The organism is Streptomyces sp. NPDC022552, from assembly GCF_055561875.1.
Genome location: NZ_JBVHGJ010000007.1, coordinates 286,544 through 340,175, shown reverse-complemented (window position 1 = coordinate 340,175; position 53,632 = coordinate 286,544). Strand labels below are relative to the sequence as shown.

Sequence of the window (53,632 nt, the reverse complement as noted above, 5' to 3'; positions counted from 1 at the left end):
TGGTGCAGCACTCGCGGGACACCCTGCGGAAGGCCGCCGTGGAGGCGCTGGAGGCCGGGGTCTCCGGGATCATGCTCTTCGGTGTGCCGGAGGACGAGAAGAAGGACGCCGCCGGTACCGCGGGCACGGACCCGGACGGGATTCTTCAGGTCGCGATCAGGGACGTGAAGGCGGAGGTCGGCGACGACCTCGTCATCATGTCGGACCTGTGCCTGGACGAGTACACCGACCACGGGCACTGCGGCGTCCTGGACGGGACCGGCCGCGTCGACAACGACGCCACGCTGGAGCGGTATGCCGAGATGGCCCAGGTCCAGGCCGACGCGGGCGTCCATGTCGTCGGGCCGTCCGGGATGATGGACGGTCAGGTCGGGGTGATCCGCGACGCGCTGGACACCATCGGCAAGGAGGACGTGTCGATCCTCGCGTACACCGCGAAGTACTCCTCCGCCTTCTACGGCCCCTTCCGCGAGGCCGTCGGCTCCTCGCTGCAGGGCGACCGCAAGACGTACCAGCAGGATCCGGCCAACCTTCGCGAGTCTCTGCGGGAGTTGGCGCTCGACCTGGAGGAGGGCGCCGACATGGTGATGGTGAAGCCCGCGGGTCCCTATCTGGACGTGCTGGCGAAGGTCGCCGACGCCGTGGACGTGCCCGTCGCCGCGTACCAGATCAGCGGTGAGTACGCGATGGTCGAAGCCGCGGCCGAGAAGGGCTGGATCGACCGCGACAGGGCCATCTTCGAGACGCTGACCGGGATCAGGCGCGCGGGTGCGCAGATGATCCTGACGTACTGGGCCACCGAGGTCGCCCAGAAGCTCAGCCGCGGGGTCTGACGTCGTCCCGGCCGGTTACGCGGCCGGCTTCCCGCACCACTTCTCGTACGACTCCTCGATAGGGACGGAACCGCAGGGCGGTTCCGTCCCCTTCGTCTTCGTGCGCCGTGAGGACGTGGACGAGCCTGCCGTCCTCGCCGCCGCGGTGGAAGTACTGGGCGACGCCGTCCTCGGAGCCGGTCGTGCTGAGGCTGCGCACCGGCGCGTCCCGGAGGACGACCGCGCGGTCGTGGCGGTACCGGCCGGGCGGGCCGACCGTGATCAGGGACTGGATGGAGTCCGCGATGTCCCGGCGGTTCGCGGGGTCGGCGGCGAAGGCGAGATGGGCCTCCGAGCTGGTCCACTGGGCGAAGTTGAGGATGGTGCGGCCGTCGGAGCCCGCCAGGCAGTAGCGGGAGAGGAAGGTCTCCGGCAGCCGCGCCTGCGCCCAGGTGTCGACGACACCGTCCATCACGATCCGCTGCCGCTCCGCGTCCTCCGTCCGCCACTCGGAGATCAGGATGAGGCCGGCGTCCGGCCGTCCGAACAGGGGCAGTGCGTCGGTCTCCACGAGCTCTGTACGAGCTAATTCGTTAGTCATGACTAACAGTTTGCCGGGCCGCCACCGACCGCGCAAATGAATTGACGGACAGTGATCATTTCCCTCGGCGGCGGCCGGCTCGACGGCCGGCGACGCATCGATTGGTACGGAACGGCCGGGCGGCGCACCCTGGAAGTACCTCAGGAGGTGGTCCTCATGATGCACACGCTGGTCGGGTGGCACATCGAGATGGAGTTCCAGGAGGACGGCGACCGGACGAGGGCGGCCGCCATGGTGCGCCTCGGTGACGGCACCGAGTTCCGCGGTAAGGGCAACGCCATGAGGCACCCGTCCGACCCGGAGCAGCTACGGGTCGGCGAGGAGATCGCGGGGGCCCGCGCACTGATGGATCTCGCCTCGCAGCTGCTCCAGAAGGCACACACCGAGATCGACGAGGTGTCGGGCAGGACGTCCCGCCCGATCCACTGAGGCTCGATCGCGATTGATCGCCTGCCGGTACGTCAGTACGTCAGGGCGTCTTCCAGGGTGTGCTGCCAGTACGAGACGCGGGCGTCGTCGTCGGCGTACGTGCCGCTCGGCGCCGCCACGGTCCTGCCGCTGCCCACGGAGCCGCCCGAGCCGTCGCCCGGGGCGAAATGGACGGACACCGTGCGCACGGTGCGGCCGTGCGCGTCGGGGTCGCCGCTCCGCTCGCCCGAGAGGATGACCGAGGCGTAGGCCGAGGCCCCCGGGGCGAGGGTGGCGACGGCCTGCGGGCGGGACTCCTCGATGCGGGCGATGGGGGCCTGGGCGTCGTCGAAGCCGACGAACGGAGCGCCGTAGGCGTTGCAGGCGCGGCTGCCGGTGTTGGTGACGGTCAGGAGGAGGTGGTTGATGGGGCGGGACACCTGGCTCACGACGACCTTGGTCGTCGCGCCGGTGCACGCGGTGGTGACCGGGCCGTCGTCCTTCGCTCCGGTCCCGGGCTTCGCGCCCGGCTTCGAGGGCTGCTTCGGTGACTGCTGGGACGACGGCTTCTGCGACTGCCGCGAGGACGGGTCGGCCGACGGCGACGCGGTGGCTGTTGGCGTGGACGGCTTCGATGGCGGCGCCTGCGCGGTCGAGGACGTCTCCGTCGACGGCTTCGAGGAGGCGGCCGACTCGCCGTCCCCCTGGCAGGCGGTGAGCGACAGCGCGGCGATCAGGGCGGTCGCGGCGGTCGTGATGACGCGGGTGTCGATACGCATGGGTGTCCCCCGTGAAGTGCGGTGTGGTCGCGGGTCAGTGACGATTGATCAGCGCGATGGCGATTGCGGCGCAGGTGATCAGCACCGCCAGGGCCACAGCGTCCGTGGCTCGGCTGCTCGGCATGGCTCATACCCTGCGGCCCGGGGCGTTCCGCCTGCAATCGGCACGGGACAATGGGGGAAGCTGGAACGCACGCACCTACCGTGACCTGGGGAAACGAACCTCCCCTGGAACGCGTTCCCGGGACGGCGAGACGAGGGGGGACGGGGCGGGTGGCAACGGAGACGGGCGGTTTCGCGGAGCTCGTACGCGGATTGAAGGAGCGATCCGGGCTCAGCTACGGGGCGTTGGCCAAGAAGCTGCACCTGAGCACGTCGACACTGCACCGGTACTGCAACGGGGACGCCGTCCCCACGGAGTTCGCACCCGTGGAGCGGCTCGGGCGGCTGTGCGGTGCCACGCGCGAGGAGCTGATCGCCCTCCACCGCAGCTGGATCGTGGCCGACGACGCGAGAAGACGGCGGGCCCCGGCGGCGGCCGAGGCCCCGGCGGCTCCCGTGGCCCCGGTGGCGGCCGAGGCGGCCGGTGAGGGGAACGGCGAGGCGGCCGGTGAGGGGAGCGCCGAGGCGGCCGGTAGGACGAGCGAGGCGGCGGAAGGCGAGGCGGGTGTCGCGGCTGTCGCGGACGAGCCCGACGGCGGTGCGCCGGAGGCCGTCGAGCCCGAGGAGGACCCGGCCGAGACCCTCGTCACCGTCAGAGCGCCCGCCACGCCCGCCCCCCGATCCCGCAGGCGGCTGCGCATGGTGCTCGCCGCGGCCGCCGTCGTCGCGCTCGCCGTGCCCGTCGCTTACGGCATCGGGCGGGCGGTGTCCGCGGACAGCGCCGGCGACGAGGCCAAGGGCGGGCGCGCCACGGCCGCTTCGTCCGAGGTGCCGGGAGTGAGCGTCTCCCCGAGCGGCTCGCCGTCCTCCACGTCCCCGTCCGCCCCCACGACGCCCTCAGCCTCCGCCACGACGTCGGGCCCCTCGGCGACCCCCAGGCGCACGAAGGGCACCGGAGCGCCCGCCGCGGGCGCGACCGGAACGCCCGTGAGCGCCGGCATCAGCTCGTACAACTGGTCAGGGCCCTGCGGGTACTACTACCTGCTCGACCGGCGGCCCGACCAGGTCCCACCGCCGCCCTCGCCGCAGGAGTCCCGCCGCTGGGCGGCGCCGTTCGACGGAGTGGCCGCCGGCCGCATGTACCTGGAGCTCACGACCACCGGCCGCACCGACGCCGCCGTGGTCATCACCGGCCTCCACGTACGAGTGGTGGAGCGGTCCGAGCCCCTGGACCGGACGGTCTACTCCATGGGCGAGGGCTGCGGCGGCGGTGTCACACCGCAGACCTTCGACATCGACCTCGACGCGCCGACGCCGTTCGCGAAGCCCATCGCGGGCATGGACGGCGACCTCACCGTGCCCGCCAAGGACTTCCCGTTCAAGGTCTCCACGAGCGACCCGCAGGTCTTCAACCTCGACGTGCACACCGAGGGACATGACGTCTCCTGGTACCTGGAGCTCGAATGGAGCGACGGCGCGCGGCGCGAGAAGATCGTCATCGACGACGGCGGCAAGCCCTTCCGGACCAGCGCCATGGAGGGCAAGAAAATCTACGGCTACAGGTACGACAAGAGCGAGTGGGCCGAACTGGAGTGAGCGAAGGCCCCGGCACCGTACGGATACGGTGCCGGGGCCTTCGTCGTACCGCGGCGTGTCGTCAGAGGCGCTCGGGCGTCCGGATGCCCAGCAGGGCCATGCCTCGGTGGAGCGTCCGGGCCGTCAGGTCGCACAGGAAGAGGCGGTTCTCCGCGACCTCCTTCGGCGGCTCCGGCTTGATCACCGGGCACTGGTCGTAGAACGTCGTGTACAGCGACGCCAGCTGGTAGAGGTACGCCGCCAGCTTGTGCGGCGCGTACTCGGCCGCGGCCTCGGCCACCGTCTCGCCGAACTGGTCCAGGTGCAGGCCGAGGGCGCGCTCCGCCGGGGACAGCTCCAGCTCGGGGTGGGCGAGCGGAGTGCGGTCGCCCGCCTTGCCGAAGATCGACTTGATACGCGCGTACGCGTACTGGAGGTACACCGACGTGTCGCCGTTCAGCGACACCATCTGGTCCAGGTCGAACTTGTAGTCCCGCGCCGCCGACGTCGACAGGTCCGCGTACTTCACCGCGCCGATACCCACCTGGGCACCCCGCTCGGCGATCTCGTCCTCGCTCAGGTCGCGCGCCTTCTCGCGGACCACGGACGCGGCCCGGTCGATCGCCTCGTCCAGCAGGTCCACCAGCCGGACCGTCTCGCCCTCACGGGTCTTGAACGGCTTGCCGTCCTTGCCGAGCACCGTGCCGAACGCCAGCTGGACCGCGGTGACCTCGTCGTTCAGCCAGCCCGCGCGGCGAGCCGTCTCGAAGACCATCTTGAAGTGCAGGGACTGCCGGGCGTCGACCACGTACAGCAGGGACGTCGCCTTCAGGTTCTGCACACGGTCACGGATCGCGGACAGGTCCGTCGCCGCGTAGCCGAAGCCGCCGTCGGACTTCTGGACGATCAGCGGCGTCGGGTTGCCGTCCGGGCCCTTGACGTCGTCGAAGAACACGCACAGCGCCCCGTTGGAGCGGACCGCGACACCCGACTCCTCGAGGATGCGGCAGGTCTCCACCAGCATGTCGTTGTAGCCCGACTCGCCGACCACGTCCGGGTCGTCGATGTCCATGTCGAGCTTGTCGAAGACCGAGTAGAAGTAGATCTTCGACTCGTCGACGAACCGCTGCCACAGGGCACGCGTCTCCTCGTCACCGGCCTGCAGGTCCACGACCCGCGCCCGCGCCCGGGTCTTGAACTCCTCGTCCGAGTCGAACAGCGCGCGCGAGGCCTTGTACAGCCGGTTGAGGTTGGACATGGCCTCCTCGCCGGAGACCTCGTCCTCCGACTTGTGGTCCAGCTCGTGCGGGTGCTCGATCAGATACTGGATGAGCATGCCGAACTGGGTGCCCCAGTCGCCGATGTGGTGGCGGCGGATCACCTTCTCGCCCGTGAACTCCAGGATCTCGACCATGGCCGCGCCGATCACGGCGGAGCGGAGGTGGCCGACGTGCATCTCCTTCGCCACGTTCGGCTGGGCGTAGTCGATCACCGTCGTGCCCGCGTTCTCCGCGAACGGCACGCCGAGACGGTCGTCGGCGGCGCGCGCGGCCAGGGTCTTGACGATCGCCTCGTCCGTGACCGTGATGTTCAGGAAGCCGGGGCCCGAGACCTCGATCTCCTTCAGCACGTCGTTCGCCGGGATGCCGTCGACGACCTTCGTCGCCAGCTCACGCGGATTGCCCTTGAGCTGCTTGGCGAGGGCCAGGATGCCGTTGGCCTGGAAGTCGGCCCGGTCGCTACGTCGCAGCAGCGGGTCGGCGGAACCGGCCTCCGGCAGGGCTGCCGAGAGGCCTTCCGCGAGACGCTGCTGCACGGTCGAAGCGAGGGAAGGGACCGAGGCCATGAGCTTCCGTTCCTGTCGGTGGTTCGGTGGTGGGCTTTATCGCTTGTCAAGTGTCCCATGGGCGGGCAACGTGTTTTCTCCCCTGTGGACAACCTCAGGGCTGTGGACAACCTCGGAGTGGGCCCTTCCGTCTGGGAGAATGGCTGACGTAAGGCTGCAAGGCTTTCGAGGGACCAAGGAAGAAGGACGAACCGACCGTGGCTCAGAGCAGCACCGAGACCGACTGGGTCTCCCGTTTCGCGGACGAGGTCATCGCCGAGTCGGAGCGACGTGCGCCTGGCAAACCGGTCGTCGTCGCCTCCGGACTCTCCCCCTCCGGCCCGATCCACCTGGGCAACCTCCGCGAGGTCATGACCCCGCACCTGGTCGCCGACGAGATCCGCCGCCGCGGGCACGAGGTCCGGCACCTCATCTCCTGGGACGACTACGACCGGTACCGCAAGGTGCCCAACGGCGTCGCGGGCGTCGACGAGTCCTGGGCCGAGCACATCGGCAAGCCCCTGACCTCCGTCCCCGCCCCGGCCGGCTCGCCGTACGCCAACTGGGCGGAGCACTTCAAGGCCGCCATGGTCGAGTCGCTCGCCGAGCTGGGCGTCGAGTACGACCCGATCAGCCAGACCGAGCAGTACACGACGGGCACCTACCGCGAGCAGATCCTGCACGCGATGAAGCACCGCGGTGACATCGACGCCATCCTCGACCAGTACCGGACGAAGAAGGCGCCGAAGAAGCAGTCGCAGAAGCCCCTCGACGAGGCCGAGCTGGAGGCCGAGGAGGGCTCGGGCGCGGCCGCGGAGGACGACGGCTCCGGCGGCGCCGGGGGCTACTTCCCGTACAAGCCGTACTGCGGCCGGTGCGACAAGGACCTGACGACCGTCACCTCGTACGACGACGAGACCACCGAGCTCGCCTACACCTGCACGGCCTGCGGCTTCACCGAGACCGTCAAGCTGAGCGAGTTCAACCGCGGCAAGCTGGTCTGGAAGGTCGACTGGCCCATGCGCTGGGCCTACGAAGGCGTCATCTTCGAGCCCTCGGGCGTGGACCACTCGTCCCCCGGCTCGTCGTTCGTCGTCGGCGGCCAGATCGTGCGCCAGATCTTCGACGGCGTCCAGCCGATCGGCCCCATGTACGCCTTCGTCGGCATCAGCGGCATGGCCAAGATGTCCTCGTCGCGCGGTGGCGTGCCCACCCCGGCCGACGCGCTGAAGATCATGGAGGCGCCGCTGCTGCGCTGGCTGTACGCGCGCCGCAAGCCCAACCAGTCCTTCAAGATCGCCTTCGACCAGGAGATCCAGCGGCTCTACGACGAGTGGGACAAGCTCGAGGCCAAGGTCGCCGACGGCTCCGTGCTGCCGGCGGACGCCGCCGCACACGCGCGTGCCGCCCGCACCGCCGCCGGTGAGCTGCCGCGCACGCCGCGCCCGCTGCCGTACCGCACGCTCGCCTCGGTCATGGACATCACGGCCGGCCACGACGAGCAGACCCTGCGGATCCTGACCGAGCTGGACCCGGAGTCGCCGGTCACCAGCCTGGACGAGGTCCGCCCGCGCCTGGACCGCGCCGAGAACTGGATCACCACCCAGGTCCCGGCCGACCAGCGCACCATCGTCCGCGACGAGCCGGACGCCGAGCTCCTCGGCTCCCTCGACGACCAGGGCCGCGAATCCCTGCGCCTCCTCCTGGAGGGCCTGGACACCCACTGGTCCCTGGACGGACTGACCACGCTCGTCTACGGCGTCCCGAAGGTCATGGCCGGCCTCGACCCCGAGGCCAAGCCGACCCCCGAGCTTAAGGTCGCCCAGCGCGCCTTCTTCGCCCTGCTCTACCAGCTGCTCGTCAGCCGCGAGACCGGTCCGCGCCTGCCCACGCTGCTCCTCGCGGTCGGAGCCGACCGCGTGCGCAAGCTGCTCGGCGCGTAACCGCACGGAACACGGCAAGGGCCGCCACCGGAACCGGTGGCGGCCCTTCGCCGTACGTTCGACGGCGGCCCTCCGCCGTCCTCAGGCCCGCCGGTCGACCTCTCCACACTTCGGACTAGGCAGGATTCCGACGTGGGCACGACGAAAACGGGCGACGTGCGGGAGACCGTGGAGACATGAAGAACGAAGTCATCGCAGTCATCGGATGGATCACCCTCGTGCAGGGCGCACTCGGCGCCGGCGGGCAGACCTTCGGCGACGGGCCCTGGGGGCTGCTCCAGAAATGGTGGGACATCCCCACGGCCGGATACCTCGCGCTCGCCGTCGTCGGCATCGCGCTCGCCCTGTGGGGCGAGACCGCGAAGAAGCGGGCCAAGGCCTGAGACCCCGACCCGTCACCCGTCACGGAATGTGGTTCTCCGCCATCTCCTGCTCGATACGGTGACGCAGCTGCGGCGTCAGCTCACGCAGGATCGACGCACTGCGCGGGTGCTGCACGCCGTACATGTCACTCAGCCATATGTCGAGCTGCTCGGCGTTCGGAAAGTCCTGCCGCTCCTCGACGTAGTCCCACATCGCCTTGTACGCCGCCTCGGAGAACTCGTCCACGGGCGGCTCGGGGTCCACGTACTCCGGGTACTCCTGGAACTGCTCAGGCCCCTGCTCCTGGCGCGGACCCGGGACCATCACGTCCTCCGGGCCCTGCGGCACCGCCACCGGGGTCGGCTCCAAGCCCTCCACGTACTGAGGATCGAAAGCCTTCTCGTACGCCTCCGGCGGCAGGGTCTGGGCATGGAACCACGGGCTGTCATGGTTCGCCGGCACATCCGGCCCGACCGCGGCCTGGTCCGGCCCCTGCCCCTGCCCCTGGGGGAGCTGAGGTTGCGGCTGAGGGGCCAGCTGGACCGGCGGCTGAACGGCCTGAACCGCCTGCACCGGCTGCGGCTGCACCACCGTCGGCTGCGGCGGCAGCAGCACCGGCTCCACACCCGCCGCCGCGAGCCCCGCCGGCGCCGTCTCGGCCAGCGGCACACCGTACTTCGCAAGCCGCAGCGGCATCAGCGCCTCCACCGGTGCCTTGCGCCGCCACGCGCGCCCGAAGCGCGCCTGCAGCCGCGCCTGGTAGATCAGCCGGTCCTGCTCCAGCTTGATCACCTGCTCGTACGAGCGCAGCTCCCACAGCTTCATCCGCCGCCACAACCGGAACGTCGGTATCGGCGACAGCAGCCAACGCGTGAGCCGCACGCCCTCCATGTGCTTGTCGGCGGTGATGTCGGCGATACGGCCCACCGCATGCCGCGCCGCCTCCACCGCGACCACGAACAGCACCGGGATCACCGCGTGCATACCGACACCCAGCGGATCCGGCCACGCGGCCGCGCCGTTGAACGCGATCGTCGCCGCCGTCAGCACCCACGCCGTCTGGCGCAGCAGCGGGAACGGTATGCGGATCCAGGTCAGCAGCAGGTCCAGCGCCAGGAGCACACAGATGCCGGCGTCGATGCCTATGGGGAAGAAGTAGGAGAAGTCGCCGAAGCCCTTCTCGACGGCGAGCTCACGCACAGCGGCGTACGAACCCGCGAAACCGATACCGGCGATGACCACCGCACCGGCGATCACCACACCGATCAGTATCTTGTGCGTGCGTGTCAGCTGCACCGCGGCCACCCGCGATCCCCTCCCGTCAATCCACATCTCGCGGGCACAGCGTGGCACACGCGCGAGGAGCCCGGCCCCCTGGGGAGGGACAGGCTCCTCGAAAACATGCGCAAATACGGGTGTACGCGACGCCCGCGGCCCGCGCGGCCTACTTGTTCGCCGCCGCGACCGCCGCGACGGCCTCCTTCGACGCCTTCACCGCACCGGCCAGGACCGTCTTCTCCGAGGGGGCGTCAGCCCCGGCGTACCCCGCACCGTTGTACGTGAGCAGCACCAGCACATTGCCCGTACGGGCCACGACCGAGGCGTACCTGAAGTCCTCGCCCGTCTTGCGCAGCTCGTACGTCACGGCCTTCGCCTCGTCCCCGACACCCGCCGAGTCCGCCGTCTTCAGCTTCTTCGCGCCCTCCGTCGCCTGGACCTTGGCGAGCTCCTTGGCGAAGTTCTCCTGGGCGCGCTTCTCACCACTGCCCAGGGACGCGTCCGACTCGTAACGGTAGAACGAGACGTCGAGCCAGCGGTACTGCGAGCCCTTCACACCCTTGTCGTCGAGACCGTTCCACGAGCAGCCACCACGGCTCGCCGTGTCGCTCGACGCGGCCGCCGTACCGTTCTTCGCCTTCGCCTTCGGCACCAGGCTCGCGGTCGTCTTCGCGGAGATCGACTTGCAGATCTCGGGCAGCTTCGCGAACTTCGCGGGCTCGGGCGCCTTCGTCGACTGCTGGGCGCTCGGGGTCGAGGACGACGAACCCTTGCCCTTGTCGGGCGTAGCCGAACCGCTGTCGGAGTCCGAGGAGCAGCCGGCGACGACGAGCATCACCGGAACGGCTGCGCAGGCGAGTATGCGGGTGAGTCGCGGGGCTGATCGGTGCATGGTTCCTTCAGTCGCTTGTCGTACGGTCCGGTGACGGTCCGGCCGGCGGCCACGGTACGCCGACACGTTACGTGGTCCCGGCGCCCCCGCGGAGGGGTCGCCGAGCGGGCGCCCTGCGGTGGCCGAGCCGGTCGGGACGGCTACTCCTCCAGGCGCTCGGCGAGCAGACGGGCCAGGTTCAGGGCCTTTTCCTGCAGTTCCCTGCTGTCGGGGGCCTCCGCGGAGCCGGTCGTCTGCTCCACGTACTCGACCGTCACGACCACGTTGGATGTGCGGAACACCACGCTCACGGTGCGGTGCCGGCCGTTCGCCCCGCCGGCGCTGAGCGCGTCGTCGAGGAAGGCGATCTGACCGAGGCCCTGCAGGACGCGCGGCTCCAGACCGGTGGTCGGCGCGCCCGTGGGGGTCTGCGCCGGGGACTGGGTGGCGGAGGAGCCGGGCTGCGCGCTGCCGCTGCCGCTCGCGGTCGGGCTGCCGCTGGTGCTGCCGGTGTCGCCCGCGCTGCCGGAGGGGCTTGCGGGACTCTGGGGCGGGGGAGTCGGCTGAGGCGGCTGGGGAAGGTCCGCCGCGAGCTGCTTGCGGGAGAACACCTCCTGCGCGCGGTCGTCGTCGCTCACGGCGGGGTCGTACGACACGACCCGTTCGATGTCGAGCCGCAGCCGGTACATGGCATCCGGTGTGTCGGCCTTCCAGCTGCAGCCGACGCGGCGGTCGGTGTCGTACGTGACGGCGGCGGAACCGCGGTACACCGCGAGCCGCTCCTCGTCGGGGAGCTGGGCGGCGCCGGGCAGCAGATCCCTGAGCGTGTTCTGCGGGACGGCGCCGCAGGGTTCGAAGAGGGTGCGGTAGCGGCCCGGGGGAGCGGCGGGGGCGGCGGGGCCGGCCTTGGAGTCGACGGCGCCGGTTCCGGATCCGCCTCCGGAGGAGCATCCGGTGAGCCCCAGGACGAGCGCTGCGGAGAGCGCTGCCAGACCGGGTACGTACGCCTGTCGCTGCACGCTCCCAGGCTCCCTTCTCCCGAAAACTGTTTGCCGCCGGAGTCCGGCCGGTGGACACAATGTCTATCGCACACGCAGCCGTTGATGCCGGTCCGTTGTCACCTGTACGGGCCTTGGCTCCGGTTTTTGCGTTATCAGGCTTTTTGGGGGAATCGAGGAAGTATGTCGTATGTAGAGGTACCGGGTGCGAAGGTGCCCATCCGGATGTGGACCGATCCTTCCACGGTCGAGGGCGGCGCGATGCAGCAGCTCCAGAACGTGGCCACGCTGCCGTGGATCAAGGGCCTGGCCGTGATGCCGGACGTGCACTACGGCAAGGGCGCGACGGTCGGCTCGGTGATCGCGATGCACGGGGCGGTCTGTCCGGCGGCGGTGGGTGTGGACATCGGATGCGGGATGTCGGCGGTCAAGACGTCGCTGACGGCGAACGACCTGCCGGGGGACCTTTCGCGACTGCGGTCGAAGATCGAGCAGGCGATTCCGGTGGGGCGGGGGATGCACCGGGACATGGTGGATCCGTCGCGGCTGTACCAGTTCCCGACGGCGGGGTGGGACGACCTGTGGTCGCGGTTCGACGGGATCGCCGAATCGGTCAAATTCCGTCACGAACGGGCCGAAAAGCAGATGGGAACGCTAGGAAGCGGCAATCACTTCGTCGAGTTCTGTCTTGATGAGTCCGGTTCGGTATGGCTCATGCTGCACTCCGGCTCCAGGAACATCGGCAAGGAGCTTGCCGAGTACCACATCGGCGAGGCGCAGAAGCTGCCGCACAACCAGGGGCTCGTCGACCGTGACCTGGCGGTCTTCGTGTCGGACACACCGCAGATGGGGGCGTACCGGAACGATCTGTTCTGGGCGCAGGAGTACGCGAAGTACAACCGCGCGGTGATGATGGCGCTCTTCCAAGAGGTCGTCCGCCGGGAGTTCCGCAAGGCGAAGGTGTCGTTCGACCCCGTCATCTCCTGCCACCACAACTATGTGGCGGAGGAGCGGTACGACGGGATGGACCTGCTCGTGACCCGTAAGGGAGCGATCCGGGCCGGCTCCGGCGACTTCGGGATCATCCCGGGCTCGATGGGCACCGGTTCGTACATCGTGAAGGGGCTCGGCAACGAGGCGTCCTTCAACTCGGCGTCGCACGGCGCGGGTCGGAAGATGAGCCGGACCGCTGCGAAGCGGCGCTTCTCGACGCGGGACCTGGAGGAGCAGACGCGGGGCGTCGAGTGCCGTAAGGACTCCGGCGTCGTGGACGAGATCCCGGGCGCGTACAAGCCGATCGAGAAGGTCATCGATCAGCAGCGGGACCTGGTCGAGGTGGTCGCGAAGCTGAAGCAGGTCATCTGTGTGAAGGGCTGATGACCGCGGGGACCGAGGGCGGAGGGAAGGGGCCGGTGCCGAGCACCGGCCCTTTCTCCGTTCTCCGCCCGCGGCCCGTGGCTCAGAGCTCGCGGTGGATCTTGGTGTTGGAGGCCTGGGCTCGGGGGCGGACGACCAGGAGGTCGATGTTGACGTGCGGGGGGCGGGTGCATGCCCAGGTGATGGTGTCGGCCACGTCGTCGGCGGTGAGGGGTTCGGACACGCCCGCGTAGACCTTGGAGGCCTTTTCGGTGTCGCCGCGGAAGCGGGTGGTGGCGAACTCGTCGGTCTTGACCATGCCGGGGGCGATCTCGATGACGCGGACCGGGGTGCCGACGATCTCCAGGCGGAGGGTTTCGGCGAGGACGCGGGCGCCGTTCTTGGCGGCGACGTAGCCGGCGCCGCCTTCGTAGGTGGCGTGTCCGGCGGTGGAGGAGAGGACGACGACCGTGCCGTCGCCGCTCGCGGTGAGGGCGGGGAGCAGGGCCTGGGTGACGTTGAGGGTGCCGATGACGTTGACCTCGTACATCTGGCGCCATTCGTCGGGGTTGCCGGTGGCGACGGGGTCGGCGCCGAGGGCGCCTCCGGCGTTGTTGACGAGCACGGCGATGGTGCGGAAGGCGGTCGCGAAGGTCTGGACGGCGTCGCGGTCGGTGACGTCGAGGGCGTAGGCGGTGGCCTGGTGGCCGGCCTCGACGATTTCTGCGGACAGTGCTTCGATGCGGTCCTTGCGGCGGCCGGTGAGGACCACGCGGTATCCGGCGGCGGCGAGCTGCTTGGCGGTGGCCGCGCCGATTCCGCTGCTCGCTCCGGTGACGACGGCGATGGGGGTACCGGCGGCAGTCATGACGTGCTCCTCGCGCGTGTGGTCGATTGTGTCGATCGCGTGGTCAGGATAGGTCCGGGGTGTCAGCGGCCACGGGGCGCATACATGATCACGGCCATGCCGGCCAGGCAGATCAGGGCGCCGGTGATGTCCCAGCGGTCGGGGCGGTAGCCGTCGGCGACCATGCCCCAGGCGAGGGATCCGGCGACGAACACGCCGCCGTAGGCGGCGAGGATGCGGCCGAACTCGGCGTCGGGCTGGAGGGTGGCGACGAAGCCGTAGATGCCGAGGGCGGCGATGCCGGCGCCGATCCAGATCCAGCCGCGGTGTTCGCGGACGCCTTGCCAGACGAGCCAGGCGCCGCCGATCTCGAAGAGCGCGGCGACGGCGAAGAGGGCTGCGGACCGGGCGATGAGCATGGGGTCAGGGTGCCATGGGACACGCTGACTGATGGGTAGTCAGAATATATACGGTGTTATCGGTATCTTCTGGGGCATGAGTGCGATGCGCAAGGCCCTCCTCGGTGCGGCGCTGGCCGCCGCGGTGGTGGTCGGTACGGGCGAGGGCGCCCGTGCCGTCGGGTTCGAGGCCGAGGCCGATCTGGCCCATCACGGCCATCTGTCCCTGTGGGAAGGGCGGATGACCGTCCGGCTGGTGAGCGAGAACCACGGTCCGGCGGACGTGTCCCAGGCGACGGTGCGGCTGGGATTCTCCGAGCCGATGGCGGGTGGGCAGCTGCTTCCTCCGTCCTGTCTGTGGGGGAGCGACCGTGTCGTGGTCTGTCGTACGGGTGAGCTGCGCGCCGCCGGGGCGGTCGAGGAGCTGGTGCTCGATCTGCGGACGGCGGGCTCTCCGGACGAGGTGATGGCCGACATCGCGACGGTCTGGACCGACGGGGTCACCGACGGGAACGCCCTGAACGACCGGCATCACGTCCTGGTCCTGGCCACCGGCGACCCGTACGTCTTCTGATCGCACCGGCGTCAGAAGGTGTAGCCGTCGGGGCGGACGAGGAGCGTCGAGCGGCGGGTGGGGTCGGCCCAGGTCGCCCGTATGAGCCGGGCCGGGGTGGTGGGGGAGGCCGGCAGGGCGGGTGTGGTGCCCTCGGGGGCGATCAGGACGAACTCGCCCTCGCGCAGCAGTTCGTACAGCCTGCCTTCGCGCAGCTTCAGGTCGGGGACGCGCCGGGTGTCCCGGCCGTAGGCGATGCCGAGCCCGCTGATCATGCCGAGCGCCTTGGCGGAGGCGGCGGGTACGTGGCCGAGGAGCTGTGCGACGAGGCTGCGCAGGGCGCGCCGGATCGGGCCGCGGGCCATGGCCAGCCGGATGATGGCGCCGCTGCTGCGGAGTACCGAGGCGCCGACGGGGTGGCGCTCGGCGTGGTAGCTGTCGAGGAGGGCCTCGGGGTCGGGGGCGTCGCCGCGCAGGACCGCGGCGAGCTTCCAGGAGAGGTTGGCGGCGTCCTGGAGGCCGGTGTTCATGCCCTGGCCGCCGGCGGGGGAGTGGACGTGGGCGGCGTCTCCGGCGAGGAGGACGCGGCCCACGCGGTAGGCCGGGGCCTGGCGTTCGTCGCTGTGGAAGCGGGAGAGCCAGCGGGCGTCGTGCATGCCGTAGTCGGTGCCGAGTGCGCGGCGGGTGATGGCGCGGACCTCGTCGAGGTCGACGGGCTCGCTGTCGGGGACCTCGCGGTCGCGGTTCCAGCCCATGACGCGGTACCAGCCGTCCCCGAAGGGGGCGATGAAGGCGAAGGCGTCTCCCACTCCGTTGACGGTGAGGAGTCCTTCGGGCTTCTGGGCGAGCCTGACGTCGGCGAGGACGAGGGAGCGGATCACCGAGCCGCCGGGGAAGGGCAGGCCGAGTGCTGTCCGCACGGCGCTGCGCACGCCGTCGGTGCCGACGAGGTAGCGGGCGCGGACCGTGGTGGGGGTGCCGTCGGGGCCGGTGAGTTCGGCGGTGACGTGGTCGGTGTCCTGGCTCAGTCCGCGTAGTTCCGTGCCGTATCGGAAGTCCACACCTGTGGACAGTGCGCGCCGTTCGAGGATCCGCTCGACCTCGTACTGGGGCGTGATGAGGAGGTACGGGAAGCGGGTGCGGAGGCGGGTCAGGTCGAGGGAGAGGCGGCCGAAGAGCCGCATCCGGGTGATGGGGGTGCCGGTGGCGACCAGTTCGTCGGCGAGGCCGCGGGCGTCGAGCTGTTCCAGGGTGCGGGCGTGGACGGCGAAGGCCCGGGTCATGTTGCTGATGCCGTGCGGGCGGCGCTCGACGAGGGTGACCCGCAGGCCCGCGGCGGCGAGATCGCCGGCGAGCAGCATTCCGGTGGGGCCCGCGCCTGCGACGAGGACGTCCGCTTCCAGCTGGTTCATGGCTCACTCCTGACCGAGAGGTGGTGCCCACGACCGTTGGCCAACGGCTGTTGGTCAACGCTTGTTGGCAACGGTAGATCCGCTCCTGGTGGACTGTCAACACCTGTTGGCCTACAGTCGTTGGCATGACGACCGCCCGCCGCTCCGACGCCACCCGCGCCGCGATCCTCGAAGCCGCCCGCGAACGCTTCGCCTCCGACGGCTACGAGCGCGCGACCATCCGCGCCATCGCCCGCGACGCCGGAATCGATCCGTCGATGGTGATGCGCTACTACGGCAGCAAGGAGGGGCTGTTCACCGCGGCGTCCGACTTCGAGCTGGAGCTTCCCGAGCTGGCCGCCCTGCCGTCCCGGCACATCGGTGCGGTCCTGGTCACGCACTTCCTCGACCGCTGGGAGCGCGACGACGTGCTGACCGGGCTGCTGAGGGTCGGCGTCACGAACACCGCCGGCGCCGAACGCATGCAGGCGATCTTCGCCGAGCAGCTCGGTCCTATCACCCGCGGTGTCTGTCCCGACCCCGCCGAGGCGCCGCGCCGCGCCGCCCTCGTCGCCTCGCAGATCCTCGGCATGGCACTCGCCCGCTACGTGCTGCGGCTGCCGCCCGCCGTCGAGATGTCCCCGGACGAGATCGTCGCCTGGCTCGGACCGACCGTGCAGCGGTACCTCACGGCCCCGGAGCCCCAGGCCCCGGAGTCGTAGCTCCTGGGCCGGGGACCCAGGAGTCGTAGGCCTGAGGGCCGTAGACCCCGGAGTCGCACCCGACGGACGTGCAGTGCCTGAATCTGCTCTCCCTGGAGTCCGGCCCGGTGACCACCGGACGGGTCGCCGAGCTGACCGGGCTGACCACCCGCTCCGCGACACGTCTTGTCGACCGCCTGGAGCGCGCCGGCTATGTCACGCGCGAGCGGGACGCCGAGGACCGGCGGCGCGTCCTCGTCACCGTCGTGCCCGGCCCTTGGCGGTCAGCGCGCGGCCGCGCCGAACTCCCTTAGGGCGTCGGTCACGATCGCTTCCAGGCGGGCGTGGTGGGCGCCCCGCCAGTACACCCGCTCGCACTCCGTGCACCGCGCGAACACGTCGTACGTCTTCTCCGTGCCCTGCTCCAGCCGCTCGCGCACCGAGTCCTTGTCGGCGTCGGTCAGCTGCCCGTTGCAGGCGGTGCAGCGGGTCCATGGCATCAGGGGCGGCGCGAACCGCTCCAGTACGTCACGGAGCTGGTCGTCGGGCTGGTCGCTGTACACATAGGCCCCGGCCCACAGCTCCCGGCGGCGCAGCAGCCCACGGTCCCGGGAGAGCATCACGCGCCGCTCCTTCGCGGAGAGCGCCGCGAGCGCGGGGTCGCCGATGTCCTCGCTCTCGTAGGCCGCGTCGACCCCGAGGAGGCGCAACCGCCGCGCGAGCGTGCCCAGATGCACGTCGAGGAGGAACCGGAGCGGGGCACCGGGCACCGGCTGGGGCCGCTCGACCCCCTGGACCTCGACCGTCTCGCCCGCGGCGGGGATGTGGGACACCTCCACCGGGCGCCCGTCCACCAGCAGCCGGCCGGCCTCGGTCAGCGGCACGCCGAGCGACTCCACGACATGGCCGAGCGTCGAGGCGCCGTCGGTGGCCACGGCCGTGCGCCCCGAGCGCCGTTCCGCCGCGACGAAGAGGCGCAGGCCGGGGGCGAAGCTGATCTGGATCTCCGGTCCGTTCACGGGGACAGGATGTCACCGCGGCCCGCCGAGCGGCCAGGGAATTCGGCCCGGTGGCGCTTCTGCCGGACCGTCGCGCCCCGCGCCCTACGGGCGGAAGGCGTCCGCGTGCCCGGCGGCCCACTCGGCGAACGTCCGCGCCGGGTGCCCGGTTCTGGGCCCGCCAACCCTGACAAAACCCGGACGCCCGCCCCCCCAGGGGCCGAGGGCGGGACCGACGGGCTCGTCCGGCCCTGGCGATCACGTCGACCCCTACGGCCCGGACAGGGCGCTCCGGCTCCTGGGGTACGGTCCCGCCATGAAGATCGTCGACCTCGAGCCCGGTGACCAGCGCCTGGAAGCCGACCTGCTCCCCGTTCTGCGCGAACTCCGCCCGCACCTCACGCCGGAGCTCTTCCGCGACGTCCACCGCAACGGCCACCCCCAGGGGCTGCGCTTCAGCGCCGCGTACACCGAGGACGGTGTCTGTGTGGGCGCCGCCGGCTGGCGGATCGTCGACAACACCAGCTCGATCCGCAAGCTCTACGTCGACGACCTGGTCACCGCCGCCACCGCGCGCTCCACCGGTGTCGGTCACGCACTCCTGACGTACCTGGAGCAGCGCGCACGGGACACCGGCTGCCACGAGCTCAACCTCGACTCCGGCACCCACCGCACCGGAGCGCACCGCTTCTACCTGCGCGAGCGCCTCGACATCGTCGCCTTCCACTTCACCAAGGAACTCACCGCCGACAGCCCGGAGGGCTAGAGCGCCGCCAGGTCCAGGCGCCAGTGGTTGCAGCGCAACGGATGGCCGGGCGGGTACTCGAAGTCACGCGCGCCGAGCAGCTCGAAGCCCGCCTTGCGGCACACCGCGTTCGACGGTCCGTTGTCCGTCGAGGGGAAGGCGTGCAGGAAGTGGTGCGCGCGCTCGGCGCGCACCAGTTCGGCGACCGCGCGTGTGGCCGCGGTCGCGACGCCCCGCCCCTGGAAGCCGGGGAGGACCGTCCAGCCCGTCTCGTAGACCTGCTCCCCGTCCAAGGTCTGCTGCCAGAAGCCGATGCCGCCGACCGCGACCTCCTCGGGGAGCAGCACGATCCGGAACATCCGGCCCGCGCCCGTACGCCCGGTGCTCAGATCCACATAGCGCCGGTGGCGCTTGACCAGCGCCTCCTCGGTCTCGGGGCCGCCGAGATGCTCCATCAGCTCGGGTGCGTTCATGGCGCGCAGCAGCCCGAAGTCGCCCTCGGACCAGGGTTCCAGGCGCACGGGTGAGGCGGACGGGGAGGACGGATCGGGCGAGGGGGGTGGGGCGTCGGCGTCCATGCCCGCACTGTAGGTCAGGGGTCCGACACCTGGCGGGCGTACGCGGTGGGTGGCACCCCGACCGTCGCCGTGAAGTCCCGTACGAGATGGGCCTGATCGCTGTAGCCGAGCTCGGCCGCCAGTCCGGCCCAGTCCGGAGAGCTCCCGGCCTCCGTCGCCTCGGCGCGCTCCAGGGCCTCGTGGATGCGGTACCGCAGGATGACCCACTTCGGGCCGACGCCCACGTAGTTCGCGAAAAGCCGCTGGAGCGACCGGCTCGACAGCCCCGCGAGACCGGCCAGTTCGGAGACGCGTCGGATCGCCCGGTCCGTACGGACCTGATCCACCAGCGCCATGGCCTGCGCGGCCTGCGGATCGGGCGCTGGACCGTGGTCCAGCAGGAAGGCGTCGAGCGCCGCCACGCGCGCGTGCTCGGGCTCCGGGGTGAGTACGGCCTCCACGGAGGCGGCCCCGGCGTCCGCGAAGACCTCGTCGAGCGGGACGCGGCGGCCCGTCCACGCCGACACCGGCCACGTGGGGGCGAACGGCCGGAAGCCGCCCGGACGGAACTGCACGCCGCAGACCCGGCCGACGCCCGTGAGCTTCTTGGTGAAGAGTTCCAGCCCGATCCCGGCGACCTCGGCGAACGACGCGCCGCCCTGCCCCGTGTCGCTGGCGCCGGAGCCGTACCGCTGGAAGACGACGTTCACGGACGGATGCGGGACGACATGGCTCGCGTACGGATCGGGCAGGTCCCAGTCGATGAACCAGTAGTGCTCCAGGTACGGGCGCAGCTCCGGGGCCGGCTGGTGGCGGCGGAACCGGACGCGGGTGAGGAGTTCGGCCGCGTCGACGATCCCGCGGGTGTCGCGACGCGGACCGGAGGACGTCATGTCGTTCAGCCTAGGCGCCGACCTGGCGGTGTCGTGTTTCTTCAAGACTCCCGCGGGAAGGATCACTTAGCGTCACCACATGACGAACCGTACGGAACCCCTCAGCGGGCTGCTCGGCACCGCCGCCGCCCACGCCGCCCCCGTGGTGCGCGGTATCGCCGACGACAGTCTCGCCGCGCCCACGCCGTGCTCCGAGTACGACGTACGGGCACTGCTCAACCACCTCTTCCACGTCGTCGTGAACTTCCAGGCGCTGGCCGCCAAGGAGCCCGCCGACTTCTCCACGAACCCCGACTACCTGAACGACCCCGACTGGCGCGCCCGCTTCGAGGCCGAGACGGCGAAGCTCGTCGAGGCCTGGGCGGCGCCCGGTGCGGAGGAGGGGACCTCAGGGGGGATGGGGCTGCCGGCCCGCACCGTCGGGGCGATGGTCCTGCTCGACCTGACCGTGCACATCTGGGACCTCGCCCAGGCCACCGGCCGGTCCTTCGAGCCGGATCCAGCCGTCCTGGAGGCCCTGGCGGAACTGGTGGAGCAGATGGCTCCGACCGCCCGGAGGATGAACGTTTTCGGTGACGCGGTCGAGGCCCCGGAGGACGCCTCCGCCTTCGAGGCGCTCCTCGCGGCGACGGGACGGAACCCGCGCGACCGGGCGGCGGCCTGAGGCCGCGACGGCCTGAAGCCGCCGTGCCTACCGCAGGCGGCCCGGGGACCCGACCGAGAGACGCGAGACGACCTGGCCGAAGGCCTGCTCCTCGGCGGGGGTGAGCGTCACGCTCTCCTGGGGGTGCCAGACCCGGTCCAGCGGCGCGTCGGCCCGCGCGCGGCGTGCACGGGCGCGCAGGCCCAGCGCCGCCCACACCGCGGTGGAGACGGCGAGGAGTCCGACGAAAGTGATCACACGGGGGTCCGAGAACTGGCCGGGCAAGGACGACATGGCTGACTCCGGGGAGCGAAGGCCGCTACGGGGGCGCCCTGGCAGCGGGCGCGTGCGCACGGCGCTGACAATTCCTACTGCTTCCTCCCGACCTGTTCAGTTAACACCACCATGGGGGCCTTTCGGCAGGGGGCCCGGGACCGAAGTCCCGCCGTCCGCGGCCGGGGGTCCACCTCGTCGGACGTGGCCGTACGCACTCGTCGCGGGCGGGGGCAGGCCCTCTTGTGCGGGTCCGGGATGCGCTTCAAGGTGGCGGGGGAGGCAGGTTTCGGCCGGGGAGGGAGCAGCCGCATGTCGGACATGAAGGTGTGGGGGTTCACCGACGACAGGGGTACGGCGCTGGGGGCCGTGCGCGTGCCGGGGAGGGTCGTGGCCTACGTGCGGGCCGGGGCGGCCCTGCTCGATCTGGGGGTGACCCCCGTCGCGGTGTACGGCTCGGGGCATGACGGCGAGGGCCTCGATCCGGTCAAGGCGGGCGAGCTGGCGGCGGCCGGGGTGCCGTACCTGGGGCCGGGGCGGGTGCTGGACGAGGCGCGGCTGCGGAGCCTCGGCCCCGAGCTGGTCCTCGACGTCACGTACGACGGGAAGAGCGCCTACGCGCTGGACGAGGGCGTCGCCGAACGGCTCGGGGTGCCGCTGGCCGCGCTCTCCGTGGGCAACGAGCTGCCCCTGGCGGCGATCATGGGGCGCTTCCGTGAGCTGGCGGCAGCCGTCGGCGCGCCCGGCAGCGGGGTCGCCGATCCTGTCGCCCCCGCCGAGGCGGTCCTGCGCGAGGCCGCCGCCCGGGTGGAGGTGACCGTGCTCGCCCTCTCCGGCGCCGGTGCCGACCAGGTCCATCTGGCCCGGCCGCACGCCTGGCCCGAGCTGGCCCGGCTCCAGGAGCTGGGCGTGCGGGTGGTCGATCCCGGCCCCGGCCCCGGTGCGAACTGGCTCACGGCCGACTGGGAGCACGCGGCGGCGCTCCGCCCGGACCTCGTGCTCTACGACAGCCGTGCCAACGCCGTGGGGCCCGGGGCGTTCCCGCCCGTGGGCCACGCGCGGGTGGCGCCGTGGAACCCGGAGACGCCACCGAGCCCGGCGGCGTTCGCCCGCTTCTTCGAGGGCATCGTGGGGGCCCTCACGGCGTAGGCCGGGTCGTACTCAGCTCCCCTCGCCCAGCTTCGCCCTCAGGGAGTTCGCGAACTCCTCCACGCGCGTCAGCTGGGAGCGCAGTTCGTCGACGCGTGCGGTGGCCGCCTGCTCGTAGCGGCGTACCCGGGCGACCAGGGCCGACCGTTCGGCGGGGGAGAGTTTCGGGTCCGCGAGCCGGTCCGTCGCGGTGAGGAGGTCGCGGGTCTCGTCGAGCGTGAACCCCAGCGGCTTCATCCGGCGGATCACCATCAGCCGGTCGACGTCGGCGTCCGTGTAGAGCGGGAAGCCGCCCTGGGACGACGCGGAGGGGACGACGAGACCGCTGTCCTCGTACTGGCGGATGGTCCGCAGGGACATCTCCGTCCGGGCGGCGACCTCGCCGATCTGCATGGGTTCGCCGGCGATGCGCACTCTGGTCACGGTGCCCCGTCCTTCCCGCGCGGCTTCCGCGCACTACATAGGCAATTGTCCTAACTTCAGCACTTATGAGAGCTGGAAGTGCGGCGAAACGCCTGCTGGTGGGGCGCCCTTTGGACAGCGGCCGGCTCGGCGAGACCCTGCTGCCCAAGCGGCTCGCCCTGCCGATCTTCTGCAGCGACCCGCTCTCCTCAGTCGCGTACGCCACCGAGGAGATCCTGCTCATCCTCGCGCTCGGCGGCCTCGCCGTGCTCCATCTGGCCTGGTACGCCGCGATCGCGATCGTCATCCTGCTGGTGGTCGTCGTCGCCTCCTACCGGCAGACCTGCCACGCCTATCCGGGTGGAGGCGGGGCGTACGTCGTCTCCGCCGAGAACCTGGGCCAGACCGCCGCGCTCATCGCCGCCAGCGCGCTGCTCATCGACTACGTGATGACCGTCGCCGTCTCGATCGTCTCGGGCGTCGCGGCCCTCACCTCGGCCGCGCCCGCGCTCGACGGGTACGCGGTGGGTCTCTCGGTCACGTGCGTGGTGGTCCTGGCCTGGCTCAATCTGCGCGGTGTCCGTGAGTCGGGGCGCTACTTCGCCATCCCGACGTACGCCTTCATCGCCACCATCTATCTGATGTTCGCCGTCGCGGCCGTGCGGATGGCGACCGGGACCACGATCCGCGCCGAGTCGGCCGACCTGCCGATCCACGCCGTCTCCAGCTACACCGGCCTCGCGCTCGTGCTGCTCGCCATGCGGGCCTTCGCCTCCGGCTGTACGGCGCTGACCGGCGTCGAGGCCATCAGCAACGGCGTCCCCGCCTTCGAGAAGCCCAAGAGCCGCAACGCCGCCACGACCCTCGCGATCATGGGCGCTCTCGCCGTCACCATGTTCTTCGGGATCACCACCCTGGCCATGGTCTACGAGGTGCACGTCGCCGAGGACCCGACCGAACTCGGGCTCGCCCCCGGCACCCCCATGCCGACCGCGCTCGCCCAGATCGGCCGCGCCACCTTCGGCAGCTGGCACTTCCTCTTCTATCTGCTCCAGGCCGTCACCGCGGCCGTCCTGATCATGGCCGCCAACACCGCCTTCAACGGCTTCCCCATGCTCGCCTCCGTCCTCGGCCGCGACCGCTACGCGCCGCGCCAGCTCTTCCACCGCGGCGACCGGCTCGTCTACTCCAACGGCATCGTCCTGCTCTCCCTGGCCGCCATCGCCCTGATCGTCGCCTTCGACGCCAACCTCACCCGGCTCATCCAGCTCTACATCCTGGGCGTCTTCGTCTCCTTCACCCTGTCCCAGGCCGGCATGGTCAAGCACTGGCGGCGAGAACTCGCCACCCCGGCGGGCTCCGGGGAGCGTGGCGCCATCCTGCGCCGTATGGCCATCAACGCCTTCGGCGCCTGTCTGACGGCGGTCGTCCTCGTCATCGTGCTGATCACCAAGTTCACGCACGGCGCCTGGATCGTCGTCATCGCCATGCCCGTGCTCTTCGCCGGGATGAAGGGCGTGCGCCGGCACTACGAGACCGTGGCCGCCGAGGTCGCGGTCGAGCCCGGCGCCCGCCCCCGCACGCTCGCCGAGAACCACGTCATGGTCCTCGTGTCCTCGGTGAACGCGCCGAGCCTGCGGGCCCTGTCGTACGCGCAGACGCTGCGCCCCGCCTCACTGACCGCGGTCACCGTCGCGGAGGACCCGGCGGAGGCGGAGGTGATGCGGGCCACCTGGGACGCCCACGGCATCGACGTACCCCTGCGGGTGCTGAGCTCTCCGTACCGCTCCGTCGTCCAGCCGATCCTGCGGCACGTCCGGGAGGCGCCCGAGCGGACCGAGGACTCGGTGGTGTCGGTGGTCATCCCCGAGTACGTGGTGGGGCACTGGTGGGAGCAGCCCCTGCACAACCAGAGTGCGCTGCGGCTCAAGGCGCGGCTGCTGTTCATGAAGAACGTCGTCGTCATCGACGTTCCGTACCGGCTCGCCTCCGCCCGCGAGCTGGCCGCCGAGCGCGCGAGGGCGGCTGCCGCTGCCGGCGAGCCGCAGACCCGCGGGCCGGAGGAGTGACCCCCGCGGAAGCGGCCCCTACGGCCAGACCAGGCAGTACGGCTGGTGTCCCGCCTCGTGCAGACGGTGGGAGAAGTCCTGCCACTCGTGGAGCAGCTGGTAGACGTTGAACGCGTCGCGCGGGCCACCGCGGTCCGGAACCGTGGACCAGATGAAGGCCGCCGCGCCGACCGACTCCTCGCCGATGCCGCGCAGCGGGTCGACCACGGTCATGGGCAGCTTCACCACGGCGTAGTCGGGGTGGAGGACCACCAGTTCCAGCGGGGGCACCTTGTGCAGGGGCATGCCCTGGATGCCCGTGAGGACCATCGCGGCTATCGTCTCGGGCTTGATCTTGCTGAACATGCCACCCATGCCGAGCTCGTCGCCGCCCAGCTCCTCAGGGCGCATCGAGATCGGGACGCGTGCCGCCGTCGCGCCGTCGGGCGCGCCGAAGTACTTGTAGGTCACCCCCAACCGGCCGCCGCCCCCCGTCGTGGGTTCCGAGGACCCCGTGGGTCCTGTTGATTGCGTGGGTTCTTCCGTACGCCGTCGCCGGTGCTTCCCCCGCCGGGCAGGCTCGGGACCCAGGTCGTCGGTCCCCTCGCCCAGTCCGCCACCGCGATGCATATCTCCACCCGACTGCTTTTTAGGCAACACGACCCCCGCCGCGCAACCCGATCATCGTGACAGTGACCTCCCCCACGCTCTCGCGGTGAAACACCTGTCCGCAAGAACGTCCGGCCCTCTGACACCATGGATTCCGTGAGCCATCCCTATGACGCCCCAGTTTCGCAGACGCGGAGGATCGACGCCCCGGCGTAATTTGCGGGGTGCTCACGCCCTCCTTCCGTACTCGCAGCCGTACTCGCAGGTCAGGACCACAGTGCCGTATTCATACGAAGCCCCAGTCTCACAGACGCTTTTCGACCGCGCGTCCCTCGTGACGCCCGGCGGCGTGAACTCACCGGTACGCGCCTTCCGGGCCGTGGGCGGAACGCCCCGGTTCATGGTGTCCGGTACCGGCCCGTACCTCACCGATGCGGACGGACGGGAGTATGTCGACCTCGTCTGCTCGTGGGGGCCGATGATTCTCGGCCATGCCCACCCCGAGGTTGTCGCCGCCGTCCAGGCCGCCGTCGCCCGTGGCACCTCGTTCGGTACGCCCGGGGAGGGTGAGGTCGCCCTCGCCGAGGAGATCGTCGCCCGGATCGAGCCCGTCGAGCAGGTTCGGCTGGTTTCCTCCGGTACGGAAGCCACGATGTCCGCGATCCGGCTCGCCCGGGGCTTCACCGGCCGGGCGAAGGTCGTGAAGTTCGCCGGCTGCTACCACGGGCACGTGGACGCGCTGCTGGCCGCCGCCGGCTCCGGCGTGGCCACCCTCGGCCTGCCCGACACGCCCGGCGTGACCGGCGCTCAGGCGGGGGACACCATCGTCCTGCCGTACAACGACCTGGAGGCCGTCCGGGCCGCGTTCGCCGCGCACCCGGGCGAGATCGCCTGTGTGATCACCGAGGCCTCGCCGGGCAACATGGGCGTCGTCCCGCCGCTGGACGGCTTCAACGCGGGCCTGAAGCAGCTCTGCTCCGACAACGGTGCGCTGTACATCTCCGACGAGGTCATGACCGGCTTCCGGACCTCCCGCGCCGGCTGGTACGGCGTCGACGGGGTGAAGCCGGACCTGATGACCTTCGGCAAGGTCATGGGCGGCGGCTTCCCGGCAGCGGCCTTCGGCGGCCGCGCCGACGTCATGGGGCACCTCGCCCCGGCCGGCCCGGTCTACCAGGCGGGCACCCTCTCCGGTAACCCGATCGCCACCGCCGCCGGCCTCGCGCAGCTGCGCCTGCTCGACGACGCCGCGTACGCCACGGTCGACGCCGTGTCGAAGCAGATCCAGGAGCTCGTCACCGGCGCGCTCACCAAGGAGGGTGTCGCGCACCGGCTGCAGACCGCCTCCAACATGTTCTCCGTCTTCTTCACGGCCGACGAGGTCCGGAACTACGACGAAGCGAAGACGCAGGAGGCGTTCCGCTTCAACGCCTTCTTCCACTCGATGCTCGCCGACGGGGTCTACCTGCCGCCGTCCGCCTTCGAGTCCTGGTTCGTCTCCACGGCCCACGACGAGCGCGCCGTCGAGCGGATCGCCGCCGCGCTGCCCGCCGCCGCCCGCGCCGCCGCGGAGGCCACCGCATGAGCGCCCCCGGGAACGAGAGGGGCAACGGCGACATCACCGTCGTCCACCTGGTGCGCCACGGCGAGGTGGAGAACCCCGACGGGATCCTCTACGGCCGCCGCGCCGGCTACCACCTCTCCGAGCTGGGCCGGCAGATGGCCGACCGCGTCGCCGAGCACCTGGCCGACCGGGACATCACGTACGCCGTGTCGTCCCCGCTGGAGCGTGCGCAGGAGACGGCGCAGCCGGTCGCCAAGAGCCACGGCCTGGACCTGGCCACGGACGAGCGGCTGATCGAGGCGGGGAACGTCTTCGAGGGCAAGACCTTCGGTGTCGGCGACGGCGCGCTGCGCAAGCCGGGCAACTGGAAGCACCTCACCAACCCGTTCAGGCCGTCCTGGGGCGAGCCGTACGTCGAGCAGGTCGTACGGATGATGGGCGCGCTCGACGCGGCGAAGGACGCGGCACGGGGTCACGAGGCGGTCTGCGTCAGCCACCAGCTGCCGATCTGGATCGTGCGGAGCTTCGTGGAGAAGCGCCGGCTGTGGCACGACCCGCGGCGGCGTCAGTGCACGCTGGCCTCGCTGACCTCGTTCACGTACCAGGGCGACCGGATCGTCTCGGTCGGTTACAGCGAGCCGGCGCGTGACCTCGTTCCCGCGCATCTGCTCGCGGGCGCGAAGCCGGTCAAGGGGAAGTCGAAGGCCTTCGGGGCGTAGCGCTCCGAAGGGCCCGGCCTCGCGGCCCCGCCTGCGGCGCCCGGCGCAGCGAAGCCTGTTCGAGATTCGTACGTCTGGGTACACCCTCAGGGCGATCGGATGACGTGAAGTCATCTGGTCGCCCTGAAATTATTGTGCTAATTCCCGGAACCTACCCGTTCCTCCCGGCATCTCACTCATTGTCGGTTTGGATGACCGTCCGGTCATACGTAAGTGCGAATGGGGACGTCATGCGCGGGATCACTCGAAGGGGACTTCTCGGGGCGGGTGTTGGCGCCGCCGCCGCGATCGGGATCGCAGGATGCAGCGACAATGGGTCCGGCAAATCGGGCAATTCGGGAGCGGGTAAGGGTGGTGACGCCTCGGGATCCCCGAGTGCGCCCGCGCCCACCAAGGAAGAAGGCCGCCTCATCGGTGACGGTTCCACGTCCGACACCGGAAAGCAGCCCCACCAGCCCGACGCCCCCGTCCCGCTCGAACCGGGGCAGACCCCGCCCCAGTTCGTGATCTTCTCCTGGGACGGCGCCGGCGAGGTCGGCAACGGGCTCTTCCCGCGCTTCCTCGAACTCGCGAAGAACCACGACGCGGCGATGACCTTCTTCCTCTCCGGGATCTACCTCCTGCCCGAGTCGAAGAAGGACCTCTACCGCCCGCCGAACAACCGCGTCGGCGCCTCCGACATCGGCTACCTCACCGACGACCACATCAAGGACACGCTCAAGAACGTCCGTCAGGCCTGGCTCGACGGGCATGAGATCGGCACGCACTTCAACGGTCACTTCTGCGCCGGCTCCGGCTCGGTCGGCAACTGGACCCCGGCCCAGTGGCAGAGCGAGGTCGACCAGGCCGTGAAGTTCGTCACCGAGTGGAAGACCAACAGCGGCTGGACCGACCTCGACCCGCTGCCCTTCGACTACCGCAAGGAGCTGATAGGCGGCCGGACCCCCTGCCTCCTCGGCCAGGACAACCTGCTGCCCACCGCGAAGCGCCTCGGCTGGCGCTACGACGCCAGCTCGCCCGGCGGCCGCCAGATGTGGCCCGTCGAGCGCCAGGGGATCTGGGACCTCCCGCTGCAGGCCGTGCCGTTCCCCGGCCACTCCTTCGAGGTCCTCTCCATGGACTACAACATCCTCGCCAACCAGTCGAAGAACACCACCAAGGGCATGCCCTCGCGCTACCCGGGCTGGCGCAAGCAGGCCACCGAGGCGTACCTCAACGGGTTCGAGCGCGCGTACGAGTCCAACCGGGCGCCGTTCTTCATCGGCAACCACTTCGAGCAGTGGAACGGCGGCATCTACATGGACGCCGTCGAGGAGTCCCTCAAGGCCATGGCGGGCAAGAAGGACGTCCGGCTGGTCTCGTTCCGGCAGTTCGTGGACTGGCTGGACGTGCAGGACCCCGAGATCCTCGCCAAGCTCCGTACGCTCGAGGTCGGACAGTCCCCGGCGGGCGGCTGGAACACCTTCCTCAAGGCCGGCGCGTAGCGATCGGGGTCGCTTAGCCCTCGTACGTCCCTTAAGCCCCCTTGACAAGGGGCTTTACGGGCAGTCAGGGGGGCGCCCAAGATCCCCCAAACGCCCATGCGAAACTTTTCACATGAGCCTTAGCCGTGCCCCTCGACGCACCCTGCTCGCCGTCGGAACCCTGTCGGCCGCCCTCGCTCTGTCGGCCTGCAGCTCGGACTCCAACGGCAAGTCGGGCGGCGGCGGTGGAACCAACTTCGTGACCAACACGGGGGGTGTCTCCACGGTCGCCAAGGGCGAGCGCGAGGCGACGAACGCGATCGCGGGCGAGACGCTGGAGGGCGGGAAGCTCGACCTCGCCGACCTCAAGGGCAAGGTCGTCGTGTTGAACGTCTGGGGCTCCTGGTGCCCGCCCTGCCGCGCCGAGGCCCCGAACTTCACCAAGGTCGCGAACGACCTCAAGGGCAAGGGCGCGGAGTTCGTCGGGATCAACACCCGCGACTTCAACAAGCAGCCCGCGCTCGCCTTCGAAGAGGAGTACGAGGTCCCGTACCCGAGCCTCTACGACCCGCACGGCAAGCTGATCCTCAACGGCTTCCCCAAGGGCACGCTCAACCCGCAGGCCATTCCCTCCACCGTCGTCCTCGACAAGGACGGGAAGATCGCCGCCCGCTCCCTCATGGCCCTCGACGAGAAGAAGCTCCGCTCGATGATCGAGCCGCTTCTCGCGGAGAAGTGATCCGGTGAACGAGACGGTCTTCAGCGGGGCACTCCTCCTCGCCCTGCCCATCGCCGTCCTCGGCGGCCTGGTCTCCTTCTTCTCCCCGTGCGTCCTGCCGCTCGTGCCCGGCTACCTGAGCTACGTGACCGGCGTCACCGGCACCGACCTCGCCCAGGCCAAGCGCGGTCGGATGGCGGGCGGGGCCGCGCTGTTCGTGCTGGGCTTCACGGTGGTGTTCGTCTCGGGAGGCGCCCTCTTCGGCGGCTTCGGCAGCGCCCTGCAGACCCACCGCGAGATCATCTCCAAGGTGCTCGGAGCCCTGACGATCGTGCTCGGCGCCTTCTTCATGGGTGCGATGCCCTGGCTCACCCGACGCGAGTTCCGCTTCCACAAGCGCCCCGTGACGGGACTGCTCGGCGCCCCCATGCTGGGCGTGCTGTTCGGCCTCGGCTGGGTCCCCTGCATCGGCCCGACCCTCGCCGCCGTCCTCGCGCTCGCCTCCAACGAGGCCAGCGCCGGCCGCGGCGCCGTACTCACCGTCGCCTACTGTCTGGGCCTCGGCCTGCCCTTCGTCCTCACCGCGATCGCCTTCCGACGGGCGCTCGGCGCCTTCGGCTGGGTGAAGCGGCATTATGTCTGGGTCATGCGCATCGGCGGCATCATGCTGATCGCAACCGGCCTGCTGCTCGTCACCGGAGCCTGGGATCGCATCGTGTCCGAGATGCAGGTCTGGACTGCCGGCTTCACCCCGGGGATCTGACCCATGACCCACACCAGCCCGAGCGGAACCAGCGCGACCGACAGCCGTACCGATCCGAGCGACAGCCGTACGGACGCGAGCGAGGCCGAGGAGCGCGCGGACCTCAGCGCCGCCGGCTCGCAGCTCTCCACCGCACCCCGCGAGGAGAGCGCCATCGGCGGCCCCACGCTCGGGGTCGTCGGCTGGATCCGCTGGTTCTGGCGCCAGCTCACCTCCATGCGGGTGGCGCTGATCCTGCTCTTCCTGCTCTCCCTCGGCGCGATCCCCGGCTCGCTCATCCCGCAGAGCAGCGCGGACGAGCTGAAGGTGCAGACCTTCCAGAAGGCCCACCCGACGCTCACGCCGATCTACGAGAAGCTCCAGCTCTTCGACGTCTACAGCTCGGTGTGGTTCTCCGCGATCTACATACTGCTGTTCGTCTCCCTCATCGGCTGCATCGTGCCCCGCAGCTGGCAGTTCGTCGGCCAGCTCCGCGGCCTGCCGCCCGCCGCGCCCGGCCGCCTCACCCGTCTGCCCGCGTACACGACGTGGCGTACGGAGGCCGAGCCCGAGCAGGTCCGCGAGGCCGCGCTCGCCCTGCTCAAGGGCCGCCGGTTCCGCGCGCACACCGTCAAGGACGCCGTCTCCGCCGAGAAGGGCTACCTCCGCGAGGCGGGGAACCTGGCCTTCCACATCGCCCTGATCGTGATGCTGGTCGCCTTCGCCTGGGGGCAGCTCTTCAAGTCCGAGGGCGGCAAGCTGATCATCGAGGGTGACGGCTTCTCCAACACCCTCACGCAGTACGACGACTTCAAGTCCGGCTCGCTCTACAGCACGGACGACCTCGCCCCGTTCGGCTTCCAGCTGGACAGCTTCACCGGTACGTACGAGAAGAGCGGCCCGCAGCGCGGCACCCCGCGCACCTTCGAGGCCGCCGTCACGTACTCCGAGGCGGGCGGCAAGGACAAGAAGGCGGTCATCCGGGTCAACGAGCCGCTGAAGGTCGGCGGCTCCAAGGTCTATCTGATCGCCCACGGGTACGCACCCGTCGTCACCGTCAAGGACGGCCGCGGCAAGGTCGTCTTCCACGGCTCCGTCCCCCTGCTGCCGTTCGACAACAACATCACGTCCACCGGCGCGATCAAGGTGATGGACGGCTACCGCGACAAGAACGGCAAGAAGGAGCAGCTGGGCTTCCAGGCCTTCTTCGTGCCGACCTTCGCGGGCGCCGGCAAGGGGAACATGTTCTCGCAGTTCCCCGCGCTCGACTTCCCCGTCATGGCGCTCACCGGCTACCACGGCGACCTGCGCGTCGACTCCGGGCTGCCGCAGAACGTGTACCAGCTCGACACGTCCAAGATGAAGCAGTTCAAGGTCCACGCCGGTACGGGTGTCGCCCAGCGGATGCTGCCCGGCGAGACCATGACCCTGCCCGACGGTGCCGGCTCGATCACCTTCGAGAAGGACATCAAGGAGTGGGCGAGCTTCCAGATCTCCCAGCAGCCGGGCAACGGCCTCGCCCTCGCGGGCGCGATCGCGGCGATCGCGGGCCTCACCGGCTCGCTCTTCATCCAGCGGCGCCGGGTCTGGGTGCGGGCCGTACGGGGGAAGGACGGCGTCACCGTCGTCGAGATGGCGGGTCTCGGCCGGAGCGAGTCCGCCAAGCTCCCCGAGGAACTGGCCGAACTCGCGGCCACGCTCCACGCCCAGGCGCCGACCGCGCGGGAAGCGGAAGCGGAAGCGGAGTCCGCGACCCCGGAGTCCGCAGAACCGGCGGACGCCGCGGACGCGCCGTCCACAGACGCGCCGTCCGGAGCCGCGCGATCCGCGACCGCGGACCCCGCAGACGCAGAACCCGCAGCAGCAGAACCTGCCGAAGCTGAAGCCGAAGGGGCTGAGAAGTGAATCTCGCCGCCGTGAGTCTCGCCGCCGAGACCAACGAGAGCCTGGCGCGGATGAGCGACATGCTCATCTACTCGTCGATGGCCGTCTACACCCTGGCCTTTTTCGCGCACATCGCCGAGTGGGTGCTGGGCAGCCGGAGCAAGGTCGGCCGCACCGCCGCCGCGCTGACCACGCGGCAGGCCCCGGCGCCCGCCGTCACCGTCCAGGTCAAGACGGCCGGCGGAGCCACCGCCGTACTCGACAAGCCCACGGTCGTCACCCGGTCCGGCGCGGGCGTCCGCGACGTCCCCGACGGCCCCGGCGCGGCCGGCGGCACGGTCAAGGGCGATCTGTACGGCCGTATCGCCGTCTCGCTGACCGCGCTCGCGTTCCTCATCGAGGCGTCGGGCGTGATCGCCCGGGCGTTCGCCGTGCAGCGGGCCCCGTGGGGCAACATGTACGAGTTCTCCACCACCTTCTCCACCGTGGCGGTCGGCGCGTACCTCGGCTTCCTCGTCGCCCGGAAGAACGTCCGCTGGATCGGTCTGCCGCTGGTCACCACCGTCCTGCTCGACCTGGGCCTGGCCACGACCTGGCTGAAGACCCCCAGCGACCAGCTGGTCCCCGCGCTCGACTCCTACTGGCTGTGGATCCACGTCTCCACCGCGATCTTCTGCGGCGCGGTCTTCTACCTCGGTGCGGTCGCCACCCTGCTGTACCTCTTCCGCGACTCGTACGAGAACAAGCTCGCGACCGGCGGCAACCCGGGTTCCTTCGCCCGCTCCGTCCTCGAGCGGCTGCCGTCGGCGGCCTCCCTGGACAAGTTCTCCTACCGGGTCAACGCGGCGATCTTCCCGCTGTGGACCTTCACGATCATCGCCGGCGCGATCTGGGCGGGCGACGCGTGGGGCCGCTACTGGGGCTGGGACGCCAAGGAGGTCTGGTCCTTCATCACATGGGTCGGTTACGCGGCGTATCTGCACGCGCGGGCGACGGCCGGCTGGAAGGGCCGCAAGGCCGCGTACATCGCGCTCATCGCCTTCGGTTGCTTCCTCTTCAACTACTACGGCGTCAACATCTTCGTGAGCAGCAAGCACTCCTACTCGGGCGTCTGAGCTGGCACGGCGCCCGCCCCGGCGTGACGCTTGAGGTATGAGCGAGATACCCCGGGGCAGGTGCGACACCCACGACGGCAACCTGCACCACCTGCGGTACGTGATCGATCTGCCCCATCCGATGGTGCGGGTCTGGGCGGCGGTCGCGACGCCGGAAGGGCTGCCGCAGTGGCTCTGCGCGGCGGATCCGCTGGAGCCGAGGCTCGGCGGGGCAGTGACGCTGCGCTGGCTGAACGGAGACACCGAGGTCTCGGGGCAGGTGACGGCCTGGGACCCGGAGTACGTGGCCGAGTACACGGTCGGCCCGTCGCACGGCCGGATCCGGTTCCATCTGGAACCGGCCGGGGGCGGCGGGACGACCGTTCTGCGTTTCACCAACGAGTTCCGTGCGACGCACGAGGAGAAGCTGGACGCCATGGCGGGGTGGCACGACCACTTCGAGCGGCTGGCCGCGGCGCTGGAGGGCCGGCCCACGGACTGGAGTGCCTGGTCGCCCGACCGCTGGCAGCACCTGCGCGAGCTGTACGTACGGGACGACGCCCCGTGGCCCAAGTGGGAGCCGTGAGCGCCTCCGCGGGTCACGGCAGGGCGTCGAGGCCGTCCTCGCGGACCCGTACCGCCAGGTCGATCTTGGTGTGGGCGGGGCGGCCCGCGCGCTGGTACTTCTCCTTGACCTGATCGAGGTAGTACTTGGCGGTGTTGGGGCTGATCCGGGCGCGGCGGGCCGTCGCCTTGAGCGTCAGCCCGGAGGCGTAGTCGAGCAGTATCTGGAGCTCCCGCGGGGCCAGCCGGGGCCGCTCGGGGCGCGTGTCGTGGGCCAGCGCGAAGGCCAGCTCGGCGGAGTGGACACGGCCTTCCGAGGCGACCTCGCCGATCGCGGTGACCAGGGAGTCCAGGGCGTGGTCCTTGGTCAGATAACCGTCCGCCCCGGCGGAGAACGCGGAGACGATACGGGACCGGTCGGCGACCGTGCTGATGACGAGGACCCGCGGTCCGGCCGCCCGCACCTTCCGGACGTTCTCCTCGGCCACGGAGCCGTCCTGGAGCACCAGGTCGAGCAGGACCACGTCCGCGTGGCGGCCGGGGCCGGCCAGCAGCTCGTCCACGGTGGCCGCGCAGCCGAGCATGCGTAACTGCGCCACCTGCTCCAGCCAGGAGCGCAGCCCGTCGAGGAGCATCCGGTCGTCGTCGACCGCCGCCACACCGATCACAGCCCCGCCGGACCCGCCCGTCGCTTCCGGCGCGCAGGGCTCGCCCGTCGTGCCCGCCCCGGGCGGGCCGGTCATCCGGTCTGCCGTGTCGTTCACGCCGGCCACCGCAGCTCGACCCGGGTGCCCTCGCCCGGGGCGCTGTCCACCTCGGCGGCGCCACCGATCTCCCGCATCCGCGCGTGCACCGACCACCGCAGCCCGGTCCCGGTCGCGGTCGCCGTCCCACGGCCCCCCGTCAGGGCCGCCCCGGCGTCGAAGCCCCGGCCGCGGTCCACCACGGTGACCGTGATGCCGCCGTCCCGCCCCATCGCGGTGAGGTACGCGGCCGAGGTCCCGGCATGGCGCCGTACGTTGTTCAGCGCCTCCGTCGACGCGGCGGTCAGCGCCGCCGCCACGGGGCCCGGGAGCGGGGGCAGTTCGTGGTACTGGGCGGTGACGGTGAGGCCGAGACACTCCGCGGCCGCCACCACGTCCTCCAGGGCTTCGCCCGCAGTCACCTCGGTGCCCTCCCTCTCGTCTCCCGCCTCCACCTGCTCCGAACGCTGGACCAGCCGTCGGAGATAGGCCGCCTCCCGGGCGCAGCGCTCCCGCACCCCCGGCGTGTTGGCGTCCACCCGGCCCGAGGCGATCGTGGTCAGCGTGGCCAGGACCGTGTCGTGCAGGGCCCGGTGGTGGGCCATCCGCTCGGCCTGCCGGGCCCGCTCGGCCTCGGCCCGTACCGCCTGCTCGCGCGCCTCGTCGAGCAGGGTGCCCTGGCGGTGCAGGTACCACCAGAAGACGCGGGCCATCACGGCGGAGGAGAGCACCGACATGAGGTGCCCGAACGGCCGTGCCGTGTCCGTCTGCAGCTGGGCGGCCACATGCGCGGCGAGGATCAGCACCACCGCGCAGCAGGCCTGTCGCGCGGCCAGCCCGGCCGCCGCCGCGGCGGCGGCCGACCCGCCGAGCAGCAGCGCCCAGAACCCCGGGTCCGTCACGTGCCCGCCGCCCGCCCACAGCACCGCGTGCGGCAGCAGGCAGCCCGTCAGCAGCACATCGGCCCAGACGAGACGCGGGCCGAAGCCCCCCTGCGCGTACCCCGTCCCGTACAGCAACAGGCTGGTGCCCAGCGCCACGCCGAGGAGCGCCCGGACGGCGACCCCGGCGGCCGGGGCGTGTACGAGGGCGGTGATGCCTGCCGTCAGATGACTGGCCCGGTACAGACCGGTGGCAAGAAGCATGAATCGCTGCGCCCGTTGCAGCCCTGACCCCACCAAACCCCCCTGAAAAGACGGGTACCGGGGGCTCAGTGGATCTCGCTAGCTTCCTTGGCGTCAAGGCAATCCCCAGCCAGGAGGAAAACGTGGCTCGAAGAACGTTCCGACGGCTCGGCAGGCATGGATTCGTGGCCTCGTTGGTCGCGCTCTTCACTCTGCTGATCCCGACCGCCGCACACGCCGACATCAACCCGAACGTGCGCTACACGAGCTCGCCGTACAACGCGGCCATCCACGAGATACGGGCGTCCTACAGCTGGCAGTGCCTGGACATCCGCGGTGAGTCGACCAGCGTCGGCGCGGTCATCCAGAGGTTCGACTGCAAGGGCCAGCACCACCAGCGCTTCGTGTTCTACCCGATGGGCGGGGAGAACTTCGCCGTCGGCACCTACGGCGGCGCCATGTGCCTGGGCACCCCGAACGCGAGCAAGGCTCCGGGGACCGGCGTCATCCAGGCCACGGGCGGCAACTGTCTGACCCTGCGCTGGCAGGACCGCGGCTCCAACCACTGGGAGATGGTCGAGGTGGGCACCGGCCAGTGTCTGCTCGACACCGGACGGCGCAGCCAGGTGGTGCTCGGTGCCTGCGGCGGCGTCGGCGAGCCCTGGCCCTCCCTGTGGACCCCGAGGTTCGACCGCTACTTCAACTACCCGGGCGGCTTCTAGCCGGAGGCGGTCGCCGGGTACCGGTCGGTACCCGGCGACCACTCGGCGTCAGGCCGGCGTCAGGCCGGAGGGATCAGCCCCGGCGTGGGGGAAGGCAGTTCTTCGCCGGGGCTCTGCCCTCCGGCCAGGCGATCTGGACGAACTTCTGCGAGCCGTCCTGGGCAAGTTCCACGATCGGGACCGCCTTGTTGAACGGGTTGCCGAAGTTGTCCAGGCAGATCCAGCCGCTGGCGCCGTCGACCCGGAGCGAGCCCTTCACCTGCGGCCACTGGGTGGCCACGTCCGCCGCCTCCGGGTACCGGGCGCCCTGCGGGGTCGCCTGGCGGATCGCGTGGACCGCCGTCGCCATCGCGTCGTACGCCACGATCGCCTGGCCGTCCGCGAGCGGGACCGGCTTCTTCGTGGCCTTCGTGACGTCGGCGAGGAACGTCTCGTACGCGGCCGTCGAACCGCCCGTGCTCGGGACCGGGCGGCCCGGCGCCGGCTTCCAGGCGTCGGGGTGCGCGAGCGAGGCGTAGCGCACGGTCAGCTTCGCCTTCAGGGCGCCGCGGTTGAGCTTGCGGTCCCCGCCGAGGTACGACCCCTCGTCACCGGTCAGGATCGTGAACGGCCGCTCCGCGCAGCCCCGCGCGCCGAGCGCGTTGATGAACTGCCGCAACTGTGTGTGGCGGCCCGCGAAGAAGACGGTCTCCGCCCTCGTGTCGCAGATCAGATGGGTGATCTGGCGGAAGGTGTTCGCGGTGGTGCCCTCCTCCGTCGGGTCCGCCGGCGAGGTGAAGAGCTGCGGTTCGTACGGGGCGCCCTTGAGGGAGGACGAGAAGGCCGCCTTCAGCGTGTCCGTGTAGTGGTCGCCGGTCCGGGTGTCCTGGACGAGCAGCGCCTTCGAGCCCTCGACCTTGCCGAAGTGGGCCAGGGCCTCGGCCTCGTCGCCGTTGGTGGGGGAGACGCGGGCGAGGCCGGGGTAGCGGTTGTTGCCGGCGCCGGGGCCGTTGGCGATGTCGTCGGCGGTGATGGTGGTGCCGACGACGGCGATGCCCGCGCCCGTCAGATCCGTCACCGCCTCCCGTACCTCGGTCGACGAGGTGGCGACGCCGCTGACCGCCCGCAGCCGGTCGGGACCGCCCGTCATCGCCTTCAGCCGGTCGACGGCCGCACGCCAATGGGCGTTGCCCTTGCCGGTGTTGGCGAGCACGAGCCGGATCTTCGGGGTCTCGTTGTTGGACTCGTGATTGGCGCGGTACTGCCGGGCGTAGGCGCCCACGACCTCGTGCAGCACCTTCAGCCGTAAGCCGCTGTCCGTCGATGTCAGGGGCAGGAGCAGGGCGACCGTCGCGTACTCGTCGGACTTCAGCGTGCGGTTCTCGTCGCGGATCCGCCCGGCGATCTCGGTCAGCTCCGGTACGCCGAAGTCGAAGCCGTCGCCGTTGACGCCGACGCACTCGGTGCTGCCCGGTGGCCGCTCCACACCCACCGCGCAGGAACGGTCCTCCGGGGTGGTGGCGCGGTCGATCGCGTACCCGGCCAGGGAGCCGACGACGGCGAGGGCGACCGCGGACGTGAGGATCTTCTGGCGGGTGGTGTACCAGAGGCGGTAGCGCAGCGGGCTGACCATGACCTCAGACTCCGTTCTCCGTACCCGGCGGGAGCGACAGCCCCCGCCAGGCGCGGATGTCCCTCGGCCAGTGGGTGGCCGCGTCCCACAGCGGACTGTTCCCCGTCCGATGGCGGCCGGAGAGCTGGCGCAGCTCGTGCGCCAGCTTGTCGGTCACGTCCTCGTCGGGCAGCGCGAGCGGATCGGTGAGCAGCCATACGGCGTGCAGCAACCGCCGCAGACTCAGGTGGAGTTCGACGGTGTCGTCGTCGAACGCGGTGGGCGGCGGGTCGCCGGGCTCCTGGCCGAGCGCGATCGCCCGCCGTGCGTCGGGGCCGGTGCTGCCCCGGTCGCGCGGGTACGGCGCCGAGGCGATGAACCGCAGCCGGCCGAGCCAGCCGAGGACGTCCGCGTCGGGGAAGGTGAGGCGCAGATGGGTCACCGCGTCGTCGGTGCGGCCGAGCGCCAGCTCCTGGTGCAGCCGGTACGCGACGGGCCCCGGGGCGTAGTGCCGGTGCAGGGTCTCGTGGACGGCCCGCCAGGTCGCGTACCCCTCCCCGTCCTCGAAGCGCAGCCGGTGCAGGAGCAGGGCGCGCAGCAGCGGGTCGGCGACGAAGTGCTCGGGGCCCTCCGGCCAGTCCTCGGCGCGCAGCAGGTCCCGTACGCGCAGGGCCGTGTCGCCTTCGAGGGACTCGCCGCGCAGCCGGGTCCGGGCGAGCAGCCGGGCCGACTCCTCGTCGTGGGCGGCGGCGAGCACGGCGAAGGGACCGTGCCGCAGACGTGGCAGGAGCTCTTCGAGGAGGGTGGCGGCGACCGGAACCGGGGCGCTGTCCTCGCGGAGCTCCACCGTGAGGTCGAGCAGTGCGCCCGGGGTCAGCGAGGGCTTCCGGCCGGCGGGCACCTCGCCCGCCGCCCGGCCGAGCAGGACCACGCCGAGCGGTCGCCCGCCGGTCAGCCGGTGCACGGCCCGGGCCAGTTCGGCCGGGGTACGGCCCGCCGGGTCGAAGCGGTCGAAGGCGCTCTGGGTCTGGGCGGGGGACAGCGGGGGCAGTTCGACGGCGAGGATGCCGGAGGTGACGTCCGGGCCGCGTGGGCAGGGCGCGCGGTGCGCGGTCTCGGGCAGCCGCAGCCGGGCCGCGTGGCGGATGCCGTCGTGGTCACGGACGCGGGAGGCGGCGATGACGACGACCCGGTCGCGGCGGCCGTCGGCGCGGGCCCGCAGGATCGGTTCGATCAGGCGCCGGCCGAGCGGCTCGTGGGCGTTGTCGAGGAGGAGGACGGGCCGACCGCGGCGGGCGCCGCGGTTGGCGAGTCCGGTGAAGGCGCGGACCAGGTCCTCGACGAGCGCGCCGACGAGGAAGTCCTCGGCCTCGCGCCGCCGCCGGCCGCCCTGCTCGAAGTCCATCGCGAGCTGCTGGAGCCCGGCCTTGCCGCGGCCGCCCGCGTTGCGATAACTCCCGTACCAGCCCTCGGCCTTCTGCTGGAAGCGGCCGAACACCTCCTCCAGGACCGTCTCGACGGTCGCCTCAGCGAGCAGCCCGGCCATCGGCGCGGTGGCCTCGGCGAACTTGGCGGCGAGCTTGGTGAGGACCTTGGTGACCCAGTTCGCCGCGGCTCCCTTGGCCGCGTCGACGGTCGCGAGGACCGGTCCGAGGCGCTGGAGGTCGCGCCGGGCCCGCTCGTCGTCCTCCTGCGACCAGCTGATGGACGCGACGGCGACCAGCCCGAGCGAGAGCCGCGGGAACTGCACGGGCTTGGCGGCGAGCACCCGCGGCGCCAGCTGTACGGCGAGTTCGCCGAGCGCCCCGGTGAGCGGGTTCCAGCCGGGGCCGTGGTCGGCGGGCGGCTCGATGTGCGCGCAGTCGAGGAGGGCGAGAGGGGTGGCGGCCTTGTAGGCGTTGCGGATCTGTTTGAGCAGCGCGGTCTTGCCCATGCCCCGGCCGCCGGTGAAGACGGTGACGGGCGGGTCGTCGCCGTGCTCGTACGCGGTGCGGGCATAGCGGTACGGGGAAAGCCCCACGAGCCGTGCGGCGAGTCCGGAATCCTGGAAGACCGCCTCGCGGCCGTACAGCTCTCTGTCCACGCCCCGTCACCCCCGTCACAGTCAACTTCAGGATATCGACGGTGTGTTGGGAAAGCGGCAGGCTTTTCGACTCTGTTGCGCGGACGTTCTCACTCCGTGGCGATCGCGTCGAGCTGTGCCCGGAGATAGGCGTGGGACTCGATCCCGTGGATGGTGGTCCCGGGGTCGCACTCGTAGAAGTACACGAGCGACATCAGCTCCTCGGCGGGCGCGTCGGCGGGCGGCGGGAGCACCCGGTGGCGCCCGGAACGCCAGCGGCCCCCGGTCCAGCCGGCCATCACGTCGCCGATGTTGACGGTGAACGCGGCGGGGTCGAACGGCGCGTCCTGCCAGCCCCCGGCGTCGGTGAACACCTGGAGCCCGCCCTTGCCGGCCTGCCGGTCCAGGACGGTGACCGTGCCGAAGTCGGTGTGCGGACCGATCCGGAACTGGCCGGGCTCCGGGTCGCCCGTCCGTTCCCGCCCCGGATACCAGTTGATGTTGAAGCCGAACGTGGGGTGGCCGGTGTGCCGGGTGAAGAAGTCACGCTCCTCGCCGAGGGCGACGCCGAGCAGATCGAGCACCCGGTCCGACAGCGCCCGCATCTGCGCGAGGTACGTCTGGACCAGGGGTTTCAGCTCGGGCACCTCGGCGGGCCAGGTGTTCGGCAGGAACCACTCGGCGTCCACGGCCGGGTCGCCGGTCGGCTCGTCGGCCGCGAAGGAGAGCGACTCCTTCAGGTCGGGCGGGGTGACCGTGCCCTCCGCGTACCCGTTCGCCTCCGCGCCCGGCCCGAGCCAGCCCCGCCCGCCGACCCGCACGGCGTACGGCTCCTTGACGGCGGCCGGGAGGTGGAAGAACCGCCGGGCGACGTCCCGGATGGCCGCCCGCAGCTCCGGGTCGACCCCGTGCCCGGTGACCAGCAGGAACCCGGCCTCGCGCAGGGCGCGGTCGACGGCGGGGAGCTGCGGGGCGGGGTCGCGGTCCAGATCGATGGTCGGAAGGGAGGCCTCACTCATGACCGATGTCCTCGTTCCACAGGGCGGGATGCTTCTCGATGAACTCGCGCATGAGGTCGACGCACGCGGGATCGTCGAGCACGATCACCTCGACCCCGTGCTCGGCCAGCCAGTCGTGCCCGCCGTGGAAGGTCTTCGCCTCCCCGACGACCACCCGCGAGATCCCGAACTGCCGTACGAGGCCGGAGCAGTACCAGCAGGGGGAGAGGGTCGTCACCATCGTCGTGCCCCGGTACGAGCGCTGCCGGCCGGCCGCCCGGAAGGCGGCGGTCTCCCCGTGCGCCGAGGGGTCCCCGTCCTGCACCCGCCGATTGCGCCCCCGCCCGAGCAGCGCCCCGTCGGCCGCGTAGAGGGCGGCCCCGATCGGTACGCCGCCCTCCGCGCGCCCGGCCCGCGCCTCGTCGAGGGCGGTGCCGAGCCACCGCCGTGCCAGTTCGATGTCCACGAGGGGACTCTTTCCCCGGCGGGGCGGGGACGTCACACCTGCTGGTGGCTCTCGTCCGGCGGGAGCGGATCGACGACGAACGTGCCCTTGCCGTGCACGGTCAGGATCAGGCCTCGCTCGCGCAGGACCCGGGCTGCGCGACGGACGGTCAGGTAGGCGACGCCGTACTCCTCGGCGAGGTCCCGCTCGGCGGGCAGGCGTGCGCCCGGGGCCAGTTCACCGGCTGCGATACGGGCGGCGATGTGGTCGGCCACCGCGACGTACACGAGTTGGGGGCCCTGCGGGTCGAACTCGGGGATCTGGCTTCGGTCGGTCACCCGACCAACGTAAGCATCGAAGACCTGTGCGAACCACTGGTGAGCTATGCAGAGCTATACATGTCTCGTAGGCTCACCTGACAGGAAGACCCCGGCGAGGTGGCTAGACCTCCCGGGGCATGGCCACCAACTATCAAGGGAGTTGATGACGTGCGGAACCCTATCGCGCGCACGTTGGGCCGGGCCTGGATCCCCGTGCTCCTCTGGCTGCTGATGCTGACCCTGCCGCCCACCGGCAGGCACCGCACCCGCCGGGTCACCCACCGGCACCGCCGGCCGGCGTCCCCGGCCCCCGCGCCCCGGCGGTCTCCGTACGCCCGGGAGCAGGCGATGCTCCTCGACGGCGCACGGTCGCCCCTGGAGCGCCCCTACCTGACGGCGGCCGCTCGTGTGCAGCGCAGGCGCCGACGCGCTCTGTGGCTGGCGACGGTCGGGGTGGACGTCGACCAGCGGAACATCCACGCCGGGGGTGCCCGATGAGCCGCTGCGGGGCGAGGCGGTCCGTGTTCGCGGTCGCGGAGGTGGTGCGGCCGGTGTGGGCCGGTGCGGTCTGTGTCCTCGACGTCGGGCACGGCGGTCCGCACCGCGACCGTGCGGGTGACGGCTGGTGGGTGACGCCGGGGTGCGCCGGTGCGGAGAGCGTGCCCGATCCCGAGGCGGAGTTTCGGTCTCCGCGTTGCATCGTCGGCCGGCACGACCGTTGCCGGGACGGGGTCCTCCGCGAGACGGGCGTACAGGGAGTCCGCCACCTCGTGTGCGGGTGCCCGTGTCACGCTCCGAGCGGCTAGGCGCGTAGCGGGATGCCGGGGCGGGGGTGGCATCAGGCGAGGGCGGCGACCAGCAGGGTGAACGCGGCGATGATGACGGCGACGCGGATGTAGTGGTAGCGGTTCCAGCGGTGCAGCTGCTCCTTCCAGTCGGCGGGCCGGTTCTCGGGGGTCCAGGTCCTGTTCCGGTTGTTGATCGGGACGAGCAGCAGGATCGACATGACCACGCTGAGGATCAGCAGTCCGGCGGCGGTGACGACGAGTCCGGTTCCGGGGTGGTGCCATCCGGCGACGGCCCAGGTCGCGCTGAGGACGAGCGAGCCTATGTACCAGAACGGCATCAGGGTGCCGAGCATCCGCCCGCCGTGAGCGTGGCCGAGCTGGCCGCTGTTCTCGGGAAGCGCGTCCAGGATGCGGTTCATGATGAAGGCGACGGAGAACTCCACCCCCACCATCAGGCCGACGACCACGGTGGTGACGACCTCGAGCGCGTCGAGCATGATGGCCCCTCCTTGTATCTAGCGTTGCTAGCTGATGAGGCAACGCTAGTACTGCTGCTGCTCGGTTGTCTAGCGATGCTAGGATCGATGCATGTCGGTAAAGGAACGCAAGGAGCGCGAACGGGCGGAGCGCGAGCGCCTCATCGTGGCGACGGCCCGCGAACTCGCCGAGCAGCAGGGCTGGGACGCAGTCACCACCCGCCGGCTCGCCGAGCGCATCGAATACAGCCAGCCCGTCCTCTACAGCCACTTCCGCGGCAAGCGCGAGATCATCGGCGCCGTCGCCCTGGAGGGCGCCGCCGAGCTGGCCGCGGCGGTGCGTGCCGCGACCTCCGCCGCGGACGGCCCGCGCGAGCGGGTCGCCGCCCTCGCCCGCGCCTACCTCGACTTCGCCGAGCGCAATCCGGCGGTCTACGACGCCTTGTTCCAGCTCGATGGCGGCCTGGCGTACGCGCGGGAGGACACCCCCGAGCCGCTGAAGGACGCCTTCGCCGCCCTGCTCGAGAGCCTCGCCGAGGTCGCCGGCGACGGTGTCCACCCGGGGATGTTCACCGAGGTGTTCTGGGCGGCCCTGCACGGCCTGGCGACCCTGACCCGAGCGGGCCGCCTGCTGCCCGAGGACGCCGAGCCGAGGGTGCAGCTGTTGGTGGACCGGCTCGCCATGGTCTGACACACCACCCCGCCGCTGCTGCCTGCGGCAACGCTTCCGGTCGCCCGCACCCATGGTGCTTCTCCGCACGCAGCACCTACGGTGGGCGGGTGACCGAGACCTGGAAGGCTACGGGCAGTGGTGTTCTGCGGCTGCCCTCCGGACGTCTGGTCCGAGGCCGCGCGCTTCGCCGACCGCTCCCGGCCGGTCCGACGCCTGCCTTCGCCGTCCATCTGCTCGGCAAGCAACCTCCCGAGGCCCCCTGGGAAGTCCGTTGGCTGCGCTGGCCGGACTTCTGGCTGCCTGCCAGTCACGCCCAGGCCGAGGCCGTCTTCGGCGAGGCATACGCTCGTGCCGACGTCGAACGTGTCGAGATCGCCTGCGGCGGTGGCCGGGGCCGAACCGGCACAGCCCTGGCCTGTCTCGCTGTCCTTGACGGAGTACCGGCCGGCCAGGCAGTGGACTTCGTGCGCCGGAACTACGACACCCGTGCGGTCGAAACTCCCTGGCAGAGACGCTACGTCCACCGTTTCGCGGACTGACTGCGACAGCTCGCCGATGCCGGCGAAGGGCGGTGCGCTCGGTTGAGGTTGCCGCTGTCCTGGGGGATGCCCGGGAGTAGGGTCGGCGATCATGACACGTGTCGCGGTGGTCGGTGTGGGAGCGGTGGGCGGCGTGGTGGCCGCCGGTCTGGCCTCGACGGGGCGGTTGGAGGTGACCGCGTGCGTGCGGACGCCGCTGGGCGGGCTGCGGATCGACCGGCCCGACGGGGCGGTCCAGGAGGCATCCGTACGGGAGGTCCTCGACCCTTCTCTGGCGTCGGAGGCCGAGTGGGTGGTGGTGGCGACCAAGGCGCACCAGACCGCTGGAGCGGCTCCGTGGCTGGAGCGCCTGTGCGGTGCGGGCACCCGTGTCGCCGTGCTGCAGAACGGAGTCGAGCACGTCGAGCGCGTCGCGCCGCTGACAGGCGGCGCCGGGATCCTTCCCGCCGTGGTGGAGATCTCGGCGGAGTCGCTGGGGCGCGGCCACATCCGGCTGTTCGGCCGGCCGCGGATCGTGGTGCCCGAGGGTGACGACGGCGCGGACTTCGCCGCTCTGTGCGAGGGCAGCGGGATCACCGTGGCGACGACCGGTGATTTCGTGACCGCGGCGTGGGCGAAGCTGTGCCAGAACGTGGCCAACGGCGCCGTCACCGCCCTGACGATGCGCCGCATGCCGGTCTTCGCCAATCCGCGCGTCGCCCAGCTGGGCCGCGCGCTGGTGGAAGAGGCGCGGCAGGTCGCAGCCGCGTCAGGCGCGGAGCTTCCCGAGGACCTGGCCGACCGGGTCATCGCCACGCTGCGAGCGATGCCGCCCGAGTCCGGGAGCAGCATGCTGTGGGATCGCCTGGCAGGCCGTGAGCTGGAATACGACGCCCGTAACGGTGCGGTGGTGCGCGCGGGCGCCCGCCTGGGCATTCCCACCCCGCACAACGACGCCCTCACCGCGCTGCTGGAAGCCGTCAGCGAGGCCAAGAAGTGACGCAGCGTCCGCCGTCGTAGGGGTCCGTGTGGGGCCATCGGCTCCGCCGATGGCCCCATCGGGAGGACGCCCCGCCGGCTCGTGGACCCGCCGCCGGGGCCGTCCGTAGCGTCGTCGGCATGAGAAACGAGACCAGGGGAACCGCGGAACTGACCCTCGCCATGGTGCTCTCCGGCACTCTCGGCATCTTCGTCGTCGAGTCCGGGGCGGCCCCCTTCAACGTGGTGTTCTTCCGCTGCCTCTTCGGGGCCGCCGCCCTCGGCGCGTACAGCCTCGCCCGCGGGTACTTCACCGGGCACGGGTTCACGTTGAGGAAGCTCGGGCTCGCCGCGCTCGGCGGGGTGTTCATCGTCTTCAACTGGGTGTTCCTGTTCGAGGCGTACGAGGCGACCTCGATCTCGTTCGCCACCGTCGTCTACCACACCCAGCCGTTCTTCCTCGTGGTCCTCGGCGCCGTCCTCTTCCGGGAGCGGATCACCGCCGCCAGGTTCGGCTGGCTCGGGGTGGCCTTCGTCGGGCTCGTGCTCGTGTCCGGCATACAGCCCGGTGACACCGCCTCCCTCAAGGGGCTCGGGCTCGCGCTCGCCGCCGCCGTGCTCTACGCGCTGTCCACCGTCGTCACCAAGCGGATCACCGGTGTCCGGCCGCACCTCATCGCCCTCGTCCAGGTCCTCGTCGGGCTTCCGCTGCTGCTGCCCTTCGCCGACTTCGGGGCCATGGCGCAGGCCGGCGCCGGGTGGGGCTGGCTCGTCGGGCTCGGGCTCGTCCACACCGGGCTCATGTACGTGCTCATGTACGCCGCCTACCAGAAGCTGCCCACCGCGAAGATCGCCGTGCTCGCCTTCACCTACCCCGCCGTCGCCATGTTCGCCGACTGGGCGGTGTACGGGCACCACATCGGCCTCGTCCAGGCGCTCGGCGTCCCGCTGATCGTCCTCGCCAGCCTGAAGGTCACTCTTGCTGCTCGGACACCAGCCGCCGCGCCTGCTCCACGAACAGCCGCACATGCGCCGGAAGCCGCTTCCCCCGTCTCCACGCGATCTGCGTGAAGAGGGTGAACGGCGGACGCCAGTCCAGCGCCACCAGTGCCCCGGACGCCAGCTCCTCGGAGACGGTGACCCGGGGCACCAGGGCGATGCCGAGGCCGCCCGCCACACCCCGCTTCGTCGCCTCCAGCGTGCCGAACTCCATGAACGGCGGGGACCATTCCCGGAGCTCGCGCTCGAAGAGGTCGCGGTACGGACAGCCCGGCTCGGTCCCCACGAGCTGCCCCGCCGCCAGGTCAGCCGACGTCAGATCCGTACGCCCCGCCAGCGGATGACGCGGGGAGGCCACCAGGGTCAGGGGTTCCTCCGCCAGGACCTCCGCCTCCAGGCCCGCGTGCTCGGTCTCCGGCTCCATCAGGAAGCCGATGTCGTACGTCCCCTGGCGCAGCGCCTGCCGGGTCTCGTCGCCCAGCGTGGGGCGCAGTGACAGCTGGACCTTGGGGTAGCGGTGGTGGAAGAGCTCCAGCAGGGGCGGCAGGCGGTAGGACGTCAGCGATTCCATCGTGCCCACCGCGATCGTCCCGGCGGGCTCCTCCTCGGTCTCCACGACCGCGGCCCGCGCCTCCTCCGACAGCTCGATGATCCGGCGGGCGTACGGCAGGAGCCGCTCGCCGGCCTCGGTGAGCCGGATGCGGCTGCCGAGCCGTTCGAACAGCTCCACGCCGAGCGAGGACTCCAGGGCGCGGACCTGGCCCGTGACGCTGGACTGGGCGTACCGGAGTTCCGCCGCGGCGCGCGTGAAGGAGAGGACGGTGGCGACCTTCTCGAAGGTGACCAGGAGCCGGAGCTCCATCAGCCGTCGCTGTCCTTGGCGTCGCTGTCCCTGGCCTCGCCGCCCTGCTCGCGCTTCCGCAGCTCTTCCTCGCGGCGGCGCAGGTCCGCCTCCCAGTCCTTGAGGACGGCCTCGTCCTTCTTGTTCTCGTCCTTGAGGGACTTCAGGAAGTCGGGGTTGTCATCGGGAGCCACCCACTCCTGGCGGTGGTTGCGGTGCCACTCGGAGGGGGTGCGGCCGCCCGCGGGGGCCTTGCGCATCTTGCCCGCGGCGAACCAGACGATCGGGCCGACGATCCAGAAGAGCAGGATGATGATGACCCAGACGACCTTGGGCAGGTGCTTCGCCTCGTCCTCGGGGGTGTTGAGACAGTCGATGAACGCGTAGATCGTCAGCGCCAGCGGCAGGATGAACATCAGCGCCCTGAGCATGTGGGACAGCCCCCTGGATCCAGTGGCGGGGTACGTTTCGTCGGCCCCGGTGACACGTCCAGCGTAGCCGGTGGCCGATACTGGGCCCCATGGCTTACGACGATCTCCGCTCGCTCCTCAGGGCGCTGGAGCGCGAAGGCGACCTCAAGCGCATCAAGGCCGAAGTCGATCCGTACCTGGAGGTCGGGGAGATCGTCGACCGGGTGAACAAGGCGGGAGGCCCGGCGCTTCTCTTCGAGAACGTCAAGGGCTCCGCCATGCCGCTCGCGATGAACGTCTTCGGGACGGACCGCCGGCTGCTCAAGGCCCTCGGCCTGAAGTCGTACGGCGAGATCAGCGAGAAGATCGGCGGGCTGCTCAAGCCCGAGCTGCCGCAGGGCTTCGTCGGTGTGCGCGAGGCGTTCGGCAAGCTCGGCTCGATGGTCCACGTGCCGCCGAAGAAGGTGAAGGACGCTCCCGTGCAGGAGGTCGTCCTCACCGGCGACGACGTCGACCTGGACCAGCTGCCCGCGCTCTTCACCTGGCCGAAGGACGGCGGGTCCTTCTTCAACCTCGGACTCACGCATACGAAGCACCCGGAGACCGGGGTCCGGAACCTCGGCCTCTACCGCCTCCAGCGCCACGACAAGCGCACCATCGGCATGCACTGGCAGATCCACAAGGACAGCCGGAACCACTACGCGGTGGCGGCGGAGCGGGGCGAGCGGCTGCCGGTCGCGATCGCCTTCGGCTGCCCGCCCGCCGTGACGTACGCGTCGACGGCGCCGCTGCCGGGCGACATCGACGAGTACCTGTTCGCGGGGTTCGTCCAGGGCAAGCGGATCGAGATGGTCGACTGCAAGACCGTGCCGCTCCAGGTGCCGGCGCAGGCCGAGGTCGTCATCGAGGGCTGGCTCGAGCCGGGCGAGATGCTCCCGGAGGGTCCCTTCGGCGACCACACCGGTTTCTACACGCCGCAGGAGCCGTTCCCCGCGCTGAAGATCGACTGCGTCACCATGCGGAAGCGTCCGCTGCTCCAGTCGATCGTCGTCGGCCGGCCGCCGACGGAGGACGGGCCGCTGGGGCGGGCGACGGAACGCTTCTTCCTGCCGCTCCTCAAGATCATCGTGCCGGACATCGTGGACTACCACCTGCCCGAGTCGGGCGGCTTCCACAACTGCGCGATCGTCTCGATCGACAAGAAGTACCCGAAGCACGCGCAGAAGGTCATGCACGCCATCTGGGGCGCGCACATGATGTCGCTGACCAAGCTGATCATCGTGGTGGACAAGGACTGCGACGTCCACGACCTGCACGAGGTGTCCTGGCGCGCGCTCGGGAACACCGACTACTCCCGTGACCTGACGGTCGTCGAGGGGCCGGTGGACCATCTGGACCACGCCTCGTACCAGCAGTTCTGGGGCGGCAAGGCGGGCATCGACGCCACGAAGAAGCTCCCCGAGGAGGGCTACACCCGGGACGGCGGCTGGCCGGACATGGTGGAGTCGGACCCGGCGACGGCCGCGCTCGTGGACCGCCGCTGGAAGGAGTACGGCCTGTGACCACCGCGGCCGTACCCGGCGCGGAGCCGGGCCGGACGAAGGCGTTCCTGCGCCTCGTGATGATCGAGCACTCGGTCTTCGCGCTGCCCTTCGCCTACATCGCCTCGCTGACCGCGATGTTCCAGCTGGACCGGAACATCCACTGGGGGAAGCTGCTCCTCGTCACCATCTGCATGGTCGGGCTGCGGACCTTCGCGATGGCCTGCAACCGGATCATCGACCGCGAGATCGACGCCCGTAACCCGCGGACGGCCGGCCGTGAGCTGGTGACCGGGGCCGTGTCGGTGCGGTCGGCGTGGACCGGTGCGGGGATCGCCGTCGTCGTCTTCCTCGGTGCCGCGGCGCTGCTCAACCCGCTCTGCCTGGCACTCGCGCCGCTCGCCGTGGTGCCGATGGTGGTCTATCCGTACGGCAAGCGGTTCACGAACTTCCCGCACGCGATCCTCGGCCTCGCGCAGGCCATAGGGCCGATCGGGGCCTGGCTCGCGGTGACCGGGGAGTGGTCCTGGGACGCGGTGATCCTCGGGTTCGCGGTCGGGATCTGGATCGGCGGCTTCGACCTGATCTTCGCCTGCCAGGACGTCCAGGCCGACCGCGCCGAGGGCGTCATGTCGGTGCCCGCCCGCTTCGGCGTCCCGGCGGCGCTGTGGGGCGCGCGGGCCTCGGCGGTCGTGACGACGGGTCTGCTGGTCTGGTACGCGCTGGCCACGGAGGCCGGGCTGTTCTTCTGGATCGGCCTGGTGATCGTGATCGCGGCGTTCTGCTACGAGCACACGATCGTGAAGCCGCACGACCTGTCCCGGCTGAACCGGGCGTTCTTCACGACGAACGGCTTCATCGGCATCTCGCTGTTCCTGTGCGCGCTGATCGACCTGGTGATGCGGGGCCTCACGGTGTGAGCGCGGCCTGCCGGCGTTCCGGGCGGAAGAGGAAGGCCGTCCCCACGCCGGCCACCAGGCCGACGAGGTGGCCCTGCCAGCTGACCGTGGTGTCGGCGGGGGAGATGCCGAGCAGGATCGTGCCGCCCCAGAGCGCGGCGATCGTCACCCCGACGGCGATGCCGAGGGGCCTGCGCTCCACGAAGCCGCGGACCACCAGGTAGCCGAAGAGGCCGAAGACCAGGCCGGAGGCGCCCGCGGTGATCGAGTCCGACGGGGAGATCAGCCAGACGCCGACGCCGTCGGCGACGATGATCAGCGCGCAGACGGCGAGGAAGCGGCGGACGCCGCCGAGGGCGGCGAGGAAGCCGAAGATCAGCAGCGGGACGCTGTTGGAGGCGACGTGCCCGAAGCCGAAGTGCAGGAACGGCGCGGCGAGGATCCCGCCGAGGCTGTCCGGGTCGCGGGCGACGATGCCGTACGCGTCGAGCGCGTGGCCGGTGGCGAGGTCGACGACTTCGAGGGCCCAGAGCAGGGCCACCCAGCCCGCCATGAGCTGTACCGCCGTCTTCGCCCGGTCGGACGTACGCCACCGTCGTGTTTCGAGCTCTGCCATGACCATCCCCCTGCGGTGTTCCGTCCTGTACAGCGGAGAACGTACGGGACCCCGTGCGGAGTTCTCCTCGTGGGCCGCCGGATAGGCTCGTCGGCGTGGAGCCGGTAGAGGAAGAGCAGCGTCGTCCCTGGGTGGTCGGGGTGTCCGGGGCGTCAGGAACCCCGTACGCCGCCGCCGTTCTGAGGGGGCTGCTGGCAGCGGGGGAGAGCGTCGACCTGGTCGTCTCGCGGGCGTCGCGGCTGACGCTGCTCGACGAGACGGGGATCGCCTTCCGGGACGCGCACTGGCGCGAGGACCTGGCGGCGTGGCTGGCGCGGGGCGCCGACGGGAAGCCGGGGACGTTCGCGCCCGACATCGACGACGTGCGGTACTGGGCGGCCGGGGACCTGGCCGCCGGGCCGAGCAGCGGCTCGTACCCCGTGAAGGGGATGCTGATCGTGCCCGCGTCCACCGCCTCGGTGGCGGGCGTGGCGCTGGGGCTTTCGAAGGACCTGTTGCAGCGGGCGGCGAGCGTGACGCTCAAGGAGCGGCGGCCGCTGGTGGTCGCGGTGCGGGAGACCCCGCTGAACGGGCAGACGCTCAAGCATCTGGTGGCGCTGGACGAGGCGGGCGCCGTGGTGCTGCCCGCCTCTCCGGCGTTCTACGCGGGGGCGACGCACATCCAGGATCTGGTGGACTTCGTCGCCGGGCGGGTGCTCGACGCGGCAGGGGTGCCGCACCGGCTGTACCGCCGTTGGGAGGGAGAGCTCGGTGGAGCTGCCTCCCGGGAGGGCTAGCGCTTCTCGGCGGCGCGCTTCTTGGCGGCGCGGCGGGAGGAGGCGGACGGACGGTGGGCACGCGAGCGGTTGGCCATCTCCTGCAGCTCGCGCATACGGGCATGGGCCATCTCGATCGTGTACACGGTGAACACCACTCCTGAAAGATCGTCTTTGTTCAATTGAAAGATTCACAGGGCGTCGACCCCTGTGTACCTTAGATTCTATACCTAAACTCGCGGTATCGCTGGACAATGGAAGGCTTCATACCTATGGACGCCGTGGACAGGCAGCTCATCCAGGCTCTGCGCGAGAACGGCAGGGCTTCGTACGCCGAACTCGGCCGGCTCGTCGGGCTCTCCGGCCCCTCCGTCACCGACCGCATCAACCGTCTGGAGGCGGCCGGAGTCATCACCGGCTACCGCGCGACGGTCGACGCGGCCTCGCTCGGCCTCGGCGTCACCGCCCTCATCGGCATCTCGCTCTCCGACGCCGCCGACCACGAGGACGTCGCCCGCCGGCTGAAGGACCTCGCCGAGATCGAGGACTGCTGGTTCATCGCCGGCGACGACTCGTACATGCTCAAGGTCCGGGTCAGCGACGTCGACGGACTGGAGAAGACCATCCGCCGGCTCTCCGGTACCAAGGGCGTCTCCCGTACCCGTACGACGATCGTGCTCTCCACCAAGTGGGAGAACCGGGTCGGGGATCTGCCCGAGGAGGGCTGAGAGTACGGTGGGTGGAGCCTGAAATCGTCAGACATGGGAGGCGGCCGCATGGACGCGGGACTCAAGCGCGAGCTGGAGCAGAAGGTCCGTTCCGGAGAGCGGCTGAGCCGCGAGGACGGCATCGCCCTGTACGAGTCCGACGACCTGGCCTGGCTCGGCGGCCTGGCCCACGAGGTCCGGACCCGCAAGAACGGTGACGTCGTCCACTTCAACGTCAACCGCCACCTCAACATGACGAACGTGTGCACCGCGTCCTGCGCGTACTGCTCGTTCCAGCGCAAGCCGGGCGAGAAGGACGCGTACACGATGCGCATCGAGGAGGCCGTCCGCCTCGCCAAGGCGATGGAGAACGAGAACCTCACCGAGCTGCACATCGTCAACGGGCTCCACCCCAACCTGCCCTGGCGCTACTACCCGCGCTCGCTCTCCGAGCTGAAGAAGGCGCTGCCGAACGTCTCCCTCAAGGCCTTCACCGCCACCGAGATCCACCACTTCGAGACCATCTCGGGCATGTCGGCCTCCGACATCCTCGACGAGCTGATCGAGGCCGGCCTGGAGTCCCTCACCGGCGGTGGCGCGGAGATCTTCGACTGGGAGGTCCGCCAGCACATCGTGGACCACCGCACCCACTGGGAGGACTGGTCCCGGATCCACCGCCTGGCGCACTCGAAGGGCCTGAAGACCCCGAGCACGATGCTGTACGGGCACATCGAGGAGCCCCGGCACCGCGTCGACCACGTGCTGCGGCTGCGTGAACTCCAGGACGAGACCGGCGGCTTCCAGGTCTTCATCCCGCTGCGCTACCAGCACGACTTCGTCGACATGCAGGACGGCAAGGTCCGCAACAAGCTCCAGGCGCGCACGACGATGGCGACCGGCGCGGAGGCCCTGAAGACCTTCGCCGTCTCCCGCCTCCTCTTCGACAACGTGCCGCACGTCAAGGTCTTCTGGGTCATGCACGGCGTCCAGACCGCCCAGCTCGCGCTCCAGCACGGCGCCGACGACATGGACGGCTCGGTCGTCGAGTACAAGATCACGCACGACGCCGACAACTACGGCACGCCGAACAAGCTGGGCCGCGAGGACCTGCTCGAGCTGATCCGTGACGCCGGCTTCCGCCCGGTGGAGCGCAACACCCGGTACGAGATCATCCGCGAGTACCCGGGACCGGACGGGGACCGCCGCGAGTCGCCCCAGCCGATGCGCGTCTGACGTCATGGCGCTGCGTTTCGAACTCGACCCGCCGGTCACCCCCGCGCTGCGTGACGGCGTCCTGCACCTGTGGGCGGACGTCTCCAACGCGGGCGGGGCCGTCGGCTTCGTCCCGCCGGTCGACGTGGACACGATCCGGCCCGAGCTCGTCAGGCACCTCGCCGCGATGGCCGAGGGCCGGATGCGGCTGCTCGTCGGGTACGAGGAGGACGGCACCGTCGCCGCCACCACCTTCGTCGCGTACAACACGCACCGGCTGATGACGCACTGGGTCTGGCTCTACACGGTCATGGTCCACCCCTCCCACCAGGGCAAGGGGTACGGCCG

At 70.9% G+C, this 53,632-nt stretch carries 59 protein-coding genes and 1 pseudogene (2 of these 60 cut by a window edge); 33 read left to right on the top strand and 27 right to left on the bottom strand.

Features of this window, described 5'->3' with window-relative positions; all coding sequences use genetic code 11:
- Positions 1-833: the 3' portion of a porphobilinogen synthase gene (hemB, locus tag ACZ3OF_RS21220; RefSeq protein ID WP_361671478.1), read on the top strand. Its footprint begins 169 nt before the window's first position; the window shows 833 of its 1,002 coding nt (coding positions 170-1,002); the start codon falls outside the window, past its left edge; the stop codon is at positions 831-833.
- On the opposite strand, the gene ACZ3OF_RS21215 is transcribed toward hemB, so the two are convergent.
- On the bottom strand, positions 817-1,413 hold the full coding sequence (locus ACZ3OF_RS21215; protein ID WP_361671480.1) for a type 2 periplasmic-binding domain-containing protein: 597 nt from the start codon (positions 1,411-1,413) through the stop codon (positions 817-819). The two genes, hemB and ACZ3OF_RS21215, sit on opposite strands and share 17 nt — an antisense overlap.
- A 159-nt stretch (positions 1,414-1,572) precedes the next feature.
- On the opposite strand from ACZ3OF_RS21215, the gene ACZ3OF_RS21210 reads away from it, so the two are divergent.
- On the top strand, positions 1,573-1,842 hold the full coding sequence (locus tag ACZ3OF_RS21210) for a DUF1876 domain-containing protein (RefSeq protein WP_361672147.1): 270 nt from the start codon (positions 1,573-1,575) through the stop codon (positions 1,840-1,842).
- A 32-nt stretch (positions 1,843-1,874) separates the two neighbouring features.
- Here the strand turns inward: ACZ3OF_RS21210 and ACZ3OF_RS21205 are convergent, their stop codons facing one another.
- Positions 1,875-2,600 carry a DUF4232 domain-containing protein gene (locus ACZ3OF_RS21205; protein ID WP_467306161.1) on the bottom strand — a complete coding sequence of 242 codons (726 nt, stop codon included), beginning with the start codon at positions 2,598-2,600 and terminating at the stop codon, positions 1,875-1,877.
- Between the two features lie 273 nt (positions 2,601-2,873).
- Between ACZ3OF_RS21205 and ACZ3OF_RS21200 the strand changes: the two genes are divergently transcribed.
- The gene (locus tag ACZ3OF_RS21200) at positions 2,874-4,298 is read left to right on the top strand and encodes a helix-turn-helix domain-containing protein (protein ID WP_361671486.1); all 1,425 of its coding nucleotides are present in this window, start codon (positions 2,874-2,876) and stop codon (positions 4,296-4,298) included.
- A 61-nt stretch (positions 4,299-4,359) separates the two neighbouring features.
- Here the strand turns inward: ACZ3OF_RS21200 and argS are convergent, their stop codons facing one another.
- Positions 4,360-6,123, bottom strand: coding sequence for an arginine--tRNA ligase (gene argS, locus ACZ3OF_RS21195; RefSeq protein ID WP_361671488.1), 1,764 nt, complete (start codon positions 6,121-6,123; stop codon positions 4,360-4,362).
- A 197-nt stretch (positions 6,124-6,320) separates the two neighbouring features.
- Here argS and lysS point away from each other — a divergent pair, with 197 nt between their 5' ends.
- Complete coding sequence (gene lysS / locus ACZ3OF_RS21190; protein WP_361671490.1) at positions 6,321-8,045, top strand: lysine--tRNA ligase; 1,725 nt, start codon at positions 6,321-6,323, stop codon at positions 8,043-8,045.
- A gap of 176 nt (positions 8,046-8,221) precedes the next feature.
- Positions 8,222-8,428: a hypothetical protein gene (locus ACZ3OF_RS21185; protein ID WP_361671492.1), complete on the top strand. Its 207-nt coding sequence runs from the start codon at positions 8,222-8,224 to the stop codon at positions 8,426-8,428.
- 19 nt (positions 8,429-8,447) lie between these two features.
- Here ACZ3OF_RS21185 and ACZ3OF_RS21180 read toward each other — a convergent pair whose 3' ends face one another.
- The 3 genes from ACZ3OF_RS21180 to ACZ3OF_RS21170 form a co-directional block, all read right to left on the bottom strand.
- Positions 8,448-9,713, bottom strand: a complete 1,266-nt coding sequence (locus ACZ3OF_RS21180) for a DUF2637 domain-containing protein (RefSeq protein WP_467306157.1) — start codon at positions 9,711-9,713, stop codon at positions 8,448-8,450.
- Positions 9,714-9,852: 139 nt separating this feature from the next.
- Positions 9,853-10,578, bottom strand: coding sequence for a DUF3558 domain-containing protein (locus tag ACZ3OF_RS21175; protein ID WP_361671497.1), 726 nt, complete (start codon positions 10,576-10,578; stop codon positions 9,853-9,855).
- Positions 10,579-10,718: 140 nt separating this feature from the next.
- Positions 10,719-11,576: a DUF3558 domain-containing protein gene (locus ACZ3OF_RS21170; RefSeq protein ID WP_361671500.1), complete on the bottom strand. Its 858-nt coding sequence runs from the start codon at positions 11,574-11,576 to the stop codon at positions 10,719-10,721.
- A gap of 162 nt (positions 11,577-11,738) precedes the next feature.
- On the opposite strand from ACZ3OF_RS21170, the gene ACZ3OF_RS21165 reads away from it, so the two are divergent.
- Complete coding sequence (locus tag ACZ3OF_RS21165) at positions 11,739-12,932, top strand: RtcB family protein (protein WP_361671502.1); 1,194 nt, start codon at positions 11,739-11,741, stop codon at positions 12,930-12,932.
- An 82-nt stretch (positions 12,933-13,014) separates the two neighbouring features.
- Here the strand turns inward: ACZ3OF_RS21165 and ACZ3OF_RS21160 are convergent, their stop codons facing one another.
- The gene (locus tag ACZ3OF_RS21160; RefSeq protein ID WP_361671504.1) at positions 13,015-13,779 is read right to left on the bottom strand and encodes an SDR family NAD(P)-dependent oxidoreductase; all 765 of its coding nucleotides are present in this window, start codon (positions 13,777-13,779) and stop codon (positions 13,015-13,017) included.
- A gap of 62 nt (positions 13,780-13,841) precedes the next feature.
- Complete coding sequence (locus ACZ3OF_RS21155) at positions 13,842-14,177, bottom strand: YnfA family protein (protein ID WP_361671506.1); 336 nt, start codon at positions 14,175-14,177, stop codon at positions 13,842-13,844.
- A 76-nt stretch (positions 14,178-14,253) separates the two neighbouring features.
- Between ACZ3OF_RS21155 and ACZ3OF_RS21150 the strand changes: the two genes are divergently transcribed.
- Positions 14,254-14,730, top strand: coding sequence for a hypothetical protein (locus tag ACZ3OF_RS21150; RefSeq protein WP_467306151.1), 477 nt, complete (start codon positions 14,254-14,256; stop codon positions 14,728-14,730).
- 11 nt (positions 14,731-14,741) lie between these two features.
- Here ACZ3OF_RS21150 and ACZ3OF_RS21145 read toward each other — a convergent pair whose 3' ends face one another.
- Positions 14,742-16,121: an FAD-dependent monooxygenase gene (locus tag ACZ3OF_RS21145; RefSeq protein WP_467306149.1), complete on the bottom strand. Its 1,380-nt coding sequence runs from the start codon at positions 16,119-16,121 to the stop codon at positions 14,742-14,744.
- A 125-nt stretch (positions 16,122-16,246) separates the two neighbouring features.
- Here ACZ3OF_RS21145 and ACZ3OF_RS21140 point away from each other — a divergent pair, with 125 nt between their 5' ends.
- Both ACZ3OF_RS21140 and ACZ3OF_RS21135 read left to right on the top strand, forming a co-directional pair.
- Positions 16,247-16,822, top strand: a complete 576-nt coding sequence (locus tag ACZ3OF_RS21140; RefSeq protein ID WP_361671513.1) for a TetR/AcrR family transcriptional regulator — start codon at positions 16,247-16,249, stop codon at positions 16,820-16,822.
- A gap of 56 nt (positions 16,823-16,878) precedes the next feature.
- Positions 16,879-17,073 (top strand): annotated as a pseudogene (locus ACZ3OF_RS21135) (MarR family transcriptional regulator); the annotation flags it as partial.
- 12 nt (positions 17,074-17,085) lie between these two features.
- Here ACZ3OF_RS21135 and ACZ3OF_RS21130 read toward each other — a convergent pair.
- Positions 17,086-17,820: a Mut7-C RNAse domain-containing protein gene (locus ACZ3OF_RS21130; protein ID WP_467306146.1), complete on the bottom strand. Its 735-nt coding sequence runs from the start codon at positions 17,818-17,820 to the stop codon at positions 17,086-17,088.
- A 295-nt stretch (positions 17,821-18,115) separates the two neighbouring features.
- On the opposite strand from ACZ3OF_RS21130, the gene ACZ3OF_RS21125 reads away from it, so the two are divergent.
- Positions 18,116-18,565 carry a GNAT family N-acetyltransferase gene (locus ACZ3OF_RS21125; RefSeq protein WP_467306144.1) on the top strand — a complete coding sequence of 150 codons (450 nt, stop codon included), beginning with the start codon at positions 18,116-18,118 and terminating at the stop codon, positions 18,563-18,565.
- Here the strand turns inward: ACZ3OF_RS21125 and ACZ3OF_RS21120 are convergent.
- Positions 18,562-19,122 carry a GNAT family N-acetyltransferase gene (locus tag ACZ3OF_RS21120; protein WP_361671521.1) on the bottom strand — a complete coding sequence of 187 codons (561 nt, stop codon included), beginning with the start codon at positions 19,120-19,122 and terminating at the stop codon, positions 18,562-18,564. The genes ACZ3OF_RS21125 and ACZ3OF_RS21120 overlap by 4 nt on opposite strands.
- A gap of 14 nt (positions 19,123-19,136) precedes the next feature.
- On the bottom strand, positions 19,137-19,994 hold the full coding sequence (locus ACZ3OF_RS21115) for a DUF6597 domain-containing transcriptional factor (protein WP_467306142.1): 858 nt from the start codon (positions 19,992-19,994) through the stop codon (positions 19,137-19,139).
- Positions 19,995-20,073: 79 nt separating this feature from the next.
- Here ACZ3OF_RS21115 and ACZ3OF_RS21110 point away from each other — a divergent pair, with 79 nt between their 5' ends.
- A complete protein-coding gene (locus ACZ3OF_RS21110; protein ID WP_467306140.1) occupies positions 20,074-20,658 on the top strand; it encodes a TIGR03086 family metal-binding protein in 585 nt (194 codons plus the stop codon).
- Between the two features lie 27 nt (positions 20,659-20,685).
- Here ACZ3OF_RS21110 and ACZ3OF_RS21105 read toward each other — a convergent pair whose 3' ends face one another.
- Positions 20,686-20,931, bottom strand: coding sequence for a hypothetical protein (locus tag ACZ3OF_RS21105; protein WP_467306138.1), 246 nt, complete (start codon positions 20,929-20,931; stop codon positions 20,686-20,688).
- Positions 20,932-21,222: 291 nt separating this feature from the next.
- Here ACZ3OF_RS21105 and ACZ3OF_RS21100 point away from each other — a divergent pair, with 291 nt between their 5' ends.
- On the top strand, positions 21,223-22,059 hold the full coding sequence (locus ACZ3OF_RS21100; RefSeq protein ID WP_467306136.1) for a substrate-binding domain-containing protein: 837 nt from the start codon (positions 21,223-21,225) through the stop codon (positions 22,057-22,059).
- A gap of 12 nt (positions 22,060-22,071) precedes the next feature.
- On the opposite strand, the gene ACZ3OF_RS21095 is transcribed toward ACZ3OF_RS21100, so the two are convergent.
- Positions 22,072-22,452, bottom strand: a complete 381-nt coding sequence (locus ACZ3OF_RS21095; RefSeq protein WP_467306185.1) for a MerR family transcriptional regulator — start codon at positions 22,450-22,452, stop codon at positions 22,072-22,074.
- Between the two features lie 95 nt (positions 22,453-22,547).
- Between ACZ3OF_RS21095 and ACZ3OF_RS21090 the strand changes: the two genes are divergently transcribed.
- On the top strand, positions 22,548-24,530 hold the full coding sequence (locus ACZ3OF_RS21090) for an APC family permease (protein ID WP_467306134.1): 1,983 nt from the start codon (positions 22,548-22,550) through the stop codon (positions 24,528-24,530).
- Between the two features lie 18 nt (positions 24,531-24,548).
- On the opposite strand, the gene ACZ3OF_RS21085 is transcribed toward ACZ3OF_RS21090, so the two are convergent.
- Entirely contained in the window at positions 24,549-25,139 is a 591-nt protein-coding gene (locus ACZ3OF_RS21085; RefSeq protein ID WP_361438199.1) for a hypothetical protein, read from the bottom strand.
- Positions 25,140-25,395: 256 nt separating this feature from the next.
- Here ACZ3OF_RS21085 and hemL point away from each other — a divergent pair, with 256 nt between their 5' ends.
- The 8 genes from hemL to ACZ3OF_RS21045 all read left to right on the top strand — a co-directional run bounded on the left by hemL (position 25,396) and on the right by ACZ3OF_RS21045 (position 33,888).
- On the top strand, positions 25,396-26,703 hold the full coding sequence (hemL, locus tag ACZ3OF_RS21080; RefSeq protein ID WP_361671539.1) for a glutamate-1-semialdehyde 2,1-aminomutase: 1,308 nt from the start codon (positions 25,396-25,398) through the stop codon (positions 26,701-26,703).
- A complete protein-coding gene (locus ACZ3OF_RS21075; protein ID WP_361671541.1) occupies positions 26,700-27,401 on the top strand; it encodes a histidine phosphatase family protein in 702 nt (233 codons plus the stop codon). The genes hemL and ACZ3OF_RS21075 overlap by 4 nt, the downstream gene beginning before the upstream one ends.
- Positions 27,402-27,631: 230 nt before the next feature.
- Complete coding sequence (locus tag ACZ3OF_RS21070; RefSeq protein WP_467306130.1) at positions 27,632-28,885, top strand: polysaccharide deacetylase family protein; 1,254 nt, start codon at positions 27,632-27,634, stop codon at positions 28,883-28,885.
- 112 nt (positions 28,886-28,997) lie between these two features.
- The gene (locus ACZ3OF_RS21065; RefSeq protein ID WP_361671546.1) at positions 28,998-29,603 is read left to right on the top strand and encodes a TlpA family protein disulfide reductase; all 606 of its coding nucleotides are present in this window, start codon (positions 28,998-29,000) and stop codon (positions 29,601-29,603) included.
- A gap of 4 nt (positions 29,604-29,607) precedes the next feature.
- Positions 29,608-30,345 (top strand): cytochrome c biogenesis CcdA family protein, encoded by a 738-nt coding sequence (locus ACZ3OF_RS21060; RefSeq protein WP_361671548.1) that lies wholly within the window; start codon positions 29,608-29,610, stop codon positions 30,343-30,345.
- Between the two features lie 3 nt (positions 30,346-30,348).
- Complete coding sequence (gene resB / locus ACZ3OF_RS21055) at positions 30,349-32,229, top strand: cytochrome c biogenesis protein ResB (protein ID WP_361671550.1); 1,881 nt, start codon at positions 30,349-30,351, stop codon at positions 32,227-32,229.
- 11 nt (positions 32,230-32,240) lie between these two features.
- Complete coding sequence (gene ccsB, locus ACZ3OF_RS21050; RefSeq protein WP_361672152.1) at positions 32,241-33,323, top strand: c-type cytochrome biogenesis protein CcsB; 1,083 nt, start codon at positions 32,241-32,243, stop codon at positions 33,321-33,323.
- Between the two features lie 37 nt (positions 33,324-33,360).
- Positions 33,361-33,888: an SRPBCC domain-containing protein gene (locus ACZ3OF_RS21045; RefSeq protein WP_467306126.1), complete on the top strand. Its 528-nt coding sequence runs from the start codon at positions 33,361-33,363 to the stop codon at positions 33,886-33,888.
- 13 nt (positions 33,889-33,901) lie between these two features.
- Here ACZ3OF_RS21045 and ACZ3OF_RS21040 read toward each other — a convergent pair whose 3' ends face one another.
- Together ACZ3OF_RS21040 and ACZ3OF_RS21035 are read right to left on the bottom strand one after the other, a co-directional pair.
- Positions 33,902-34,630 carry a response regulator transcription factor gene (locus tag ACZ3OF_RS21040; protein ID WP_361671556.1) on the bottom strand — a complete coding sequence of 243 codons (729 nt, stop codon included), beginning with the start codon at positions 34,628-34,630 and terminating at the stop codon, positions 33,902-33,904.
- Complete coding sequence (locus ACZ3OF_RS21035) at positions 34,627-35,754, bottom strand: sensor histidine kinase (RefSeq protein ID WP_361671558.1); 1,128 nt, start codon at positions 35,752-35,754, stop codon at positions 34,627-34,629. Before ACZ3OF_RS21035 ends, ACZ3OF_RS21040 begins: the two co-directional genes overlap by 4 nt.
- A gap of 122 nt (positions 35,755-35,876) precedes the next feature.
- On the opposite strand from ACZ3OF_RS21035, the gene ACZ3OF_RS21030 reads away from it, so the two are divergent.
- Positions 35,877-36,455 (top strand): RICIN domain-containing protein, encoded by a 579-nt coding sequence (locus ACZ3OF_RS21030; protein ID WP_361671561.1) that lies wholly within the window; start codon positions 35,877-35,879, stop codon positions 36,453-36,455.
- Between the two features lie 73 nt (positions 36,456-36,528).
- Here the strand turns inward: ACZ3OF_RS21030 and ACZ3OF_RS21025 are convergent, their stop codons facing one another.
- From ACZ3OF_RS21025 to ACZ3OF_RS21005, 5 genes are all read right to left on the bottom strand, one after another.
- The gene (locus ACZ3OF_RS21025; RefSeq protein WP_361671564.1) at positions 36,529-38,067 is read right to left on the bottom strand and encodes an ABC transporter substrate-binding protein; all 1,539 of its coding nucleotides are present in this window, start codon (positions 38,065-38,067) and stop codon (positions 36,529-36,531) included.
- A gap of 4 nt (positions 38,068-38,071) precedes the next feature.
- A complete protein-coding gene (locus ACZ3OF_RS21020; protein ID WP_361671566.1) occupies positions 38,072-40,129 on the bottom strand; it encodes a hypothetical protein in 2,058 nt (685 codons plus the stop codon).
- Between the two features lie 89 nt (positions 40,130-40,218).
- Positions 40,219-41,127 (bottom strand): isopenicillin N synthase family dioxygenase, encoded by a 909-nt coding sequence (locus ACZ3OF_RS21015; RefSeq protein WP_361671568.1) that lies wholly within the window; start codon positions 41,125-41,127, stop codon positions 40,219-40,221.
- Positions 41,120-41,572, bottom strand: coding sequence for a nucleoside deaminase (locus tag ACZ3OF_RS21010; RefSeq protein WP_361671571.1), 453 nt, complete (start codon positions 41,570-41,572; stop codon positions 41,120-41,122). The genes ACZ3OF_RS21015 and ACZ3OF_RS21010 overlap by 8 nt, the downstream gene beginning before the upstream one ends.
- 32 nt (positions 41,573-41,604) lie before the next feature.
- Complete coding sequence (locus ACZ3OF_RS21005; RefSeq protein ID WP_361671573.1) at positions 41,605-41,889, bottom strand: winged helix-turn-helix domain-containing protein; 285 nt, start codon at positions 41,887-41,889, stop codon at positions 41,605-41,607.
- A 150-nt stretch (positions 41,890-42,039) separates the two neighbouring features.
- Here ACZ3OF_RS21005 and ACZ3OF_RS21000 point away from each other — a divergent pair, with 150 nt between their 5' ends.
- Positions 42,040-42,369, top strand: coding sequence for a hypothetical protein (locus ACZ3OF_RS21000; RefSeq protein WP_361671576.1), 330 nt, complete (start codon positions 42,040-42,042; stop codon positions 42,367-42,369).
- A 340-nt stretch (positions 42,370-42,709) separates the two neighbouring features.
- On the opposite strand, the gene ACZ3OF_RS20995 is transcribed toward ACZ3OF_RS21000, so the two are convergent.
- Positions 42,710-43,156, bottom strand: a complete 447-nt coding sequence (locus ACZ3OF_RS20995; RefSeq protein ID WP_361671579.1) for a DUF1772 domain-containing protein — start codon at positions 43,154-43,156, stop codon at positions 42,710-42,712.
- Positions 43,157-43,247: 91 nt separating this feature from the next.
- Between ACZ3OF_RS20995 and ACZ3OF_RS20990 the strand changes: the two genes are divergently transcribed.
- The 4 genes from ACZ3OF_RS20990 (at position 43,248) to ACZ3OF_RS20975 (ending at position 46,375) form a co-directional block, all read left to right on the top strand.
- Positions 43,248-43,826 carry a TetR/AcrR family transcriptional regulator gene (locus tag ACZ3OF_RS20990; protein ID WP_361671582.1) on the top strand — a complete coding sequence of 193 codons (579 nt, stop codon included), beginning with the start codon at positions 43,248-43,250 and terminating at the stop codon, positions 43,824-43,826.
- A gap of 89 nt (positions 43,827-43,915) precedes the next feature.
- Positions 43,916-44,347, top strand: coding sequence for a phosphatase domain-containing protein (locus ACZ3OF_RS20985; RefSeq protein WP_361671584.1), 432 nt, complete (start codon positions 43,916-43,918; stop codon positions 44,345-44,347).
- Between the two features lie 91 nt (positions 44,348-44,438).
- A complete protein-coding gene (locus ACZ3OF_RS20980; RefSeq protein ID WP_467306118.1) occupies positions 44,439-45,326 on the top strand; it encodes a 2-dehydropantoate 2-reductase in 888 nt (295 codons plus the stop codon).
- A 119-nt stretch (positions 45,327-45,445) separates the two neighbouring features.
- Positions 45,446-46,375 (top strand): DMT family transporter, encoded by a 930-nt coding sequence (locus ACZ3OF_RS20975; protein ID WP_361671588.1) that lies wholly within the window; start codon positions 45,446-45,448, stop codon positions 46,373-46,375.
- Here ACZ3OF_RS20975 and ACZ3OF_RS20970 read toward each other — a convergent pair.
- Complete coding sequence (locus ACZ3OF_RS20970) at positions 46,278-47,165, bottom strand: LysR family transcriptional regulator (RefSeq protein ID WP_361671590.1); 888 nt, start codon at positions 47,163-47,165, stop codon at positions 46,278-46,280. The genes ACZ3OF_RS20975 and ACZ3OF_RS20970 overlap by 98 nt on opposite strands.
- On the bottom strand, positions 47,165-47,575 hold the full coding sequence (locus ACZ3OF_RS20965) for a PLD nuclease N-terminal domain-containing protein (protein ID WP_361671591.1): 411 nt from the start codon (positions 47,573-47,575) through the stop codon (positions 47,165-47,167). The genes ACZ3OF_RS20970 and ACZ3OF_RS20965 overlap by 1 nt, the downstream gene beginning before the upstream one ends.
- Positions 47,576-47,664: 89 nt before the next feature.
- On the opposite strand from ACZ3OF_RS20965, the gene ACZ3OF_RS20960 reads away from it, so the two are divergent.
- Positions 47,665-49,116: a menaquinone biosynthesis decarboxylase gene (locus tag ACZ3OF_RS20960; RefSeq protein WP_361438243.1), complete on the top strand. Its 1,452-nt coding sequence runs from the start codon at positions 47,665-47,667 to the stop codon at positions 49,114-49,116.
- A complete protein-coding gene (gene mqnP / locus ACZ3OF_RS20955) occupies positions 49,113-50,015 on the top strand; it encodes a menaquinone biosynthesis prenyltransferase MqnP (protein ID WP_361671594.1) in 903 nt (300 codons plus the stop codon). The genes ACZ3OF_RS20960 and mqnP overlap by 4 nt, the downstream gene beginning before the upstream one ends.
- On the opposite strand, the gene ACZ3OF_RS20950 is transcribed toward mqnP, so the two are convergent.
- Positions 50,005-50,610, bottom strand: coding sequence for a rhomboid family intramembrane serine protease (locus ACZ3OF_RS20950; RefSeq protein WP_467306114.1), 606 nt, complete (start codon positions 50,608-50,610; stop codon positions 50,005-50,007). The two genes, mqnP and ACZ3OF_RS20950, sit on opposite strands and share 11 nt — an antisense overlap.
- 95 nt (positions 50,611-50,705) lie before the next feature.
- Here ACZ3OF_RS20950 and ACZ3OF_RS20945 point away from each other — a divergent pair, with 95 nt between their 5' ends.
- Positions 50,706-51,386, top strand: a complete 681-nt coding sequence (locus ACZ3OF_RS20945) for a UbiX family flavin prenyltransferase (protein WP_361671598.1) — start codon at positions 50,706-50,708, stop codon at positions 51,384-51,386.
- Here ACZ3OF_RS20945 and ACZ3OF_RS20940 read toward each other — a convergent pair.
- Positions 51,383-51,523 carry a hypothetical protein gene (locus ACZ3OF_RS20940; RefSeq protein WP_361671601.1) on the bottom strand — a complete coding sequence of 47 codons (141 nt, stop codon included), beginning with the start codon at positions 51,521-51,523 and terminating at the stop codon, positions 51,383-51,385. The genes ACZ3OF_RS20945 and ACZ3OF_RS20940 overlap by 4 nt on opposite strands.
- Before the next feature lie 114 nt (positions 51,524-51,637).
- On the opposite strand from ACZ3OF_RS20940, the gene ACZ3OF_RS20935 reads away from it, so the two are divergent.
- The 3 genes in view from ACZ3OF_RS20935 to ACZ3OF_RS20925 are tightly spaced (at most 48 nt apart) and all read left to right on the top strand, a layout consistent with a single transcriptional unit that may run on beyond the window.
- Complete coding sequence (locus ACZ3OF_RS20935; protein WP_361438252.1) at positions 51,638-52,093, top strand: Lrp/AsnC family transcriptional regulator; 456 nt, start codon at positions 51,638-51,640, stop codon at positions 52,091-52,093.
- 48 nt (positions 52,094-52,141) lie between these two features.
- Positions 52,142-53,305, top strand: coding sequence for an aminofutalosine synthase MqnE (gene mqnE, locus ACZ3OF_RS20930; protein ID WP_361671604.1), 1,164 nt, complete (start codon positions 52,142-52,144; stop codon positions 53,303-53,305).
- Positions 53,306-53,309: 4 nt separating this feature from the next.
- Positions 53,310-53,632: the 5' portion of a GNAT family N-acetyltransferase gene (locus ACZ3OF_RS20925; RefSeq protein ID WP_361671607.1), read on the top strand. The gene runs 202 nt beyond the window's last position; only the first 323 of its 525 coding nucleotides appear in the window; it begins with the start codon at positions 53,310-53,312; its stop codon lies off the right edge, out of view.

What these genes read in the sequence shown, in the direction of transcription:
- ACZ3OF_RS21215 (WP_361671480.1), bottom strand. Translation starts at nt 1,413, where the DNA reads ATGACTAACGAATTAGCTCGTACAGAGCTCGTGGAGACCGACGCACTG.
- ACZ3OF_RS21210 (WP_361672147.1), top strand. Translation starts at nt 1,573, where the DNA reads ATGCACACGCTGGTCGGGTGGCACATCGAGATGGAGTTCCAGGAGGAC.
- ACZ3OF_RS21205 (WP_467306161.1), bottom strand. Translation starts at nt 2,600, where the DNA reads ATGCGTATCGACACCCGCGTCATCACGACCGCCGCGACCGCCCTGATC.
- argS (WP_361671488.1), bottom strand. Translation starts at nt 6,123, where the DNA reads ATGGCCTCGGTCCCTTCCCTCGCTTCGACCGTGCAGCAGCGTCTCGCG.
- ACZ3OF_RS21185 (WP_361671492.1), top strand. Translation starts at nt 8,222, where the DNA reads ATGAAGAACGAAGTCATCGCAGTCATCGGATGGATCACCCTCGTGCAG.
- ACZ3OF_RS21175 (WP_361671497.1), bottom strand. Translation starts at nt 10,578, where the DNA reads ATGCACCGATCAGCCCCGCGACTCACCCGCATACTCGCCTGCGCAGCC.
- ACZ3OF_RS21165 (WP_361671502.1), top strand. Translation starts at nt 11,739, where the DNA reads ATGTCGTATGTAGAGGTACCGGGTGCGAAGGTGCCCATCCGGATGTGG.
- ACZ3OF_RS21160 (WP_361671504.1), bottom strand. Translation starts at nt 13,779, where the DNA reads ATGACTGCCGCCGGTACCCCCATCGCCGTCGTCACCGGAGCGAGCAGC.
- ACZ3OF_RS21155 (WP_361671506.1), bottom strand. Translation starts at nt 14,177, where the DNA reads ATGCTCATCGCCCGGTCCGCAGCCCTCTTCGCCGTCGCCGCGCTCTTC.
- ACZ3OF_RS21150 (WP_467306151.1), top strand. Translation starts at nt 14,254, where the DNA reads ATGAGTGCGATGCGCAAGGCCCTCCTCGGTGCGGCGCTGGCCGCCGCG.
- ACZ3OF_RS21145 (WP_467306149.1), bottom strand. Translation starts at nt 16,121, where the DNA reads ATGAACCAGCTGGAAGCGGACGTCCTCGTCGCAGGCGCGGGCCCCACC.
- ACZ3OF_RS21140 (WP_361671513.1), top strand. Translation starts at nt 16,247, where the DNA reads ATGACGACCGCCCGCCGCTCCGACGCCACCCGCGCCGCGATCCTCGAA.
- ACZ3OF_RS21125 (WP_467306144.1), top strand. Translation starts at nt 18,116, where the DNA reads ATGAAGATCGTCGACCTCGAGCCCGGTGACCAGCGCCTGGAAGCCGAC.
- ACZ3OF_RS21120 (WP_361671521.1), bottom strand. Translation starts at nt 19,122, where the DNA reads ATGGACGCCGACGCCCCACCCCCCTCGCCCGATCCGTCCTCCCCGTCC.
- ACZ3OF_RS21115 (WP_467306142.1), bottom strand. Translation starts at nt 19,994, where the DNA reads ATGACGTCCTCCGGTCCGCGTCGCGACACCCGCGGGATCGTCGACGCG.
- ACZ3OF_RS21110 (WP_467306140.1), top strand. Translation starts at nt 20,074, where the DNA reads ATGACGAACCGTACGGAACCCCTCAGCGGGCTGCTCGGCACCGCCGCC.
- ACZ3OF_RS21105 (WP_467306138.1), bottom strand. Translation starts at nt 20,931, where the DNA reads ATGTCGTCCTTGCCCGGCCAGTTCTCGGACCCCCGTGTGATCACTTTC.
- ACZ3OF_RS21100 (WP_467306136.1), top strand. Translation starts at nt 21,223, where the DNA reads ATGTCGGACATGAAGGTGTGGGGGTTCACCGACGACAGGGGTACGGCG.
- ACZ3OF_RS21095 (WP_467306185.1), bottom strand. Translation starts at nt 22,452, where the DNA reads ATGCAGATCGGCGAGGTCGCCGCCCGGACGGAGATGTCCCTGCGGACC.
- ACZ3OF_RS21090 (WP_467306134.1), top strand. Translation starts at nt 22,548, where the DNA reads ATGAGAGCTGGAAGTGCGGCGAAACGCCTGCTGGTGGGGCGCCCTTTG.
- ACZ3OF_RS21085 (WP_361438199.1), bottom strand. Translation starts at nt 25,139, where the DNA reads ATGCATCGCGGTGGCGGACTGGGCGAGGGGACCGACGACCTGGGTCCC.
- ACZ3OF_RS21075 (WP_361671541.1), top strand. Translation starts at nt 26,700, where the DNA reads ATGAGCGCCCCCGGGAACGAGAGGGGCAACGGCGACATCACCGTCGTC.
- ACZ3OF_RS21070 (WP_467306130.1), top strand. Translation starts at nt 27,632, where the DNA reads ATGCGCGGGATCACTCGAAGGGGACTTCTCGGGGCGGGTGTTGGCGCC.
- ACZ3OF_RS21065 (WP_361671546.1), top strand. Translation starts at nt 28,998, where the DNA reads ATGAGCCTTAGCCGTGCCCCTCGACGCACCCTGCTCGCCGTCGGAACC.
- resB (WP_361671550.1), top strand. Translation starts at nt 30,349, where the DNA reads ATGACCCACACCAGCCCGAGCGGAACCAGCGCGACCGACAGCCGTACC.
- ACZ3OF_RS21045 (WP_467306126.1), top strand. Translation starts at nt 33,361, where the DNA reads ATGAGCGAGATACCCCGGGGCAGGTGCGACACCCACGACGGCAACCTG.
- ACZ3OF_RS21035 (WP_361671558.1), bottom strand. Translation starts at nt 35,754, where the DNA reads ATGCTTCTTGCCACCGGTCTGTACCGGGCCAGTCATCTGACGGCAGGC.
- ACZ3OF_RS21025 (WP_361671564.1), bottom strand. Translation starts at nt 38,067, where the DNA reads ATGGTCAGCCCGCTGCGCTACCGCCTCTGGTACACCACCCGCCAGAAG.
- ACZ3OF_RS21015 (WP_361671568.1), bottom strand. Translation starts at nt 41,127, where the DNA reads ATGAGTGAGGCCTCCCTTCCGACCATCGATCTGGACCGCGACCCCGCC.
- ACZ3OF_RS20995 (WP_361671579.1), bottom strand. Translation starts at nt 43,156, where the DNA reads ATGCTCGACGCGCTCGAGGTCGTCACCACCGTGGTCGTCGGCCTGATG.
- ACZ3OF_RS20990 (WP_361671582.1), top strand. Translation starts at nt 43,248, where the DNA reads ATGTCGGTAAAGGAACGCAAGGAGCGCGAACGGGCGGAGCGCGAGCGC.
- ACZ3OF_RS20980 (WP_467306118.1), top strand. Translation starts at nt 44,439, where the DNA reads ATGACACGTGTCGCGGTGGTCGGTGTGGGAGCGGTGGGCGGCGTGGTG.
- ACZ3OF_RS20975 (WP_361671588.1), top strand. Translation starts at nt 45,446, where the DNA reads ATGAGAAACGAGACCAGGGGAACCGCGGAACTGACCCTCGCCATGGTG.
- ACZ3OF_RS20970 (WP_361671590.1), bottom strand. Translation starts at nt 47,165, where the DNA reads ATGGAGCTCCGGCTCCTGGTCACCTTCGAGAAGGTCGCCACCGTCCTC.
- ACZ3OF_RS20965 (WP_361671591.1), bottom strand. Translation starts at nt 47,575, where the DNA reads ATGCTCAGGGCGCTGATGTTCATCCTGCCGCTGGCGCTGACGATCTAC.
- ACZ3OF_RS20960 (WP_361438243.1), top strand. Translation starts at nt 47,665, where the DNA reads ATGGCTTACGACGATCTCCGCTCGCTCCTCAGGGCGCTGGAGCGCGAA.
- ACZ3OF_RS20950 (WP_467306114.1), bottom strand. Translation starts at nt 50,610, where the DNA reads ATGGCAGAGCTCGAAACACGACGGTGGCGTACGTCCGACCGGGCGAAG.
- ACZ3OF_RS20935 (WP_361438252.1), top strand. Translation starts at nt 51,638, where the DNA reads ATGGACGCCGTGGACAGGCAGCTCATCCAGGCTCTGCGCGAGAACGGC.
- mqnE (WP_361671604.1), top strand. Translation starts at nt 52,142, where the DNA reads ATGGACGCGGGACTCAAGCGCGAGCTGGAGCAGAAGGTCCGTTCCGGA.